The sequence below is a fragment of the Streptococcus pseudopneumoniae genome (assembly GCF_001072925.1).
In the GTDB taxonomy this organism is placed as follows: Bacteria; Bacillota; Bacilli; order Lactobacillales; family Streptococcaceae; genus Streptococcus; species Streptococcus pseudopneumoniae_Q.
The window spans coordinates 1-54,632 of sequence record NZ_JVHE01000089.1 but is presented as its reverse complement, the minus strand read 5'-3'; the positions used below and the strand labels follow the sequence as shown (position 1 = coordinate 54,632).

Annotated in this window: 68 protein-coding genes; 14 read left to right on the top strand and 54 right to left on the bottom strand. The window is 40.5% G+C overall.

From position 1 onward, the window contains the following. Positions 1-160: 160 nt before the first annotated feature. The 9 genes from gatC to nusB all read left to right on the top strand — a co-directional run bounded on the left by gatC (position 161) and on the right by nusB (position 7,437). Positions 161-463 (top strand): Asp-tRNA(Asn)/Glu-tRNA(Gln) amidotransferase subunit GatC, encoded by a 303-nt coding sequence (gene gatC / locus ADH81_RS05545; RefSeq protein ID WP_000705413.1) that lies wholly within the window; start codon positions 161-163, stop codon positions 461-463. Continuing rightward, entirely contained in the window at positions 463-1,929 is a 1,467-nt protein-coding gene (gene gatA / locus ADH81_RS05540; protein ID WP_000143724.1) for an Asp-tRNA(Asn)/Glu-tRNA(Gln) amidotransferase subunit GatA, read from the top strand. Before gatC ends, gatA begins: the two co-directional genes overlap by 1 nt. Next, entirely contained in the window at positions 1,929-3,374 is a 1,446-nt protein-coding gene (gene gatB / locus ADH81_RS05535; RefSeq protein ID WP_049527089.1) for an Asp-tRNA(Asn)/Glu-tRNA(Gln) amidotransferase subunit GatB, read from the top strand. The genes gatA and gatB overlap by 1 nt, the downstream gene beginning before the upstream one ends. A 52-nt stretch (positions 3,375-3,426) precedes the next feature. Continuing rightward, complete coding sequence (locus ADH81_RS05530) at positions 3,427-3,819, top strand: hypothetical protein (protein ID WP_049527088.1); 393 nt, start codon at positions 3,427-3,429, stop codon at positions 3,817-3,819. 50 nt (positions 3,820-3,869) lie between these two features. Beyond that, positions 3,870-4,826 (top strand): zinc-ribbon domain-containing transport protein, encoded by a 957-nt coding sequence (locus ADH81_RS05525; RefSeq protein WP_049527086.1) that lies wholly within the window; start codon positions 3,870-3,872, stop codon positions 4,824-4,826. A gap of 9 nt (positions 4,827-4,835) precedes the next feature. Beyond that, entirely contained in the window at positions 4,836-5,963 is a 1,128-nt protein-coding gene (locus ADH81_RS05520) for an SPFH domain-containing protein (RefSeq protein WP_045763690.1), read from the top strand. 80 nt (positions 5,964-6,043) lie between these two features. Then, positions 6,044-6,604, top strand: a complete 561-nt coding sequence (gene efp / locus ADH81_RS05515; RefSeq protein ID WP_000568646.1) for an elongation factor P — start codon at positions 6,044-6,046, stop codon at positions 6,602-6,604. A 28-nt stretch (positions 6,605-6,632) separates the two neighbouring features. After that, entirely contained in the window at positions 6,633-7,022 is a 390-nt protein-coding gene (locus ADH81_RS05510) for an Asp23/Gls24 family envelope stress response protein (RefSeq protein ID WP_049527081.1), read from the top strand. Next, on the top strand, positions 7,015-7,437 hold the full coding sequence (nusB, locus tag ADH81_RS05505) for a transcription antitermination factor NusB (protein WP_000203647.1): 423 nt from the start codon (positions 7,015-7,017) through the stop codon (positions 7,435-7,437). The genes ADH81_RS05510 and nusB overlap by 8 nt, the downstream gene beginning before the upstream one ends. A gap of 54 nt (positions 7,438-7,491) precedes the next feature. Here the strand turns inward: nusB and ADH81_RS05500 are convergent, their stop codons facing one another. The 15 genes from ADH81_RS05500 to ADH81_RS05425 form a co-directional block, all read right to left on the bottom strand. Next, a complete protein-coding gene (locus ADH81_RS05500; protein WP_049527079.1) occupies positions 7,492-8,211 on the bottom strand; it encodes a CPBP family intramembrane glutamic endopeptidase in 720 nt (239 codons plus the stop codon). 427 nt (positions 8,212-8,638) lie between these two features. After that, positions 8,639-9,406 carry an acetyl-CoA carboxylase carboxyl transferase subunit alpha gene (locus ADH81_RS05490; protein WP_049527077.1) on the bottom strand — a complete coding sequence of 256 codons (768 nt, stop codon included), beginning with the start codon at positions 9,404-9,406 and terminating at the stop codon, positions 8,639-8,641. Beyond that, the gene (gene accD, locus ADH81_RS05485; protein ID WP_049527076.1) at positions 9,403-10,269 is read right to left on the bottom strand and encodes an acetyl-CoA carboxylase, carboxyltransferase subunit beta; all 867 of its coding nucleotides are present in this window, start codon (positions 10,267-10,269) and stop codon (positions 9,403-9,405) included. Before accD ends, ADH81_RS05490 begins: the two co-directional genes overlap by 4 nt. 34 nt (positions 10,270-10,303) lie before the next feature. Then, positions 10,304-11,671, bottom strand: a complete 1,368-nt coding sequence (gene accC / locus ADH81_RS05480; RefSeq protein ID WP_049527075.1) for an acetyl-CoA carboxylase biotin carboxylase subunit — start codon at positions 11,669-11,671, stop codon at positions 10,304-10,306. Positions 11,672-11,682: 11 nt separating this feature from the next. Continuing rightward, entirely contained in the window at positions 11,683-12,105 is a 423-nt protein-coding gene (gene fabZ / locus ADH81_RS05475; protein WP_000565515.1) for a 3-hydroxyacyl-ACP dehydratase FabZ, read from the bottom strand. Beyond that, positions 12,102-12,581, bottom strand: a complete 480-nt coding sequence (gene accB, locus ADH81_RS05470; protein WP_049527074.1) for an acetyl-CoA carboxylase biotin carboxyl carrier protein — start codon at positions 12,579-12,581, stop codon at positions 12,102-12,104. Before accB ends, fabZ begins: the two co-directional genes overlap by 4 nt. Before the next feature lie 2 nt (positions 12,582-12,583). Then, the gene (fabF, locus tag ADH81_RS05465; RefSeq protein WP_049527072.1) at positions 12,584-13,819 is read right to left on the bottom strand and encodes a beta-ketoacyl-ACP synthase II; all 1,236 of its coding nucleotides are present in this window, start codon (positions 13,817-13,819) and stop codon (positions 12,584-12,586) included. Positions 13,820-13,841: 22 nt separating this feature from the next. Further along, positions 13,842-14,576: a 3-oxoacyl-[acyl-carrier-protein] reductase gene (gene fabG, locus ADH81_RS05460; protein WP_049527070.1), complete on the bottom strand. Its 735-nt coding sequence runs from the start codon at positions 14,574-14,576 to the stop codon at positions 13,842-13,844. A 32-nt stretch (positions 14,577-14,608) separates the two neighbouring features. Further along, positions 14,609-15,529: an ACP S-malonyltransferase gene (gene fabD, locus ADH81_RS05455; protein WP_049527068.1), complete on the bottom strand. Its 921-nt coding sequence runs from the start codon at positions 15,527-15,529 to the stop codon at positions 14,609-14,611. Continuing rightward, a complete protein-coding gene (gene fabK / locus ADH81_RS05450) occupies positions 15,522-16,496 on the bottom strand; it encodes an enoyl-[acyl-carrier-protein] reductase FabK (protein WP_049527066.1) in 975 nt (324 codons plus the stop codon). Before fabK ends, fabD begins: the two co-directional genes overlap by 8 nt. A 116-nt stretch (positions 16,497-16,612) precedes the next feature. Beyond that, positions 16,613-16,837: an acyl carrier protein gene (locus ADH81_RS05445; RefSeq protein WP_000257840.1), complete on the bottom strand. Its 225-nt coding sequence runs from the start codon at positions 16,835-16,837 to the stop codon at positions 16,613-16,615. A gap of 56 nt (positions 16,838-16,893) precedes the next feature. Next, positions 16,894-17,868, bottom strand: a complete 975-nt coding sequence (locus ADH81_RS05440) for a beta-ketoacyl-ACP synthase III (RefSeq protein WP_049527064.1) — start codon at positions 17,866-17,868, stop codon at positions 16,894-16,896. Continuing rightward, a complete protein-coding gene (locus ADH81_RS05435; protein ID WP_000386343.1) occupies positions 17,868-18,302 on the bottom strand; it encodes a MarR family winged helix-turn-helix transcriptional regulator in 435 nt (144 codons plus the stop codon). Before ADH81_RS05435 ends, ADH81_RS05440 begins: the two co-directional genes overlap by 1 nt. A gap of 91 nt (positions 18,303-18,393) precedes the next feature. Then, positions 18,394-19,179, bottom strand: a complete 786-nt coding sequence (locus ADH81_RS05430) for an enoyl-CoA hydratase (RefSeq protein ID WP_049527062.1) — start codon at positions 19,177-19,179, stop codon at positions 18,394-18,396. Positions 19,180-19,290: 111 nt separating this feature from the next. Beyond that, on the bottom strand, positions 19,291-19,848 hold the full coding sequence (locus ADH81_RS05425) for a hypothetical protein (protein WP_049527060.1): 558 nt from the start codon (positions 19,846-19,848) through the stop codon (positions 19,291-19,293). A 158-nt stretch (positions 19,849-20,006) separates the two neighbouring features. Between ADH81_RS05425 and ADH81_RS05420 the strand changes: the two genes are divergently transcribed. The 3 genes from ADH81_RS05420 (at position 20,007) to serS (ending at position 23,233) form a co-directional block, all read left to right on the top strand. Next, positions 20,007-21,371 carry an aspartate kinase gene (locus tag ADH81_RS05420; protein WP_049527058.1) on the top strand — a complete coding sequence of 455 codons (1,365 nt, stop codon included), beginning with the start codon at positions 20,007-20,009 and terminating at the stop codon, positions 21,369-21,371. Positions 21,372-21,373: 2 nt separating this feature from the next. Continuing rightward, positions 21,374-21,745 carry a DUF956 family protein gene (locus ADH81_RS05415; RefSeq protein ID WP_045763675.1) on the top strand — a complete coding sequence of 124 codons (372 nt, stop codon included), beginning with the start codon at positions 21,374-21,376 and terminating at the stop codon, positions 21,743-21,745. Positions 21,746-21,958: 213 nt separating this feature from the next. After that, positions 21,959-23,233: a serine--tRNA ligase gene (gene serS, locus ADH81_RS05410; protein WP_000884217.1), complete on the top strand. Its 1,275-nt coding sequence runs from the start codon at positions 21,959-21,961 to the stop codon at positions 23,231-23,233. 98 nt (positions 23,234-23,331) lie between these two features. On the opposite strand, the gene groL is transcribed toward serS, so the two are convergent. The 16 genes from groL to ADH81_RS05330 form a co-directional block, all read right to left on the bottom strand. Continuing rightward, positions 23,332-24,951: a chaperonin GroEL gene (gene groL / locus ADH81_RS05405; protein ID WP_049527056.1), complete on the bottom strand. Its 1,620-nt coding sequence runs from the start codon at positions 24,949-24,951 to the stop codon at positions 23,332-23,334. Between the two features lie 15 nt (positions 24,952-24,966). Further along, positions 24,967-25,251 (bottom strand): co-chaperone GroES, encoded by a 285-nt coding sequence (gene groES, locus ADH81_RS05400; protein ID WP_049527054.1) that lies wholly within the window; start codon positions 25,249-25,251, stop codon positions 24,967-24,969. A gap of 135 nt (positions 25,252-25,386) precedes the next feature. Next, positions 25,387-25,680, bottom strand: a complete 294-nt coding sequence (locus tag ADH81_RS05395; RefSeq protein WP_049527052.1) for a hypothetical protein — start codon at positions 25,678-25,680, stop codon at positions 25,387-25,389. Between the two features lie 102 nt (positions 25,681-25,782). Then, positions 25,783-26,637: a PTS system mannose/fructose/sorbose family transporter subunit IID gene (locus tag ADH81_RS05390; RefSeq protein WP_033586897.1), complete on the bottom strand. Its 855-nt coding sequence runs from the start codon at positions 26,635-26,637 to the stop codon at positions 25,783-25,785. Then, the gene (locus ADH81_RS05385; RefSeq protein ID WP_006151610.1) at positions 26,621-27,463 is read right to left on the bottom strand and encodes a PTS mannose/fructose/sorbose/N-acetylgalactosamine transporter subunit IIC; all 843 of its coding nucleotides are present in this window, start codon (positions 27,461-27,463) and stop codon (positions 26,621-26,623) included. Before ADH81_RS05385 ends, ADH81_RS05390 begins: the two co-directional genes overlap by 17 nt. Before the next feature lie 56 nt (positions 27,464-27,519). Beyond that, positions 27,520-28,014: a PTS system mannose/fructose/N-acetylgalactosamine-transporter subunit IIB gene (locus tag ADH81_RS05380; protein WP_000261775.1), complete on the bottom strand. Its 495-nt coding sequence runs from the start codon at positions 28,012-28,014 to the stop codon at positions 27,520-27,522. Positions 28,015-28,028: 14 nt separating this feature from the next. Next, on the bottom strand, positions 28,029-28,466 hold the full coding sequence (locus tag ADH81_RS05375; RefSeq protein ID WP_049527048.1) for a PTS sugar transporter subunit IIA: 438 nt from the start codon (positions 28,464-28,466) through the stop codon (positions 28,029-28,031). Positions 28,467-28,606: 140 nt separating this feature from the next. Then, positions 28,607-29,905: an ABC transporter substrate-binding protein gene (locus ADH81_RS05370; RefSeq protein WP_049527046.1), complete on the bottom strand. Its 1,299-nt coding sequence runs from the start codon at positions 29,903-29,905 to the stop codon at positions 28,607-28,609. Next, positions 29,902-30,585 (bottom strand): response regulator transcription factor, encoded by a 684-nt coding sequence (locus ADH81_RS05365; protein ID WP_006147185.1) that lies wholly within the window; start codon positions 30,583-30,585, stop codon positions 29,902-29,904. The genes ADH81_RS05370 and ADH81_RS05365 overlap by 4 nt, the downstream gene beginning before the upstream one ends. 6 nt (positions 30,586-30,591) lie before the next feature. Beyond that, a complete protein-coding gene (locus tag ADH81_RS05360) occupies positions 30,592-31,908 on the bottom strand; it encodes a sensor histidine kinase (RefSeq protein WP_049527044.1) in 1,317 nt (438 codons plus the stop codon). Next, on the bottom strand, positions 31,908-32,891 hold the full coding sequence (locus ADH81_RS05355) for a substrate-binding domain-containing protein (RefSeq protein ID WP_049527042.1): 984 nt from the start codon (positions 32,889-32,891) through the stop codon (positions 31,908-31,910). The genes ADH81_RS05360 and ADH81_RS05355 overlap by 1 nt, the downstream gene beginning before the upstream one ends. A gap of 190 nt (positions 32,892-33,081) precedes the next feature. Next, the gene (locus ADH81_RS05350) at positions 33,082-33,477 is read right to left on the bottom strand and encodes a single-stranded DNA-binding protein (RefSeq protein WP_049527040.1); all 396 of its coding nucleotides are present in this window, start codon (positions 33,475-33,477) and stop codon (positions 33,082-33,084) included. 75 nt (positions 33,478-33,552) lie between these two features. Next, positions 33,553-34,314 (bottom strand): SDR family NAD(P)-dependent oxidoreductase, encoded by a 762-nt coding sequence (locus ADH81_RS05345; protein WP_049527038.1) that lies wholly within the window; start codon positions 34,312-34,314, stop codon positions 33,553-33,555. A 29-nt stretch (positions 34,315-34,343) separates the two neighbouring features. Beyond that, entirely contained in the window at positions 34,344-34,970 is a 627-nt protein-coding gene (gene ytpR, locus ADH81_RS05340) for a YtpR family tRNA-binding protein (RefSeq protein WP_049527037.1), read from the bottom strand. A gap of 13 nt (positions 34,971-34,983) precedes the next feature. Further along, positions 34,984-35,301, bottom strand: coding sequence for a thioredoxin family protein (locus ADH81_RS05335; protein ID WP_049527036.1), 318 nt, complete (start codon positions 35,299-35,301; stop codon positions 34,984-34,986). Then, positions 35,298-35,588, bottom strand: a complete 291-nt coding sequence (locus ADH81_RS05330) for a DUF4651 domain-containing protein (protein ID WP_049527035.1) — start codon at positions 35,586-35,588, stop codon at positions 35,298-35,300. The genes ADH81_RS05335 and ADH81_RS05330 overlap by 4 nt, the downstream gene beginning before the upstream one ends. Before the next feature lie 205 nt (positions 35,589-35,793). On the opposite strand from ADH81_RS05330, the gene ADH81_RS05325 reads away from it, so the two are divergent. After that, complete coding sequence (locus ADH81_RS05325; RefSeq protein WP_049527033.1) at positions 35,794-36,057, top strand: DUF898 family protein; 264 nt, start codon at positions 35,794-35,796, stop codon at positions 36,055-36,057. A gap of 37 nt (positions 36,058-36,094) precedes the next feature. On the opposite strand, the gene ADH81_RS05320 is transcribed toward ADH81_RS05325, so the two are convergent. The 23 genes from ADH81_RS05320 to ADH81_RS05195 all read right to left on the bottom strand — a co-directional run bounded on the left by ADH81_RS05320 (position 36,095) and on the right by ADH81_RS05195 (position 53,838). Next, positions 36,095-36,349 (bottom strand): DUF1912 family protein, encoded by a 255-nt coding sequence (locus ADH81_RS05320; protein ID WP_049527031.1) that lies wholly within the window; start codon positions 36,347-36,349, stop codon positions 36,095-36,097. Between the two features lie 9 nt (positions 36,350-36,358). Next, entirely contained in the window at positions 36,359-37,693 is a 1,335-nt protein-coding gene (locus ADH81_RS05315) for a DUF438 domain-containing protein (RefSeq protein ID WP_049527029.1), read from the bottom strand. Then, positions 37,693-37,926, bottom strand: coding sequence for a DUF1858 domain-containing protein (locus ADH81_RS05310; protein ID WP_000368732.1), 234 nt, complete (start codon positions 37,924-37,926; stop codon positions 37,693-37,695). The genes ADH81_RS05315 and ADH81_RS05310 overlap by 1 nt, the downstream gene beginning before the upstream one ends. Before the next feature lie 322 nt (positions 37,927-38,248). Then, positions 38,249-38,431 (bottom strand): hypothetical protein, encoded by a 183-nt coding sequence (locus ADH81_RS05300; protein WP_049527025.1) that lies wholly within the window; start codon positions 38,429-38,431, stop codon positions 38,249-38,251. 1 nt (position 38,432) lies between these two features. Next, positions 38,433-39,212, bottom strand: a complete 780-nt coding sequence (locus ADH81_RS05295) for a hypothetical protein (RefSeq protein WP_049527023.1) — start codon at positions 39,210-39,212, stop codon at positions 38,433-38,435. 159 nt (positions 39,213-39,371) lie between these two features. Beyond that, positions 39,372-39,722: a 30S ribosome-binding factor RbfA gene (gene rbfA, locus ADH81_RS05290; RefSeq protein ID WP_049527021.1), complete on the bottom strand. Its 351-nt coding sequence runs from the start codon at positions 39,720-39,722 to the stop codon at positions 39,372-39,374. A 167-nt stretch (positions 39,723-39,889) separates the two neighbouring features. Then, positions 39,890-42,643, bottom strand: coding sequence for a translation initiation factor IF-2 (gene infB, locus ADH81_RS05285; protein WP_049527019.1), 2,754 nt, complete (start codon positions 42,641-42,643; stop codon positions 39,890-39,892). 16 nt (positions 42,644-42,659) lie between these two features. Continuing rightward, positions 42,660-42,959 carry a YlxQ-related RNA-binding protein gene (locus ADH81_RS05280; RefSeq protein WP_049504276.1) on the bottom strand — a complete coding sequence of 100 codons (300 nt, stop codon included), beginning with the start codon at positions 42,957-42,959 and terminating at the stop codon, positions 42,660-42,662. After that, positions 42,952-43,245, bottom strand: a complete 294-nt coding sequence (gene rnpM / locus ADH81_RS05275; RefSeq protein ID WP_000857562.1) for an RNase P modulator RnpM — start codon at positions 43,243-43,245, stop codon at positions 42,952-42,954. Before rnpM ends, ADH81_RS05280 begins: the two co-directional genes overlap by 8 nt. Positions 43,246-43,267: 22 nt before the next feature. Beyond that, positions 43,268-44,404 (bottom strand): transcription termination factor NusA, encoded by a 1,137-nt coding sequence (gene nusA / locus ADH81_RS05270; protein WP_049527017.1) that lies wholly within the window; start codon positions 44,402-44,404, stop codon positions 43,268-43,270. Between the two features lie 42 nt (positions 44,405-44,446). After that, on the bottom strand, positions 44,447-44,926 hold the full coding sequence (rimP, locus tag ADH81_RS05265; RefSeq protein WP_000338687.1) for a ribosome maturation factor RimP: 480 nt from the start codon (positions 44,924-44,926) through the stop codon (positions 44,447-44,449). Positions 44,927-45,052: 126 nt separating this feature from the next. Beyond that, positions 45,053-45,688 carry a tRNA (guanosine(46)-N7)-methyltransferase TrmB gene (gene trmB / locus ADH81_RS05260; protein ID WP_001266101.1) on the bottom strand — a complete coding sequence of 212 codons (636 nt, stop codon included), beginning with the start codon at positions 45,686-45,688 and terminating at the stop codon, positions 45,053-45,055. Next, positions 45,685-46,479, bottom strand: a complete 795-nt coding sequence (gene ccrZ, locus ADH81_RS05255) for a cell cycle regulator CcrZ (protein WP_000362994.1) — start codon at positions 46,477-46,479, stop codon at positions 45,685-45,687. Before ccrZ ends, trmB begins: the two co-directional genes overlap by 4 nt. Positions 46,480-46,630: 151 nt before the next feature. Beyond that, positions 46,631-47,242, bottom strand: coding sequence for a CPBP family intramembrane glutamic endopeptidase (locus ADH81_RS05250; RefSeq protein WP_049527016.1), 612 nt, complete (start codon positions 47,240-47,242; stop codon positions 46,631-46,633). Between the two features lie 29 nt (positions 47,243-47,271). Further along, entirely contained in the window at positions 47,272-47,520 is a 249-nt protein-coding gene (gene blpZ, locus ADH81_RS05245; protein WP_049527014.1) for an immunity protein BlpZ, read from the bottom strand. Positions 47,521-47,560: 40 nt separating this feature from the next. Further along, a complete protein-coding gene (locus ADH81_RS05240; RefSeq protein ID WP_049527012.1) occupies positions 47,561-48,250 on the bottom strand; it encodes a CPBP family intramembrane glutamic endopeptidase in 690 nt (229 codons plus the stop codon). 214 nt (positions 48,251-48,464) lie between these two features. Next, positions 48,465-48,776 (bottom strand): hypothetical protein, encoded by a 312-nt coding sequence (locus ADH81_RS05235; RefSeq protein WP_049527010.1) that lies wholly within the window; start codon positions 48,774-48,776, stop codon positions 48,465-48,467. Between the two features lie 320 nt (positions 48,777-49,096). Next, the gene (locus tag ADH81_RS05225; RefSeq protein WP_049527008.1) at positions 49,097-49,699 is read right to left on the bottom strand and encodes a CPBP family intramembrane glutamic endopeptidase; all 603 of its coding nucleotides are present in this window, start codon (positions 49,697-49,699) and stop codon (positions 49,097-49,099) included. Between the two features lie 502 nt (positions 49,700-50,201). Then, positions 50,202-50,606, bottom strand: a complete 405-nt coding sequence (locus ADH81_RS05220; RefSeq protein WP_049527006.1) for a hypothetical protein — start codon at positions 50,604-50,606, stop codon at positions 50,202-50,204. 330 nt (positions 50,607-50,936) lie between these two features. Continuing rightward, positions 50,937-51,293, bottom strand: coding sequence for a hypothetical protein (locus ADH81_RS05210; RefSeq protein ID WP_049527003.1), 357 nt, complete (start codon positions 51,291-51,293; stop codon positions 50,937-50,939). 101 nt (positions 51,294-51,394) lie between these two features. Then, the gene (locus ADH81_RS05205) at positions 51,395-52,744 is read right to left on the bottom strand and encodes a sensor histidine kinase (RefSeq protein ID WP_049508526.1); all 1,350 of its coding nucleotides are present in this window, start codon (positions 52,742-52,744) and stop codon (positions 51,395-51,397) included. Between the two features lie 13 nt (positions 52,745-52,757). Continuing rightward, complete coding sequence (locus ADH81_RS05200) at positions 52,758-53,495, bottom strand: response regulator transcription factor (RefSeq protein ID WP_049527002.1); 738 nt, start codon at positions 53,493-53,495, stop codon at positions 52,758-52,760. A 4-nt stretch (positions 53,496-53,499) separates the two neighbouring features. Further along, entirely contained in the window at positions 53,500-53,838 is a 339-nt protein-coding gene (locus ADH81_RS05195) for a LytTR family DNA-binding domain-containing protein (RefSeq protein ID WP_049508257.1), read from the bottom strand. A gap of 276 nt (positions 53,839-54,114) precedes the next feature. Between ADH81_RS05195 and ADH81_RS05190 the strand changes: the two genes are divergently transcribed. Then, positions 54,115-54,444 carry a hypothetical protein gene (locus ADH81_RS05190; protein WP_049508259.1) on the top strand — a complete coding sequence of 110 codons (330 nt, stop codon included), beginning with the start codon at positions 54,115-54,117 and terminating at the stop codon, positions 54,442-54,444. Positions 54,445-54,632: the final 188 nt, after the last annotated feature.

The following is a 54,632-nucleotide window of genomic DNA, read 5'->3' as shown; positions in this document are numbered from 1 at the left end:
ACTAAAAACCAATGCTGTTCTTGCTTCTATTTTCAACCATTATATCGAATTAAAATCCTTTTTCAATTTCTACTTCTTTTCAACTTGACTTACCTTATTTATAGGAAAATATGGTAAAATAGAACAGATAAATAATCATCATTTCACGAAAGGATGCAAGATGAAAATTACGCAAGAAGAGGTAACACACGTTGCCAATCTTTCAAAATTAAAATTCTCAGAAGAAGAAACTACTGAGTTTGCGACAACCTTGTCTAAGATTGTTGATATGGTCGAATTGCTCGGCGAAGTCGACACTACTGGTGTCGAACCAACGACTACCATGGCAGATCGCAAGACCGTTCTTCGCCCAGACGTAGCCGAAGAGGGAACTGACCGTGATCGCTTATTTAAAAATGTACCTGAAAAAGACAATTACTATATCAAGGTACCAGCTATCCTGGACGATGGAGGAGATGCCTAATGACTTTTAACAATAAAACGATTGAAGAGTTGCATAATCTCCTTGTATCTAAGGAAATTTCTGCAACCGAACTAACGCAAGCAACGCTTGAAGATATCAAGGCGCGTGAAGAAGCTATCAATGCCTTTGTCACTATCGCTGAAGATCAAGCTCTTGCTCAAGCTAAAGCTATTGACGAAACTGGAATTGACGCTGACAATGTCCTTTCAGGAATTCCGCTAGCAGTTAAGGATAATATCTCTACAGACGGCATCCTCACAACTGCAGCCTCAAAAATGCTTTATAACTACGAGCCAATCTTTGATGCGACAGCTGTTGCCAATGCAAAATCTAAGGGCATGATCGTTGTTGGGAAAACCAACATGGACGAGTTTGCCATGGGTGGTTCTGGTGAAACATCTTACTACGGTGCAACTAAAAATGCCTGGGACCACAGCAAGGTTCCCGGTGGATCATCTAGTGGTTCCGCAGCTTCTGTAGCTTCAGGACAAGTCCGTTTGTCTCTTGGTTCTGATACAGGTGGATCCATCCGCCAACCGGCTGCCTTCAACGGGATTGTCGGTCTCAAACCAACCTACGGAACAGTTTCACGTTTCGGTCTGATTGCCTTTGGTAGCTCATTAGACCAGATTGGTCCTTTTGCTCCTACCGTTAAGGAAAATGCGCTCTTGCTCAATGCTATTGCTAGCGAAGATGCAAAAGACTCTACTTCTGCTCCTGTCCGCATTGCCGACTTTACTTCAAAAATCGGTCAAGACATCAAGGGAATGAAAATTGCTTTGCCTAAGGAATACCTTGGTGAAGGGATTGCCCCAGAGGTTAAGGAAACCATTCTGAATGCTGCTAAACACTTTGAAAAACTTGGTGCAGTTGTAGAAGAAGTTAGCCTTCCTCACTCTAAATACGGTGTGGCAGTCTACTACATCATCGCTTCATCTGAAGCTTCATCAAACTTGCAACGTTTTGACGGTATCCGCTATGGTTTCCGTGCTGAAGACGCTAAGAACTTGGACGAGATTTACGTTAACACTCGTAGCCAAGGATTCGGTGACGAAGTCAAACGTCGGATCATGCTTGGTACTTTCAGTCTTTCATCAGGTTACTACGATGCTTATTATAAGAAGGCTGGTCAAGTTCGTACCCTCATCATCCAAGATTTTGAAAAAGTCTTTGCGGATTACGACCTCATCCTTGGCCCAACAGCTCCAAGCGTGGCCTTTGACTTGGATTCGCTCAACCACGATCCAGTTGCTATGTACTTGGCGGATCTCTTGACCATCCCAGTCAACTTGGCAGGTCTCCCAGGAATTTCAATTCCTGCAGGATTTGCTCAAGGTCTACCTGTCGGTCTACAATTGATTGGTCCTAAATACTCAGAAGAGACTATCTACCAAGCTGCTGCTGCTTTTGAAGCAACAACAGACTACCACAAACAACAACCCGTGATTTTTGGAGGTGATAACTAATGAACTTTGAAACAGTCATTGGACTTGAAGTCCACGTAGAGCTCAACACCAATTCAAAAATCTTCTCACCTACTTCTGCCCACTTTGGAAATGACCAAAATGCCAATACAAACGTGATTGACTGGTCTTTCCCAGGTGTTCTGCCAGTTCTCAATAAGGGTGTAGTCGATGCTGGTATCAAGGCAGCTCTTGCCCTCAACATGGACATCCACAAGAAGATGCACTTTGACCGCAAGAACTACTTCTATCCTGATAATCCTAAAGCCTATCAAATTTCTCAATTTGATGAGCCAATCGGTTATAACGGCTGGATTGAAGTGGAGCTAGAAGACAGTACAACTAAGAAAATCGGTATTGAGCGTGCCCATTTGGAAGAAGATGCTGGTAAAAATACTCACGGAACAGATGGTTTCTCTTATGTCGACCTTAATCGTCAAGGGGTGCCATTGATTGAGATTGTATCTGAAGCCGACATGCGTTCTCCTGAAGAAGCTTATGCATATCTAACAGCCCTCAAGGAAGTGATCCAATATGCTGGTATTTCCGACGTTAAGATGGAAGAAGGTTCCATGCGTGTGGATGCCAACATCTCCCTTCGTCCTTATGGTCAAGAGAAATTTGGTACCAAGACTGAGTTGAAAAACCTTAACTCCTTCTCAAACGTGCGTAAGGGTCTTGAATACGAAGTGCAACGTCAGGCTGAAATCCTTCGTTCAGGTGGTCAAATCCGCCAAGAAACACGTCGTTACGATGAAGCTAATAAAGCAACTATCCTCATGCGTGTCAAGGAAGGTGCTGCAGACTACCGCTACTTCCCAGAACCAGACCTACCACTCTTTGAAATCTCAGATGAGTGGATTGAGGAAATGCGCACTGAATTGCCAGAGTTTCCAAAAGAACGCCGTGCTCGCTACGTATCTGACCTTGGTCTATCAGACTACGATGCTAGCCAGTTGACTGCCAATAAAGTCACTTCTGATTTCTTTGAAAAAGCTGTCGCCCTCGGTGGTGATGCTAAACAAGTTTCTAACTGGCTCCAAGGTGAAGTCGCTCAATTCTTGAACGCGGAAGGCAAGACACTGGAACAAATCGAATTGACACCAGAAAACTTGGTAGAAATGATTGCCATCATCGAGGACGGTACGATTTCGTCTAAGATTGCCAAGAAAGTCTTTGTTCACCTAGCTAAAAATGGTGGTGGAGCGCGTGAATACGTGGAAAAAGCTGGTTTAGTTCAAATCTCAGATCCTGATGTTTTGATTCCAATTATTCATCAAGTCTTTGCGGATAATGAAGCCGCTGTTGCCGACTTCAAGTCAGGAAAACGTAACGCTGACAAGGCCTTTACTGGATTCCTCATGAAAGCAACCAAGGGTCAAGCTAACCCACAAGTCGCTCTTAAACTACTTGCCCAAGAATTGGCTAAGTTGAAAGAGAACGAGTAAATATACTTTCGTTAATAGCCTTTTCTACTAAAAAATAGAATAAGGAGAATAAATGAACAAATTTTTACGAGTACTATTTATTTTAGTTATTGTCGCCATGTTGGGTGCTTCTATTCTACAAATCTTTCTCCCATCATATATGGGAGAGCATTCTGGTTACGGTATTTCTGCAGGATGGCAAAGAGAAATTGGAATTTGGAATCTAGCTGTCTTAATTATTATTCTTGCCGTTAATATTAAGTACGATTGGTTTTACCTGCGAATTGCCCTTCTTGCCCTCATTATTGGTGGTATAGGAATAGGAACAAATCATTTGTTAAATTTTATTGAATATCATTCTCCTGTTAATGCAATTGGTGCTGTCGAGAATTATATACTCGTATTTGGTTGGATTATAGGGTGGTTTATTGAAAATAAAACTATAAAACTCCAAAACTCTTTATAGACATAAAATTTAGCAAAAACTATTTTTGTACTCACATAGTTAGGAGACATATGAAAAAGTTATATACTCTTCTCGCCACTTGTTTATTGTTGTTCTTCTTCACACCATTTAACTCAATTGATGCTGGCGTTGGCCATTCGCGAAGTGGTAGCTCTAGCCGAAGCAGTTCAAGAAGTAGCAGCCGCAGTAGCTCAAGTCGCAGCTCCTCTTATAAAAGTAGCTATCGCTCTGGAAGTAGCTCCTCTAGTTCAGGTGGTTCTTTAGGTACTGGTATGAACATGCTTATCATGTTTGGTGTAGGAGGTTTCTTACTCTACATGTTCATCAAATATCTAAGCGACCAGAATTCATCTTCTGGCCAGTCTTACGGTAGTTCAACTGGATATAATCCACCTAGCCATCGCCGAGTAGAACACAACACACTAGCTGTTAATCGTGTCAAATATGGTGATCCAAACTTTGATACTGATGCCTTCGCTTCATGGGTTAAAGAAGTCTATATTCAGTTGCAGGCAGCCTGGACTAAAAAGGATTGGAATTTGGTTCGCTCTCTCGAAAGTACTAGTCTCTATTCCCAACATAGTACTCAACTCGAAGATCATATTCGGGCAAAAACAACTAATGTTTTAGAAAAAGTCTATGTTGAAAATATCCGCATCAAAGATTTCTACGAAAATCCAGATGGAAATGATACTTTAGTGGTTATCCTTTCATCTACACTCAGAGACTATGTTATCGATGATAAGACTCGTAAGGTTATCGAAGGAGACCCTCAACAAGATCTATTTACAGTTTATCAAATGAACTTCATCCGCAAACATGGTAGCCAAACTGAAAACACTGTTCAAGATGAAGCTGTTAGCGACCACTGTCCAAACTGTGGTGCTCCACTTAAAATCTCAGCTATTAGCCAATGTGAATACTGCGGAGCTGAGCTCACACGTAGTCCAAATCAATGGGTTCTTGATACCTATGAAGTTGTGGATGAAGACGAACTTTATAATTAGGAGGAAATTATGGGATTTATTCGTGCCGCCCTATCTTCAGGGCTTAATAGTTTCAACGATAGCAAATTTAAAGAAGCGATCGTACTTCCAAATAACCTAACAGCCGATGCTTTGGCCATTAAAGGCCAACTTCTTTCAAAAGATCCAGACGGCAAATCTAGACAAAGCAATCAAAACACTGGACTACTAACAGATGGTAGTGTCGTTATTGTTCCTCAAGGCTATGTCGCTATTCTAGTGAATAACGGTACCTTCCTTGGAGACGTCTTAGAAGCTGGTAGCCACGAATGGCGTTCTGGAGACAATGCCTGGCTTCTTGAAAAAGGTGGCCTAAAGGGTACTTGGGAAAATTTCAAAAACCGCTTCTCGTTTGGTGGTCAAGTCATTACCCAACAAGAAATCATCTTTATTCGTATGCAACCCGTTGCCGGAAATAAATTCGGTACACAGAATGCTGTAGAATACTTCAGTGAACGTTATCAACAATTACTCAACATCCGCTTCTACGGTTTGTTTGATATCAAAGTTGCTGATCCAGTCCTATTCTATGTTAGCTCCATCAGTCAACAGATTGAAGACCATAAAGCCTTTACATTACAAAATGTAGCTCAAGGAACACTTCGACAAAATATCGCACCAAAGATTGCCATTGCAATTGCTAAATTTACCAATGAAAACAAGGTCGATATCTATAGCCTTAATGCCAATCAGGATACTTTCAATGAGCTAGCAAAACAAGAAGTTAACAAGGTATGGGCAGGACTTTATGGGATTGAAACAACCAACATTCTACTTGAAGATTTGAGCTATGATCAAGAAAGCTTAGATATTGTCCGTAAGCTTGATAGCGAACTCGTCGCTATGAAGTACAATACGATCGAGATTGAAGAACGTCGTGCTCGTAATGAAGCTCTCATCGCTGCTGCTAACAATGAAGGCAATGGCAATGGTATGAACATGATTATGGGAATGAATCTAGGACAAACACTTGGCGGTCAACTCAACCAACAAGCCCAAACTCAAGCTCCTGTTCAAAATAACGGGCAAACTGCAAGCAAGAACTTTTACATCGAGGTAGACGGTAAGTATGTTCTTGTAACCAAAGATGAAGAAGGAAATATCGTACCAGTCAACTAATTCAAGCTCATCTGATATTTGAGAATTATTGCATTTTATGGTACAATAAAGAGTAAACTATTTATTAAAGAGGTAAAAACATGATTGAAGCAAGTAAACTAAAGGCTGGTATGACTTTTGAAACAGCTGAAGGAAAATTGATCCGCGTTTTGGAAGCTAGCCACCACAAACCAGGTAAAGGAAACACTATCATGCGTATGAAATTGCGTGATGTCCGCACTGGTTCAACTTTTGAAACAAGCTACCGCCCAGAAGAAAAATTTGAGCAAGCGATCATCGAAACAGTTCCAGCTCAATACTTGTACAAAATGGACGACACAGCTTACTTCATGAACACAGAAACTTACGACCAATACGAAATTCCTGTTGTGAATGTTGAAAACGAATTGCTTTACATCCTTGAAAACTCAGATGTAAAAATCCAATTCTACGGAACTGAAGTAATTGGTGTGACTGTACCAACTACTGTTGAATTGACAGTTGCTGAAACACAACCATCTATCAAAGGTGCTACTGTTACAGGTTCTGGTAAACCAGCAACAATGGAAACTGGTCTTGTCGTGAACGTTCCAGACTTCATCGAAGCAGGTCAAAAATTGATTATCAACACTGCAGAAGGAACTTACGTTTCTCGCGCCTAATCTCTAGAAACTAGAAAGAGGTCATTCTATGGGAATTGAAGAACAACTTGGCGAAATCGTCATCGCCCCACGTGTACTTGAAAAAATCATTGCTATTGCAACTGCGAAAGTTGAAGGCGTACACTCTTTTTCAAACAAATCAGTATCTGACACCCTTTCAAAACTTTCTCTTGGTCGTGGCGTATATCTAAAAGAAGCAAACGATGAGCTCACAGCTGATATCTACCTCTACCTAGAGTACGGTGTCAAAGTTCCTAAGGTTGCTATGGCTATCCAGAAAGCTGTTAAGGATGCTGTCCGTAACATGGCTGATGTTGAAATCTCTGCTGTCAACATTCACGTTTCAGGTATCGTTCCAGATAAAACACCAAAACCAGAATTGAAAGACTTATTCAACGAGGACTTCCTCAATGACTAGTCCATTATTAGAATCTAGACGTGAACTACGTAAGTGTGCTTTCCAAGCCTTGATGAGTCTTGAATATGGTTCAGATCTAGAAACTGCTTGTCGCTTCGCCTACACACATGATCGCGAAGATACAGACGTACAACTTCCTAACTTCCTTGTAGAGCTCGTTTCTGGTGTCCAAGCTAAGAAGGATGATCTGGACAAACAAATCACTCAACATTTGAAAACTGGTTGGACCATCGATCGTCTGACTTTGGTAGAAAAGAATTTACTACGTCTAGGAGTTTTTGAAATCACTTCATTTGATACTCCTCAACTCGTAGCTGTTAACGAAGCTATTGAACTTGCTAAGAGCTTTTCAGATCAAAAGTCAGCCCGTTTCATCAATGGACTCCTCAGTCAATTTGTGACAGAAGAAGATTAAATAATATAGAAAAAGTGTTTGACTCAGATCAAACACTTTTTTCTTTGTCTTCCACTATCTAAAAAAGTGGTAATAGACATAATTATAAACAAAAATCCAGATGGGCTTGGCATAAGTGAGAAAGTTGAAAAAACTATGACACAGGATTGTGATTTTTAGATTCTTTGTCCAACGGTAGACAAGGGCAAAGAAAAGGCCTCCTAAACTATAAAACATCAAACTGATAGGATCGCGATGGGAAAACACCAAATGACTGATTCCAAAGATAAGGGCTGATAATATAACATCCAGATAATACTTGGAGTTTGGAAAGAAGGTATTCATAAAATACCCTCTATCAACCACCTCCTCAAATATAGGGGCAACGATGACACTCGATATAAAATGGAAACTAGTCGCTAAAAAAGTAGGTTGTCCATTAGAATATAACGTCGAAATAAGGTCTTGAAAGATATACTTGTTATTAATTAAGTGATGAAACTGTAACTGAAAAGTATTCAACAACTGACGAACAAAATAAGTAGCCACTAGAGCAAATACAAGGTAAAAGAATCTTGACTTCTTCGAGCCCTTTGTTTCAAAAATATAGAGCATCTTTTTCAACCAGCAGACAAACATCACTAAAAGAATTACTTCCCCAACTGCTGAAATGCTATAATAGCCATCTATCCCCCATCCTAAAAACTTAGCTATATGAAGACTACTAAATTCTAGTAGATAAACCGATAGGAATACCAGTAATATATAGGTTCCCAAATGCCCTAGTTTTTTCATACTCACTCCTAAAAAATTAAAATTACCTTGATGGAATGAAAGATTAACACCCCCTATTCAGTTTATCAGTTATATACTGACCTAGCACAGCATAAAATCTATAAAAACTTATACTCTTCGAAAATCAAATTCAAACCACGTCAGCTTCACCTTGCCGTATATATGTTACTGACTTCGTCAGTTCTATCTACAACCTCAAAGCAGTGCTTTGAGCAACCTGCGGCTAGCTTCCTAGTTTGCTCTTTGATTTTCATTGAGTATTAATCAATTCTCTGGAGCACTTATAGATTATCATTCCTTATTATATAATATACATCTTTTTTATCTTATTTTATTGCCCATTTCCCCAACTGTCAATTTTTAATCCTGAAATGAATTTTTGAGAGAAACCAAAAAGCTAGAACCTTTTTTAGTTCTAGCTTTCTTTTTAATACTTTCTAAAGCGTTGATAACGTTCTTCCAAAAGTTTCTCCAACGATAATTGTTTTAATTGTTCAATTTCTGTTTGAAGTTCATTTTTTACACGAGCTAGCAGCTCTTTGGCAGAGAGACCTCTCTCTGAAATAACCTTATCTACGACTTCCATCTCCAAAAGTTCATGGGAAGTGATTTTCATCAACTCAGCTGCTTCCATGGCACGCGTGCCATCTTTCCACAAGATAGAAGCAAAGCCTTCAGGACTGAGAACTGCATAGATAGAGTTTTCTAGCATCCAAACACGGTCAGCTACTGCAAGAGCTAGGGCTCCACCAGAACCACCTTCACCAATAATAATGGCAATAATTGGCACCTTAAGATCGCTCATCTCCATGAGGTTACGAGCAATAGCTTCACCTTGACCACGCTCCTCTGCACCGACACCAGGATAGGCACCCGCAGTGTTGATAAAGGTTACAACAGGACGACCAAATTTTTCAGCCTGCTTCATCAAGCGAAGGGCTTTTCGATAGCCTTCTGGATGAGGTTGACCAAAGTTACGGTTAAGATTGTCTTGTAAACTTTTACCTTTTTGAATCCCAACAACAGTTACTGCTTGGTCTCCCAACCAACCGATACCACCAATAACAGCACCATCATCTCGGAAAGAGCGATCACCATGGAGCTCTACAAAGTCATCAAATATTCCGGTTGCGAAGTCCAAGGCAGTTAAGCGGGTTTGTTCACGTGCTTCTCTGACGATTTTTGCAATATTCATAAACAATCCCCCTTATGTAACCTTACTAATCGAGCAATCATATCTGGCAATTCTCTCCGTTTAACAATCGCATCCACAAAGCCATGTTCTAACAAAAACTCTGCCTTCTGGAAATCCTCTGGCAAATCTTCCCTTACGGTATTTTCAATGACACGGCGTCCAGCAAATCCTACTAAACTTTGAGGCTCTGCCAAGATGATATCACCCTCCATAGCAAAGGAAGCTGTAACACCACCAGTTGTTGGATCAGTAAGGATTGTTAGGTAAAATAAACCTGCATTGGAATGACGTTTGACTGCTGCAGAGATTTTAGCCATCTGCATCAAACTCATGATTCCTTCTTGCATACGTGCTCCACCAGATGCTGTAAACAAGACGACTGGTAATTTTTCAGCTGTCGCGTATTCAAACAAACGAGTGATTTTTTCACCAACTACTGTTCCCATAGATGCCATGATAAAATTAGAATCCATGATTCCGAGAGCAACTTTCTCACCCTTAATCAAAGCAGTTCCTGTGACAACAGCCTCATCAAGACCTGTTTTTTCACGCATAGAGGCTAATTTTTTCTGGTAACCTGGAAATTCCAATGGATCTTGCGTCTCAATTCCTGTGAACATCTCTAGGAAGCTTCCCATATCAATGGTTAAAGCAAGGCGCTCTTGAGCTGAAATACGGAAGGTATAGCCACAGTGAGGACAAATACGTTCACTCCCCAAGTCCTTTTGGTAAATCGTATATTTGCAACCTGGACATTGGGAGAAGAGCTCATCTGGAACCTCTGGCTTGATCTGAGGTTGATTTACAGTCGAACGATTGGGATTGATTCGAATATATTTATCTTTTTTACTAAATAGAGCCATACATCCCCCTTTTCAGTCTTATACTATTTTTACATTATTCTTTTTCTTGATAGTGTGGTAAGAAAGTTTCCATCAAGAATGAAGTATCGTAGTCTCCTGCTATCACGCGACGATCTGAAATCAAATCGAGTTGGAAATCAGCATTAGTGACAACCCCTTCAATTTCGAGCTCATAAAGAGCTCGTTGCATTTTCATGAGTGCATCAAAACGATTTTCACCATGAACAATAATTTTAGCAATCATACTATCATAGTATGGCGGAATGGTATAACCAGGATAAACTGCTGAGTCCACTCGCAAGCCCACACCACCACTTGGTAGATAAAGATTGGTAATCTTACCTGGACTTGGTGCAAAATTAAAGGCTGGGTTTTCTGCATTGATACGGCACTCAATAGCATGTCCTTTTAGAACAATGTCTTCTTGCTTCAAGGTCAAAGATTGACCTGCAGCGATTCGGATTTGTTCCTTGACAATATCCACACCTGAAACAAATTCAGTTACCGGGTGTTCCACTTGGACACGAGTATTCATCTCCATAAAGTAGAATTTCCCACTTGCTTCATCTAGTAGGAATTCAATCGTACCCGCATTTTCATAACCAACAGACTCCGCTGCACGGACTGCTGCAGCACCAATTTCATTACGCAGTGTCTTCCCAATGGCAATTGAAGGACTTTCTTCTAAAACCTTTTGGTTATTCCGCTGAAGCGAACAGTCACGCTCACCTAGGTGAATCACATGTCCCATCTGGTCAGAAAGAATCTGTACCTCAATGTGGCGAGCAGGATAAATCACACGCTCGAGGTACATAGCCCCATTTCCAAAGTTTGCTTTGGCTTCACTAGAGGCTGTTTCAAAGGCTGATACAAGGTCTTCTGCCTTTTCAACCTTACGAATTCCTTTACCACCACCTCCAGCTGAAGCTTTCAGCATAACTGGATAACCAATTTTTTCGGCAATAGCCAGAGCCTCTTCTGCAGTATGGACTTCTCCATCTGATCCTGGAATGACAGGCACATTAGCCTTAATCATTTGAGCACGGGCGTTAATTTTATCTCCCATGACATCCATTACTCGAGCTGATGGCCCGATAAATTTGATACCGACTTCTTCACACATAGTTGCAAATTTGGAATTTTCACTTAAAAAACCAAATCCAGGGTGAATAGCTTCAGCTTCAGTCAAGACCGCAGCTGATAGGATGGCATTGATGTTCAGATAAGATTCTGTAGCCTTCCCAGGGCCGATACAGATAGCCTCATCAGCCAAAAGCGTGTGGAGAGCTTCCTTGTCAGCAGTCGAATAGACAGCGACTGTTGCGATTCCTAACTCTCGTGCCGCACGAATAATACGAACAGCAATTTCACCACGATTGGCAATTAAAATCTTACGAAACATGGAAAACCTCCCTAGTTTCCAATAGCAAAGGTCAGAGTACCGCTTGCTGCAAGCTTACCATCTACTTCTGCCTTCGCTTCTACTACGGCGATTGTGCCACGACGTTTGACAAAAGTTGCTGTCATGACAAGCTGATCACCAGGAACAACTTGTTTCTTAAACTTAACCTTGTCCATACCAGCATAGAAGACAAGTTTCCCTTTGTTTTCAGGTTTAGACAATTCCAAAACACCTGCTGTCTGAGCTAAAGCTTCCATAATGAGGACTCCAGGCATAACTGGGTATTGAGGAAAATGACCATTGAAGAAAGGTTCGTTAATCGTCACATTTTTAATGGCAACAATTGTATCTTCACTAACTTCTAAGACACGATCTACTAAGAGCATGGGATAACGGTGTGGCAAAGCTTCTTTAATTCCTTGAATATCAATCATTTGATACGTACCAAGCCTTTCCCAAACTCAACCATTTCTTCATTTTCAACAAGAATTTCTGTTACGACACCATCTTTAGGTGCTGGAATTTCGTTCATAACCTTCATAGCTTCAATGATGACCAAGGTTTGGCCTTTTTTAACAGTATCACCAACTGAAACAAAATTAGGTTTGTCTGGTCCGGCAGCCAAGTAAGCAACTCCGACAAGTGGACTTTCTACAAGGTCCCCCTCAGCTACAGATTCACTAGCGCTTGTTTCTGAAACTGCTTCTACAGCTGGTGTAGTTGGAGCTTGTGGTGCAACTGTAGGTACAGCTGCTGGAACTACAGGTTGAGGTGCTGGACTTGTTTCTGCCACAAGTTTCGCTTCATTCTTACTGAAGACCAACTCGTCCGTTCCATTTTTATAAGAAAATTCTTTCAAGCTCGACTGGTCAAATTGTGCCATCAAGTCTTTGATTTCATTTAAATTCATTTTTACTTATTCTCCCAACGTTTGAAAGCAAGAACTGCATTATGCCCACCAAATCCAAAAGTATTTGAGATAGCATAAGGAATTTCACGTTCCACACCTTGTCCATAAATAACGTTTGCTTCAATGTAGTCTGACAATTCTGTTGTTCCAGCTGTCATTGGAACATAGTTGTTACGGATTGCTTCAATTGTTGCAATGGCTTCAACTGCACCTGCTGCACCGAGCAAGTGTCCTGTAAATGACTTGGTTGAAGATACAGGTACTTCTTTACCGAGAACCGCTACAATCGCTCCGCTTTCTCCTTTTTCATTAGCTGGAGTTGATGTACCGTGTGCATTAACGTAGGCTACTTGGTCTGGTGTAATCTCAGCTTCCTCCAAGGCAAGTTTGATAGCTTTAATAGCACCTTGGCCTTCTGGATGTGGTGAAGTCATATGGTAGGCATCACAAGTATTTCCATAACCAACAACTTCAGCTAGGATAGTTGCACCACGTTTTTCAGCATGTTCTAAACTTTCAAGAACCAACATCCCTGAACCTTCACCCATGACAAATCCATTACGGTCTTTGTCAAATGGAATAGAAGCACGAGTTGGGTCCTCTGTTGTTGAAAGAGCTGTTAAGGCTTGGAAACCGGCAATCGCAAATGGTGTAATAGAAGATTCTGAACCACCAACAAGCATGATATCTTGGAAACCAAATTTGATAGAACGGAAGGCGTCTCCGATCGCATCATTTGATGAAGCGCAAGCTGTGTTGATAGATTTACAGATACCATTAGCACCAAAGCGCATAGCTACATTTCCTGCAGCCATATTTGGCAAGGCTTTTGGAAGTGTTAATGGTTTAACACGTTTTGGCCCTTTTTCGTGAAGTCGAAGGACTTGGTCTTCGATTTCTCTGATTCCACCGATACCTGATGCAACGATGACACCAAAGCGGTCTTTATCAAGCGCTTCTACGTCAAGATTTGCATTGTTCACTGCTTCTTGAGCAGCATACAAGGCATACAAAGAATAATCATCGAAACGATTGGTATCTTTTTTTACAAAATATTTGTCAAAAGGAAAATCATTAATCTCTGCTGCATTATGGACGTCAAAAGCACTGTGATCAAACTTGGTAATTTCACCAATCCCAATCTTTCCATTCTTTAAACTGTTCCAAAATTCTTCTGGTGTATTCCCAATTGGAGATGTTAATCCATAACCTGTTACTACTACACGATTTAGTTTCATTTTCATACCTCTATTTTAACTCTTATTGCATGGTAAGTCCACCATCAATTGCAATGACTTGTCCCGTTAGATAATCTTGGCTTGCAAGAAAGGCTGTGACCTCTGCCACTTGCTCAGCTTGACCAAATTGTTTCATCGGAATTTGTGCCAACATAGCATCTTTTACCTTATCAGATAGGACTGCAGTCATATCTGATTCAATCATTCCTGGTGCAATGGCATTGACACGCACATTACGATTGGCTACCTCACGTGCTACTGATTTGGTAAATCCAATCAGACCAGCCTTGGAAGCAGCGTAGTTGGCTTGACCGATATTTCCCATCAGACCGACAACACTAGACATATTAATGATAGCACCTTCGCGAGCTTTTATCATCGGTTTTAAGACTGATTGTGTCATATTGAAAGCCCCTGTCAGATTGACTTTCAAGACCTTCTCAAAATCTTCTTCTGTCATCTTGAGCATGAGAGTATCTTGAGTAATCCCAGCATTATTAACGAGGACATCAACTGAACCCAGCTCTTCAATGGCTTGGTCTACCATACGTTTTGCGTCCGCAAAATCAGAAACGTCACCAGAAATAGCAAGAACCTTCACCCCGTATGGTTTAAATTCGGCTAGAAGCTCCTCAGAGATTTCACCACGACTATTCAAGACAACGTTGGCTCCCAAGCTAGCAAATTTATGAGCAATGGCTAGACCAATTCCTCGACTTGAGCCTGTAATAAAGACATTTTTCTGTTCTAGTTTCATTTTTCTCCTTTCAGAACTTCTACCAGTTTGGTCTAATTTTCTAAGAGTGCTAGTAAACTTGCTTGATCTTCCACATTAGCAAGTTGAGCTGTTTTATCAATCTTTTTGACGAATCCTGACAAGACTTTACCAGGTCCAATCTCGATAAAACGAGTGACACCCGCTTCTTGCATGACTGCAATACTTTCATAAAAACGGACAGGCTCCTTGACTTGACGAGTCAAAAGTTCTGCAATACGTTCTTTTTCCATGACTTTTGCTTCTGTATTACCAACAAGTGGACAAGCAAAGTCAGAAAATTCAACTTCTGTCAGGGCTTGAGCTAATTTTTGACTAGCAGATTCCAATAAAGCTGTATGGAAAGGTCCAGAAACATTGAGCGGAATCAAACGTTTTGCTCCTGCTTCTTGCAAAAGTTCAACTGCACGATCTACTGCAGCTACCTCCCCACCAATAACAATTTGACTCGGCGTATTGTAGTTGGCTGGAGTTACAACACCAAGTTGAGAAGCTTCTTGACAAGCTTTTTCAATCACTTCAACCGGTGTATTAAGCACAGCTACCATTTTCCCTGATCCTGCTGGTGCTGCTTCTTCCATATAAGACCCACGTTTAGCAACTAGAGCTACTGCATCTTCAAAATCCAAGGCACCACTAGCTACAAGGGCAGAATATTCTCCAAGAGACAAACCTGCCACCATATCAGGCTTGTAACCTTTCTCCTTTAGTAGTCGGTAAATGGCAACGGACGTAGCTAAAATAGCTGGTTGCGTGTAACGAGTCTGATGTAGCTTTGTTTCATCATTATCAATCAAGTCACGGAGGTCATAGCCTAATACTTGGCTAGCTTGGTCAATTGTTTCCTTGACGATAGCATATTGATCGTATAGCTCACGTCCCATTCCAAGGTACTGGGCTCCTTGACCTGCAAATAGAAAGGCTGTTTTAGTCATTTCTTGTAACTCCTGCCCAACGAGCAGCTTCTGCTTGAATCTTTTCAGCTGCCCCGTAGTAAATATCTTTTAAGATTTCTTCAACAGTTTCCTCTTTAGATACCAAACCTGCAATCTGGCCGGCCATCACTGAACCGCCATCCACATCCCCATGGACAACAGCCTTAGCTAAGGCTCCAGCACCCATTTGCTCAAAAATTTCTAAATCTGGATTTTCTTGTTTAAAGGCATCTTTTTCAGCTTGCTCGAAATCACGAGTCAATTTGTTTTTAATGGCACGAACTGCGTGTCCAAAATGTTGTGCTGAAATCGTTGTATCAATATCACGAGCTTTTAAAATTTTAGCTTTATAGTTAGGATGGGCATTTGATTCTTTAGCAACTACAAAACGAGTTCCTACTTGCACAGCCTCTGCACCAAGCATAAAGCCAGCAGCAGCTCCTTCACCGTCTGCAATACCTCCTGCAGCGATAACAGGAATAGAAACAGCAGCTGCAACTTGACGAACCAAGGTCATAGTTGTTAGTTTACCGATGTGTCCACCTGCTTCCATACCTTCTGCAATAACAGCATCTGCGCCGATTTTTTCCATCCGTTTAGCCAAAGCAACACTTGGAACTACAGGAATAACGGTAATTCCAGCATCATGGAATCGCTCCATGTATTTACTTGGGTTTCCTGCGCCAGTTGTGACTACCTTAACCCCTTCTTCAATGACGAGGTCAACAATATCATCAACAAATGGAGACAGAAGCATAATGTTGACACCAAAAGGCTTGTCTGTTAAAGATTTAATCTTATCGATATTGGCCTTAACTACTTCTTTAGGAGCATTTCCTCCACCGATGATACCTAGACCACCTGCTTTTGAAACAGCTCCAGCAAGGTCACCATCTGCAACCCAGGCCATTCCACCTTGGAAGATAGGATATTTAATATTCAATAATTCTGTAATACGTGTTTTCATAGTGCCTCCATATGTCTTGCTTACGTAATAGTTCGACTACATTATAATTTGACAGTCAAACTATTACCTAAACAAGAGGGAGCGGGTTCCCCCTACTCCTTCTTCATTTATTTTAATTATTTTGTTTGCTCTTCAACGTAAGCAACCAAGTCACCAACTGTTTTCAAGTTGTCTTCAGCTTCGATTTGGATATCAAAAGCGTCTTCGATTTCTGAAATTACTTGGAACAAGTCCAATGAATCTGCATCCAAATCATCAAAAGTAGATTCAAGTGTTACTTCTGATGCATCTTTTCCAAGTTCTTCAACGATAATTTCTTGTACTTTTTCAAATACTGCCATGATAGACTCCTTTTAAATAAATAGTTTTTATAACAATGTGTTCACCACATGATTACCTAAATTGTAACAATAAGCGTGCCCCATGTCAAACCTCCACCGAAGCCTGACAAGAGAATTTTTTGGCTACCATCCAAACGAATGAGCCCTTCCTCTACACACTCTGAAAGTAGGATCGGAATACTTGCCGCACTGGTATTTCCATACTTGATCATATTGGCAGGAAGCTTATCACGATCTACACCGATCTTTCTAGCCATCTTATCTAGAATGCGGATATTAGCTTGATGAAGCAAGAGATAGTCTAGTTCTTCTGCCGACAGAGGACTCTCTTCTATGGTGTGTTTTATAGACTTAGCAACATCTCGAATCGCAAAATCAAAAACTGCCCGGCCATCCATTCTCAAGAAAGCATCGGGCTTTTCTTGATTTGAAAATGGTGAAGTTAAACCAGTCTGTCCAAAGGTCAAACACTCACTACGCGAACCATCGCTATTGAGACTCTCCGCTAGGAAATGTGGCTCTTCGCTTGCTTCTAACAAGATGCCCCCAGCTCCATCTCCAAATAGGACAGCTGTTGAGCGATCCGACCAGTCTAAAGCTTTTGACATGGTTTCACTACCGATAACTAGACCCTTACGATAAGCTCCTGAAGAGATAAACTTCTCTGCAGTTGATAGGGCAAAGATAAAGCCACTACAGGCAGCTGTTAAGTCATAGGCAAAAGCCTTGTGAGCGCCGATTTTAGCCTGAACACGAGCGGCTGTTGAAGGCATCATCGAGTCAGGTGTCATCGTAGCTAGAATGATAAAGTCCAACTCTCTAGCAGAAATCCCTGACTTCTCTAAGAGTTGTTTTGCAACTGCCGTTGCCAAATCTCCAGTTGATTCTGTCTTAGATATGCGACGTTCCTTAATCCCAGTTCGACTTGAAATCCATTCATCACTCGTATCCATAACCTGAGCTAAATCCTCATTTGTGATAATCTGCTCTGGTACATAATGAGCAACCTGGCTTATTTTTGCAAAAGCCATTATTTCAAATCCTCCAAAAATTGATAAAGATTGGTCAAACCTTTACTCATGACATCCATTTCCTCTGGGCTCATGCCTTCGATAATTCTCTCGACCATGGCCTTGTGGAAACGTTTATGGAGACGATGCACGAGTCGACCTTTCTTGGTCAAATGCAGATGTACTACACGACGATCCTGATCTGAACGTAAGCGTTCGATGTAACCTTTTCGTTCCAAGTTGTTCAAGCTAGTTGTCACTGTTCCTAGAGTTACCATCAACTCTTTGGACACTTGACTTGGTGTCACATCTGGAAACTTACCAATCACATCAATCGTGTGCATTTCCTTGATAGAGATGTCCTTGAAACGACTACCTCGCAAACTTACTTCCTCAATCACCAGGACGTTATTAAAAATAGATGTTAAATAGTCATTGATCCGTTGGTAGTCCAATTCTCTTCCCTCCCTTATCAAAAAAGTTTAACTATCAAAACATTTGACAAAAAAAGTATATCAAACTTCAAAGAATTGTGCAAGTATTTTTTTATTTTCCGATAAATTTTGGACGTCGTCTTTCAGAATGTGCACGAACACCTTCTTTAAAATCTTCCGTATAAGATAGAGATTTTTGCAATTCCAGTTCTAGCTGTGCGTACTCGTGCCACTGCTTAAACTCGCTTTCCCAGACTAACTTCTTAATAGCAGCATAAGAGTTAGAGGAACCTCGTCTCAACTTCTTCAATAGTTGCTCTCTTGTCTTTTCTAATTGATCACTAGCACAAAGACGATAGACAGCTCCAGCTTCCAGTGCTTTTTCTGCTGTGAAAGCTTCACCTGTCATAGCTAATTGCGTTGCCCGAGTCGCACCAAGTGATCGTGTAAGCAAGAATAAACCTCCCGCGTCTGGAGCCAAGCCCACGCCTACAAAGGCCTGGATGAATTTAGCTTTGTCAGAAGCAATACAGAAATCAACTGCCAAGGCCATATTAGCTGCTGCCCCAGCAACTGCTCCATCCACCTCCATAATGACTGGTTTAGGAATTTGTTTAATCTTATAGGAAATCGTATTTACCAACTCCGCAATTTGGGTGAGGGAGGCAATATCATCCTCTTCGACAGCACGTTTCATTTCTACTAGATCGCCCCCAACAGAGAAGACTTTGCCAGCAGCATTGATGAGAATAAACGAAACCGAAGCATCTTTTTCAGCCAATTCCAATGCTTCTAGAATTTCTTGACACATAGGAATATGAAAACCATTGGCCACCTCGGGACGATTCAGAGTTATCATCGCTAAATCGTCTTGAACTTGATAGAGAATATGATTCATAACCACTCCTTTAAATTTACAACGAATATTAAATTATTTTATTTTCAAATTATATCTTTTTCTGGCTTTTAAAACAAGAGAAAAATCGACCGAAAGTGTATCGGCCGATTTTTAAAAGCTTAGTTTATTCTCTAAAAATGAAGGAAAACCAGTACTTGCATCATCTTTGAAATCATAAATAACTTCAATCATCCGCCCTCCTTCTCTCTGATTGAGCTGTTCTTTGTTGAATCCTTTATGGTAGAATTCTCCTGAAACCATGTAAAAAATACGATTGGAATCTTCTAGGTAGGCAAAAAGATTCCCTGTAAAAGGGGCTTCCTTATCCCCGTCCTTGTTGACCAGACTTGCAGCTAAGAGTTTCGTGATTCCTCTAAATTGTCCACTTTCATCTGTTCGACAGTAAAACTTGACTCTAGCTTCATAGTTAGGATTGACGATAATCTTTTCAGAGAGAATTCGATAAGTCCTTGACTTACTATCTGGCAAGCCGATAGACAAGATAATTTTAGCCCTCTCAACTGATATCTGACCTTCCTGAGCATACTCAATCGCTAATTCTTCTCCGGTCAAACGACCACTGGGAAGAGAATGATAAGTTGCTCCGATACTTGTAGGAATCATCACGAAGGTGAGGAATAGTATTAAACAAAACACTCTTTTAATCATCTTTCCCAACTCCTTTCATCAGAAAAGTCTTTCCCCCTACACCTTCATTATAAGCTTTCCTGATGAGACATTCAAACAATTATATAGGACATTTTCCAGATTGAAAAAAGCCCCTCTTTCTGCTATAATCGTATAAAATACTTACTTTAGGAGTTCTTATGAAGGTTGTTAAATTTGGTGGAAGCTCGCTTGCCTCTGCTAGTCAGTTAGAAAAAGTTTTAAATATTGTCAAAAGTGACCCAGAACGTCGTTTTGTGGTTGTATCTGCCCCTGGTAAACGTAATTCTGAAGACACTAAGGTTACAGATGCCTTGATTAAATACTACCGCGACTATGTAGCTGGAAATGACATTAGCAAAAGCCAAAACTGGATTATTGATCGCTATGCTGCTATGGTTAGCGAATTAGGTCTTAAACCAGCCGTTTTAGATAAAATTTCAAAAAGCATTCGCTCACTAGCTACTCTTCCAATTGAAGATAATAAGTTTCTCTATGATACCTTTCTAGCAGCTGGAGAAAATAACAATGCCAAGTTGATTGCAGCCTACTTTAACCAAAATGGCTTGGAAGCACGTTATGTCCATCCAAGAGAAGCTGGAATTGTAGTTACTAGTGAGCCTGGAAATGCTCGTATCATCCCTTCAAGTTATGACAAAATTGAAGAACTCAATAATAGTTCAGAAGTTCTTGTTATCCCTGGTTTCTTCGGTGTTACGAAAGAAGACCAAATTTGTACCTTCTCACGTGGGGGTTCAGACATCACTGGTTCCATCATTGCTGCCGGTGTCAAGGCTGACCTCTATGAAAACTTTACTGATGTAGATGGAATCTTTGCAGCCCACCCTGGTATTATCCATAAGCCACACTCTATCCCTGAATTGACCTACCGTGAAATGCGTGAATTGGCCTATGCTGGATTCTCTGTACTACACGATGAAGCACTTCTACCAGCCTACCGTGGGAAAATTCCTCTTGTCATTAAAAATACCAACAATCCAGACCACCCAGGTACTCGCATTGTGCTACAACATAGCAGCGACAAATTCCCAGTTGTTGGGATCGCTGGTGATTCTGGCTTTGTCAGCATTAATATGTCTAAATATCTGATGAACCGCGAAATCGGTTTTGGTCGTAAAGTTCTTCAGATCCTTGAGGACCTTAATATTGGTTGGGAGCACATGCCAACTGGTATCGATGACCTGTCTATCATCTTACGTTCACGAGAATTGACTCCGATCAAGGAAGAAGAAATCCTTCGTCAATTAGTCCAAAAAGCAGAGGTAGACCACGCTGAAATCGAACACGACCTCTCTATCATTATGATTGTTGGGGAAAAAATGAAGCGTCATATCGGGGTAACTGCTACAGCCACTCGTGCCTTATCTGAAAACAACATCAACATCCAAATGATGTCACAAGGTTCTAGTGAAGTTTCTATCATGTTTGTTGTCCACAAAGACCAAGAAAAAGCCGCTCTTAAAGCTCTCTACCAATCATTTTTCGGTGAAAATAAGGAAGACTAAACATGGCACAATCCCTCAATAAGGTCGTCGACTTGCAAACAACTGGAACCTCCTATCTCTCCATTACAGGAAAGGTTGGAAAATTTCTGGTCGGAGATCATGCCCTAGAATTTTACTCAGATCGTAATGTCGAGGACTATATTCAAATCCCATGGTCCAGCATTAATCAAATCGGAGCCAATGTTTCAGGCCGCAAGGTTAGTCGTCATTTTGAAGTCTTTACAGATCAAGGAAAATTTCTCTTCGCCTCAAAAGACTCTGGAAAAATTCTTAAGATTGCTCGTGAAAAATTGGGAAATGACAAGGTAGTCAAACTTCCTACCTTAGTCCAAATCATTGGTCGAAAAATTAAAAATCTATTTGCAAAAAAATAGAAAGTTTAGTATAATCATAGAAACGGATAAGTAGGTTACTTCCTTCTTTCAGAAAGTCTGCGGGTGCTGCGAGCAGATAGAAGATTTAATTGAAATTCTACCGTTGTTTTAAATCAAATACGGAATCAAGTGCACACCTGTGAAGTTGGATGGAACCGTGGCCCTGCCACTCCAACGCTTTGTCAGGTGTGCTTTTTTCATAAAGGAGTTTATATGTTAGATATCAAACGTATTCGTACAGACTTTGATGCTGTCGCAGAAAAACTAGCTACACGTGGTGTAGATGCTGCTATCTTGAACGAGATGAAAGAAATCGATGCCAAACGACGTGACATCCTGGTTAAGGTTGAAACCCTCAAGGCTGAACGTAACACAGTTTCTGCTGAGATTGCACAAGCTAAACGTAACAAGGAAAATGCAGACGACAAGATTGCAGCTATGCAAACCCTCTCTGCCGAAGTAAAAGCTCTTGATGCTGAATTGGCAGAAATCGATGCTAAATTAACAGAATTTACCACTACTCTTCCAAACATTCCAGCTGATAGCGTTCCTATTGGTGCTGATGAAGACGATAACGTCGAAGTTCGCCGTTGGGGAACTCCTCGCGAGTTCGACTTTGAACCAAAAGCTCACTGGGATCTAGGTGAAGATCTTGGTATTCTTGACTGGGAACGTGGTGGAAAGGTAACTGGAGCGCGCTTCCTCTTCTATAAAGGACTTGGGGCTCGTTTGGAACGTGCTATCTACAACTTCATGTTGGATGAGCATGGAAAAGAAGGTTACACTGAAGTCATCACACCTTACATGGTCAACCATGATTCTATGTTTGGTACTGGTCAATATCCAAAATTCAAAGAAGATACGTTTGAATTGAAAGATACGAACTATGTCCTCATTCCTACAGCTGAAGTTCCTTTGACTAACTACTATCGTGATGAAATTCTTGACGGGAAAGACTTGCCAATCTACTTTACTGCTATGAGTCCATCATTCCGTTCTGAAGCTGGTTCAGCTGGTCGCGATACTCGCGGTTTGATTCGTTTGCACCAATTCCACAAGGTAGAAATGGTGAAATTTGCTAAACCAGAAGAGTCATACGAAGAATTGGAAAAGATGACAGCCAACGCTGAAAACATCCTTCAAAAACTCAACCTTCCATATCGCGTAGTTGCTCTTTCTACAGGAGACATGGGCTTCTCTGCTGCTAAGACTTATGACTTGGAAGTATGGATTCCTGCGCAAAATACTTATCGTGAAATCTCAAGCTGTTCAAATACAGAAGATTTCCAAGCTCGTCGTGCCCAAATCCGTTACCGTGATGAAGCCGATGGTAAGGTTAAACTTCTTCATACTTTGAATGGTTCTGGACTTGCTGTTGGACGTACAGTCGCTGCTATCCTTGAAAACTATCAAAACGAAGATGGTTCTGTGACCATTCCAGAAGTTCTTCGTCCATACATGGGTGGAGCTGAAGTTATCAAACCATAATTAAATAGATGTAAAAAGAGGAGGCTGAGCTTCCTCTTTTTGAGTAATTCAAAAGAAACAGGTAGAAATCTTTCATTCTACCTGTTTTTATTTATTTCTTAGTAGCCACCCATCATTGATGGATCCATAGCTGGCGCTGGTGCAGCGGGTTCTGGTTTGTTAGCTACGACTGCTTCTGTTGTTAGAATCAAGCTTGCTACTGAAGCTGCGTTCTGAAGGGCTGAACGGCTAACCTTAACAGGATCGATAATCCCTGCTTCAATCATGTTGACCCATTCACCTGTTGCAGCGTTGAAGCCTGTACCAGCTTCTGCATTCTTCAAACGATCAATTACGATTGAACCTTCATAACCTGCATTGTAGGCGATTTGACGTACAGGTTCTTCCAAGGCACGAAGAACAATGTTACGTCCTGTTGCTTCATCACCTTCTAACTCCAAGGCAGCAACAGCAGAGATAACATTAACAAGGGCAGTACCACCACCTGCAACGATTCCTTCTTCAACAGCTGCGCGAGTCGCATTGAGGGCGTCTTCGATGCGGAGTTTCATTTCTTTCAATTCTGTCTCTGTTGCAGCACCGACCTTGATAACAGCAACTCCACCTGACAATTTAGCCAAGCGTTCTTGGAGTTTTTCACGGTCAAATTCTGAAGTTGTTGTTTCAATTTGTGATTTGATGACAGCAACACGGTTAGCAATTGCTTCAGGATTACCTGCACCTTCTACAATGACTGTACTATCTTTATCAACAGACACTTTAGCTGCTTGACCAAGCGCTTCAATGGTAGCATCTTTCAACTCAAGACCAAGATCTTCTGTAATGACTGTACCACCTGTCAAAATCGCGATATCTTCCAGCATAGCCTTACGACGGTCACCAAATCCAGGCGCCTTAACAGCAACGACGTTGAAGGTTCCACGGATCTTGTTCAAAACAAGAGTTGGAAGAGCTTCACCGTCAACGTCATCAGCAATAATCAAGAGGGGACGACTGCTTTGAAGGATGCTTTCTAGTAGTGGCAAGATTTCTTGGATATTTGAGATTTTCTTGTCAGTGATTAAGATGTATGGATTTTCAAGGTCTGCAACCATTTTTTCATTGTCAGTGACCATGTACTGTGATAGATAACCACGGTCAAATTGCATTCCTTCTACAACTTCAAGCTCTGTTTCCATACCACGTGATTCTTCAATAGTGATAACTCCATCTTTACCAACTTTTTCCATGGCTTCAGAGATGTATTCACCAACTTTTTCAGAGCGAGAGGATACGGCAGCTACTTGGGCGATTGCTTCTTTATTAGCAACAGGAATAGCATTGTTCTTCAAGGCTTCTACAGCTGAAGAAACCGCTGCTTCAATTCCACGACGGATACCGATTGGGTTTGCGCCAGCCGTAACGTTTTTGATTCCTTCACGAACAATAGCTTGGGTCAAAACTGTTGCAGTAGTTGTCCCGTCACCAGCGATATCATTGGTTTTAGAAGCCACTTCTGACACCAATTTGGCACCCATATTTTCAAAATGGTCTTCTAGTTCGATTTCTTTAGCGATTGTTACACCATCATTGGTAATCAATGGTGAACCGAATGATTTTTCAAGAACTACGTTACGTCCTTTAGGCCCCAAGGTTACTTTAACTGTATCAGCTAGGATATCAACACCACGGACCATAGCTGAGCGCGCATCAGATGAAAATTTAATCTCTTTTGACATACTTATTTCCTCCTCTTATTCTTCCACGATTGCTAAGATGTTAGCTTCACCCACGATGACATATTTTTCGTCACCATCTTTGACCTCGATACCTGCATGAGCTTCGACTAAAACTTGATCTCCAACTTTTACACTTGGAGCGACTAGTTCACCGCTCAAGGTGCGAACACCTTGTCCAGTAGCCACTACTGTAGCTGTTTTCGTTTCTTCTTGGGCTGATTTTGCGAGGACAAAGCCTCCGACTGTTTGTTCTTTCTCTTCAATTTTCAAGACCACACGGTCCCCTAATGGTTTCAACATCTGTTTTCCTCCATAACATAATCATATTGTTAGCACTCTTTACGAATGAGTGCTAAACCATAGTTCTATTGTATCACTTAGTCAGAAATAGTCAAGAAAAAAACACCTCAAAATGAATGAGATGTTCCTTAAAGATCACTTTAGAATTATTAACTTTCGATTAAAATCATCGACGACTTTTTGGAGATTGATCCGTCCTCGATAGATACCATATCCAAAAACCACCATTCCCAATATTCCAACTAAGGCAAGTAAAATTCCGAAAATTAAGATTGGGAGGAAGCTTTTATGAAAGAGATAAATCAAGACCATACCTACACTGGCAATGATAAAGAGTAAGCTAAACCAACGGCCAAGATTTTCAATCATGTGACGTTGATACTTAATTTCTGTTTCATATCCATTAACAAGTTCTTGTTTTGTAACCATGAGGATCCTCCTTACAAAAATTGAGAATGAAGGGGAAGAGAAGGAGGTTAGTCTACTTCATTCTCAAAATTTTCTACTAGTAAATATGTGCTTTTCTTGACCTTAGTAATTAAGATGTGGGTCAAAGATACCTAGAGCAACACCGACCAAAGCGACAACAACTAAAAGCAACATAACTTTGTTTGGTGAAACTTTTTTCTTAGACATTAACCACCAACAAATAGTGATGAAAGTTGCTGTCAAGAGACCTGGATAAACACCATCAATCTTTTCTTGGATATTTAAGAAGACTTTTCCTTCAGAATTCTCGAATTGAAGAGCTGTTGTAACAGATACCCAAGTTGCTGCTACCGCACCGATAACCATACCGCCGACAACGCTGATTGCTTTACGAAGTGCTTGTCCTTTTGGTCCTACTAGGAATTCAACGGCTTTATCCCCTAATTGATACCCTTTAAAGAAGGCAAAGCGCATACCAAAGTATACTAAGAGGTTCCATACGACGATGTAGAAGATAGCACCAGCGATGTTACCACCTTTAGAGAGACCAAGGGCAATCCCCAAAAGAACTGGAATCAAGGTCCCAACGACCAAAGAGTCACCGATACCAGCGATTGGCCCCATCAAACCGGCACGCATACCATTGATTGTTTCACCATCCACTGCATCTCCGTTTGCACGCGCTTCTTCCAAACCAGCTGTAATCCCTACAACGAGAGAGCCAAGTTGTGGTTCAGTATTGAAGAAGGCAGTATAGGTTTGCATAGCATCTTTTTGTTCTTCTTTTGTATCATACATTTCTTCTACGATTGGAAGCATAGAAGTCAAGTACCCAAAGGTTTGCATGTGTTCTTGAGAGAAACAAGTCAAATGACCATAATACCAATGATGAAATGCTTTTGCTAATGTTTTCTTTGAAATTTTCTTTCTATCAGCCATTTTAAATATCCTCCTCATCATCGTCTACGTAAACAACCCCAGCTGGAGCAGCTTTCATAGATTTGATTACTTCAAGTTCATAGTAGATTACTGCAAAGATCAATGAAACAACCGCACTAGCTACCAAGTTCAAGCCGAGAGATTTAGCCAAGGTAAATCCAACAAAGAATGGAATGAAGTCAGTTGCTTTTGTAACAATTTGTTTCAACAAGATAGCAATACCGACACATGGGAGAAGAGCTCCGACTGTAAAGAGAGCTTTCATCCAGAAACCATCCATAGGAAGGTAAAGTTTCATCAAATCAACCATGTTTTCACCATATTTGGTGATAATCATAGTTGGAAGGAAAGAGAAGAGGAAGTGAGAGATCCAAGGATAAACCCAGTCAACTGCGTAGAGTTTTTTGAAGTTTCCTTCTTCAACGGCTTTCCAACCAATGTGTTGCCAAAGCAAGTTCATTGTAGCTGTACCGTAGAAAAGAACAGTACCGATTGTCCCAACGGCTGCACCGATTGGGGCTGCAGCTGCGGCAATTCCAGCTTCGTCTGTGATGTGATTTGCATGCACAAACAAGATAGCAAGAGGAACACCGATATAAGAGATGGCACGAACATCGGCAGATACAGTTCCACCAGGTGTTACCAAGGCGATATAAACGACTTGAAGGGCAACCCCGACCATAATACCAGTTGTCACATCTCCAAGAATTAAACCTGAAATCAACCCACCGATCAAGGGACGACCGAGTGTATAGTTCCCGATACTGGAACCTCCCATACCTGGCATTGAAGACAAGCTGGCGAAAACAGCAAGCAAGATTGCTTGAATCCATGAAATTGTCATAACAAACGCTCCTTTTGTTTGTAAATTTATTTACCTAACTAATAAAACTGTTAGGTTTAAAAACCAAATTTAGATTTGAAATCGTCCCAATAACCAATTGAGACATCCGGCAACAATTGGAATTTAACCTTGTAACCTGCTGCCTGAATTGCCTGAAAGGCTTCTGCTTCTTCTTGGGTGATGGATTGGTTATTGCCCAATTTCACTGCACCAGGTCTATCATTTGCAGGGCCAACGATGATTTCTTTAACATCTCCTGGGACAAAACCTTGATCCACCAAAATTTCCTTCATATCGATTGGGTTTTTGGTAATCAAGAAGTACCGACTGTCAGATTCCGTTACTTTTGCTGACTTTTCTTTAAAGGCTTCTTTTGTCCATACAAAGGTTTTCTTGTCTGATGCGCCTTTGTAAGCTTGGATCAAAACCTTGTTTGATGCTGCTGCATCGTTTACAGCAATCAAACCATCACATGGTTTTTCTTTTGCCCAGCGTGTGACTGTTTGACCGTGAATCATGCGGTCATCAATCCGTACAAATGTTACTACCATAAGGTACCTCCCTATTAAATATCGTCATCATCTTCTTCAGCACTAGTGGCTGAAACTTCAAAAGGTTGTAGTGCAGATTTTGCTTCTGATAAGATAGTTGCTGACAAATCGTCTCCATCCAACACATCCTTCATCACAACTGCTGTCAAGGCCATGGTGAGGTTCATCCCACCAAGGATCAAAGCTCCATCTAGCTTTCCAGCTTCTTCTAGGACAGTGGCTGCCGTGGTTAATGGACTACCACCTACAATGTCTGCCAAGACCAGCACAGAATCATCTGCTGTCAATTCTGAGATGCTCTCTCTAAAATCAACTGCAAAGTCATCGACCGATTTTCCTTCTTTAAGTCCAACTGCGATGACCTGATTCATCTTGTCACCAGCAAACATAGCTAGCGATGTTTTTAGTCCTTCTGCCAATCCACCATGACTGACTAAAATGAGGTATTTCATTTTACTACGCCTCCTTTATTTGACTCTATTGTAGAATATTTGGAAGCGCTTTTATATTGTCAAATGTCACATGATAAACATGACATTTAGCAACAAAAAAATGACATCTGTCACTTGACACAATGTCATCTTATTTTTCTTTAAACTCCTACCTGAAGACTACTTTCAATTTCCCTCTGAATTTGAGGCAAGCGGTTCTCGACATCTTGATCGCGCAAAGCATTGCCAATCAAGTAGTCTAGCTTTTCCAACATTTCTTTAGAGACATTCTTGGGACTACTTTCAACAGCTTGTTCCATGATACGGTTCAAGGTCTGATTGGTCAAGGAATCCGTGCCAAAATCATCTACCTGTAGAAGATCTTTACTAGATTGACTTTGGACCACCTGTGGCATAACGGAAATCCCTTGAGATTGAGCAAAGAGGAGTTGTTGAATTTCTGGATCTTCTGTCAACAATTGCATCAATTCCCAAGCTAACTTGGAATGAGGAGTCCGAGCAGACATAGCAAAAGAAGTCGTCGTAACCAAAGTCGCCTTGGTAGTTTTTGACTTAGCAGGCATAGGGATACAGGTCCAGGTGAAGTTTGAATATTTTGAAACATGGTAAGGATAAGGTTTATAGGTTCTATATTGAGCCAAAGTCATGGGATAAAAAGCGACTTTCCCCTGGTCAAAATCTTTGGAACTTACCTTATAGTTCTTATTCAGCTCTTCCAATTTTTGTAAAAAAGTCAAAGACTCTTTGACTTCTGGAGCCGTAAGTTTGAGCATCCCTCCTTGAAAGAGACTACCCCCATTTGCTGCCAAAGCTTCTTTCCAGGTATATTCTGTACTCCCAAACTGATCCAATTGACCATCTCCATTGGTATCTTTGGTTAGTTTTTTACAAATTGTATAGAACTCTTCCAAGCTCCAACCTTCCTTGGGAACCTCTATGCCTTCTTTGTCCAGCAAATCTTTATTGACACACATCAAAATAGGATTACTTTCATAAGGTAATGCATAGGATTGCCCCTGATAGACACCTGATTCAAATGCAACAGGATAAAAAGCAGCTTGGTCTTCTTGATTCATATAGCCATTTAACTTTTCTAGAACGCCACGCGCCGCCAATAAGGACAGATCTTGCTCAGAGACCATAAACACATCCGGCGTCTTTCCTGAAACAATCTTTTCTGAGAGCCAGTCTGAATAATCCGACTGTGGAATCCCATTTTCATATTCCACACGGACATTAGGATGGGACTTTTCAAATTTTTGAATCGCAAGATCCAAAGCATGGGAGCGTTGACTGGTCGGTACATCCCAACTAGATCCTGCATAAACTCCTATATGGAGCACGATCGGTTGTTGTTTCCACCAATAAAAACTAGTACTCACAGAGACCACAAAAAGGAGAACGATTCCCCAACAAAGATGCTTTCGGTTTAATTTCATTCCGTATTTCCTTTTGAAAAATCGCGTCTAGTCACTCCTGTTTGAACTGACCAAATTGCTAATTGCGTTCGATCTCTTAGGTTTAATTTCGCCAAAATCGTTGATAAGTAATTGCGCACAGTTCCTTCTGATAAGAAGAGTTTTGCAGCAATTTCTTTGTTTGACTCGCCATAGCCTACTTCTTGAATAATTCGCCATTCTGTCGTGCTCAAATCCTTGACGTTGTCCTCATCCACAGCAATAGAGAAATTCGATTTGGCCATTTGAGAGAAGATCTGAAAGACCTTGCTTGCGATATTGGGGTTGATCATAGCTCCACCCTGATGCACCACCTTAATAGCCTCATAGAGCTCTTCTGTCGAGGCTCCCTTTAAGAGATATCCTGAAGCACCATACTTGAGTGCACTATAGATAAATTCATCATCGTCAAAAGTTGTTAAAATAATAATTTTGATATCCGGATAGTGTTCTTTTACTTCTTTTGTAGCCAAAACCCCATCCATGCCTGGCATCCGAATATCCATAAGGATCAGATCCGGATGCGTCTGTGGAATGCTGGACAAGACATGATTCCCATCTTCCACTGTAGCTACCACTTCGATGTCGGAGTGAGCCGACAAAATAATTTTCAAAGATTCTCGAATCAAGGCTTGGTCATCTGCCACCATTACTTTTATCACCATATCTTATCTCCCTTCTTTATATTTTGGTAAACTGACACGTGTGAAAAATCCATCGCGACTTTCAAATTGAAGCTGGCCTCCTAGAATTGAAATACGCTCCATCATCTGTTTGAGTCCATAACCATAAGTTAAGGTTTCAAACCCAACTCCATTATCTTGCAAAGCGATCAAATAATTCTCTTTATCCTCAAAAAAATGGAGTTTTAGTTGGCTGGCGTGACCGTGGCGAACCGCATTGGTCATAGACTCTTGAATCACACGAAAGATCGTATCTTCAATCATGACATCCATATCGACATCTACCCATTCATAGTTTAGATCAACTTGTAAGTTGGAAAGAATTTGATACTCGCGGATGGTCTTTTCTAAAGCATCTTTGAGAGTTCGTCCCTCAAGGGCTCCCGGACGAAGACGATTAAGAGAACCTCTCACATCTTGGATTCCTTCACGGACCACTTCTGATACGTTTTTCACCTGCTCTTTTGCCCGATTTGGATCGATATCGATCAAGACCCCAACAGCATCTAAACCTGCTGAGATGCCTGTTAGTGCGTGCCCCAAAGTATCATGAATCTCACGAGCAATCCGCTTACGCTCCCGATCCTCTGCAATCTTCTCAGACAAGGCCATATAATTGTTCAACTCCGTATTAACCTTGGACACCATAGCCAATTCTTCCTCTACTTCGTGATTTTCCGCAAGGACGTTCATAATATAAAACAAAAGTGAAATAATGAAGAGTACCATATTTGAGGCATAAAGGGAATTCTTTAAGAAAAAGGCCAGAATGCGGATAGATTCAGGATAAAAATGAATATAGACATCTAAGGACGGAATCGGGAAGAAAAGAGAAAAGACATCTGAATTTGTCACAAGGAGCATCAAGAAGCTCACTAGGATAAAGGCAAACCAATACTTCCGATCTCTCTTGGTATTCAACTCTTTGGAACCATAGAAGATATCCGCAAAAACCAAGAGAATGAGCCCGTTATAAGCTACATTTTGAACCCACATCAGAAGCAGCATCAGGAGAATCTCCAGAATATTCCTCTTATCAAAAATAGACCATCGACTCGTTTGAGGCCGATATCGACTCATCGATATCAAAGCAATCCCAGCAAACAAAACTGCAGACAACCAAAAAGTCGTAGATGGAGCAAAGGGAATACGCTCTAGACGCTCTAATAATAGAGAGGCTTGGCGTTGAGCTATGATATAGTTGGTTGCTTGAAGATAGATGATACTGTTTAGCATAACAGCGATAAAATTGACGACCATAAGAATGGCTAAACTGTATCGAACACCTCTAAACTTTCTCATTACTGCCACCCATTCACATCAAACTGATCAATGTTTTCCTTTGTCATCATTTCAACTGGAATGCTCACCTCTTTGTTATAGCTCTTCCCTTCAGCAATATCTTGAATGACCTCCATCACGCGGTCTCCCATCTTCAAAGGAGACTGAGCAACGGTTCCCACAACATCATCCGTCGAGTGCAACAAAGATTTCATATCTGGTGAACCATCGATTCCATAAATCGCAATGGGGTAAGTTATTCCTTGCTCCTTAATTGCAGCCAGAGCTCCTATAGCTGAGCGGTCATTTAAGGCAACCAAGGTATCAATTTCAACCCCTAACTGTAAGAAGTTTTGGACAGCCGGCATAGCAATCTCCGTCTGCCCCTTGGTTTCCAGTTCCGAAACAATCTGATAAGAACTGTGCCCCTCTATAGTATCTTTAAAGCCTTGAATCCTCGTATCTGCTGAAACAGTCCCCTTATGTTCCAAAAGGAGGACCCGAGCACTAGAAGAACGTTTCATCAACTCTTTAGCAATCAATACTCCCGCTTGGTAGTTATCGGATACAATACTTGCATCTGGCTTAAAATTCTTCAGTTGGGTATCGACCGCAATGATTTTAATTCCTTGTTTTCTAGCTTTTTCAAGAGCAGTTAAAATTGACTGGCTATCCCCCTTGACCGGATTGATCACTATCATATCAACTTTTTGAGCACAAAAATCATCAATCTGTTGGCTCTGTCTTTCTTCGTCCAATTCTGGATCTCGGACGTAAACAAGAGCTCCTCTTTCATCGGCAATTCGACTAATTTCCGAATGAATACTTTTATAGAACCCATTGTTCATGGTCATATAGGTGACACCAATTTTAGTCTGATCCTTGATGCCACTTGTTTGACAACGGCCGAAAACCCATAAGAGAACACAGACCACTGGAATCAGTAGTAATAGACGCTTTATCAGCCATTTCAACAATTCTATTTTCTCTTTATTTTTCTTCAAATTTCATTCCTTTTCTGAAAATTTTGAATATATATTACTTTATTCTACTACTTTTTCAAAAAAAGTGCTTGATTTTATTGTACAAGTGCATTTATTCGACCCATCTTAAAAAGTAATTTCCGAACAATACCATAAAAACAATAGAAAAAAGCCGGTCTATAGGTGAACCAGCTCTTCTATTTGATTGATATTAAAATGGAAGTTCCTCTTCTTCCAAGACCAAATCTGCCAAGTCTTGACCTGCATTATTTTCACGCATAGCACGTTGGGCACGACTTTCTAAGAGTTGGAAGCCCGTACAGAGAACTTCTGTTACATAGTTGGTCTGTCCATTTTTCTCGAAGCGACGGGTACGTAGTTCCCCATCCACAGAAATGAGACTGCCTTTGCTACCATAACTTGCCAAGGTTTCAGCAAGCTTGCCCCAGACTACAATATTGATGAAGTCTGCTTCACGTTCTCCGTTTTGATCTTTATAACGGCGATTCACTGCAATCGTTGCTCGTGCAACGGACTTGTCATTGTTGGTTTTGTGCAATTCTGGTGTTGCCACAATTCTTCCAATAAGAATAATTTTATTAAACATTTTTTCATCCTCCTACTTATCTATTCGAAGGAAATCAAAAAAAGTTACAAAATTTGTAACTTTTTTAAAATAATGTTAGTCTCTGTGAATCATAAATCCAGTTGCTTGTTGATTGGCCATGATGGTCATATCTGTGATTTGTACACGTCGTGGTTGACTGGTTACATAGACAACAGCATCTGCGATATCTTGCGCCTGCAAGGCTTCGAGTCCCTGATAGACCGTTGCAGCCCGTGCCTCATCTCCATGGAAACGGACCTTAGAAAAGTCAGTCTCTACAATACCAGGCTGAATAGTCGTCACCTTGATATCTGTAGCTATGGTGTCAATCCGAATCCCATCTGAAAAAGTTTTGACAGCTGCCTTGGTTGCTGAATAGACTGCTGCACCAGCGTAGGCGTAAATACCTGCGGTTGAACCCATATTAATGATATGGCCTTGATTTGCAGTCACCATAGAAGGCAAGAGGCAACGAGTGACTGCCATCAAACCCTTGACATTGGTATCCAGCATGGTCAGCATATCCAACTCTTCATAATCCTGATAAGGAGCTAAACCTAAAGCAAGTCCAGCGTTATTGACCAATATATCAATCTGACCCACAGTTTTTAGAATATCTGAACAGACAGTCTTAACCATGCTCATATCCGTAACATCTAAAGGAAAGATCCAAACTTTTTGATTTGGAAAGGCTTCTGCGAACTCAGTTTTGAGAGCTTCAAGTCTTTCTGTTCGACGCCCTGTAAGAACGATATTTTCACCTTTTTCTAGATAGGCACGCGCAATAGCTTCACCAATACCTGATGTTGCACCTGTTATCACAACATTTTTTGCCATCTTACTTTCTCCTATCTAACTTAACAAATTTAAGCTGTCCAGTGTTTTGATGGGTCAAATGGTGTTCCGACAACTTGGTCTTCTGACAATTCAATGATCCCACGTTTTTGTGGAGCATTTGGTAAGGCAAGTTCACGAGGACTGCACATCATCCCAAAACTCTTTTCACCACGAAGTTCCCCTGGGAAAATGAGATTCCCTTTTGGCATCATAGCTCCTGGAAGAGCAACAATGGTTTTTAAACCGACACGCGCATTAGGAGCTCCTGCAACAATTTGCACTGTCTTATCACTCGCAACTGCCACTTGGCAGATATTGAGGTGGTCACTATCTGGATGCGCAACCATTTCTACAATTTCACCAACGACAAATTTGGGTTCCTTGTCATTGATGATTTCCTCAGCAAATCCTTGAGCCTGCAATTCTTGATTCAAACGTGCTACTTGCTCGTCTGTCAAAAATATTTGGCCACGTTCCTCAATTTCGAATAAGCTAGAAACTTCAAAAATGTTCCAAGCAACAGTTTCACCAGTTTCCTTTAGGAAAACACGTGCCACATTGCCTTTACGCTCAACATCTAGTTTGGCATCGCCACTGTTTTTCACGATGACCATAAGGACATCACCGACATGTTCTTTGTTATATGTAAAAATCATTCTTTCTTTTCTCCTACTTTAATCCTGCTAAAAAGTCGTTTATTTGTGCCTTGGTTTTACGGTCACGATTAACAAAGCGTCCAATCTCCTTGTCCTTATCTAAGACAATTAGACTTGGAATCCCGTATACATCCCATAGTTTTGCAAGTTCCATGTACTCATCTCGGTCTACTCGTATAAAGGTAAACTCTGGATTGGTCTCTTCAATCTCTGGCAGAGCTGGATAGATATAGCGACAATCGCCACACCAATCCGCAACAAAAAGGAGGACCTTCTTGCCATCCTGTTCTACTAGATTTGCTAATTCTTCTATACTCTTAGGAGAAATCATAAGACTTCCTCCTCGTAGATGAGATCTTCATCTTCGTAGACAAAGGTATAGTGACGACCATCTTCAAAAATAACACCACCAACAAGACGTTCTAAGCTACTTTCGTACACTTGGACATAGAGAGTTCCAATCTCACCCATTTCTGAAAAGTAGTCTCGCACAATAGCTGTCAACTCTTCCTGGTTCTTCATGAGTTTGTGATCATCAGCGACTTTCTTAGCACCAAAGGCAAGAGCTCCAAGCCCTACCACGACTAAACCTGTTTTAATAATATTTTTCGTTTTCATGCTAACATTGTAACACAAAAAGATAAGTAGGACAAATCGTGAATGCTATTTTCGTTTGAACTATATGTACCTCATTTCAAGAAATATTGACTCCTATCTCCTCCTATGGTACAACACCTCAAAGTAATGATTTACTTATCCATAAAATTCTAAGGAGACTCTATATGAACAAATAAAGTTATTTTGACGGGGATTACTCAGCTTTATCGGACACTCAATTGTCGCTTTTTTCATCATCGCCTTAACTCTAGGAATTGCCACACCTTGGGCCATTTGTTTTATGCAAGATTGGAAAGTCCGACATACTGTCATCGATGGTCAACGATTATATTTTGATGGAACTGGCGCCCAGTTATTTGGAAGTTGGATCAAATGGTTCTTACTGACGATTATCACTCTTGGAATCTATTCATTTTGGTTAAAAATAAAAACAGAACAATGGATTACCAAGCATACCCATCATATGTAAAAAGTGCGGTTTATAGACCACACTTTTTTTATAGCTCTTAATAATGTCTCTCACCAAATAAACCTTCTGGCAAATCATGGAAATCCTTGCCTGCCTTGAAATTTTCAAATTTTCCTAGCAAGAACTGGTAGGCATCCAAGCGGCTTTCATAGCGAATCATGGCATCTTTAGCACGCTCATCTTGGTCTTCTTCATAGACTTTTTGGCTTTCCTTGAGCGCCATATCATTAATCATGATCTGGGTATTGACCCAGGCTTCAAATTCTTTCATAAATTCTTGTTCGTAACTCATTTTTTCTCCTTATTCTAATCCACGGAAATAGTCTGTATCAATCTCACGGTAAGGCTGGATATCCTGAACATACTCCAATACACCTTGAAATTCTCCATTTTCATCGTGTACTGCAGCATAGGTGATATGGACAAACTTACCTCGTGACTCGGACTTGAACCACATCTCATACTTGTCCTTGACCCCGTCACGAAGACCTTTCATAATGGTCTTTACCTTATCAAGGTACTTGGGCGGATGACATAGCTCAACATTGCGCCCGACTTGAGACGGTGTCCGCTTGAAAATCATCTCATCTGCTGGCGTATTGTCATTGTAATACTGGAAAATATCATCCTTATTAACAAAGGTAATTTCCATTGGCAGATGGTTGAGAATAAGATTAGCCTGTTCAACTGACAGATAGCCATTACCGAAAGCCTGCTGGCTATTGCGATCTAGCACCGTTTCCTTTTCCTTTGGTGTAAAGGTGATAGTAAACTGACCTTCTGGCGTATCAATCACTTGTTGAACTTGACCATCTACAGTTTCTGGCTGAGTTGGTTCTTCTACACTCTTTTCCTCAACAAATCTTTTACGTTCTGGCACCCATTTTTCAGAAGGTCGGATGATAGCATATCCATAAGCATCACTTTCCTCAGCAATCTGAATCCAGTCATCCTGGGTAAAGGATTCGAGCAGAATCATGAGAAGGATAGATTCTTCCTTGAAAATCATACTCTCAAACTCTGTCGCAAAGGCTTCAAAAGTTTCCTTTACAATGCTAATGGACACTTCTGGTAGGGACTTGGCTGTCGCCAAGGCTTTCTGAAAAAGTTCCCTGATTTGGTCATCCACTCCCCACATGACTTTTGGTGGCGAATCATGTCCATAACGCTCCATAATAGGAAAGAAGAGCTCTTCCTTGCGCTGGTAGTGACGGTCAAACTGACCTACAAGTCCCATCTGGCGAACCAAACCCTTACGCATCTCCGCAAGCATTTCCTCATCTTCCATAGACTCATATGTGTCTAACAGTCTACGAACACGAATCAAGGCAGCACGGAGGGCTAGATTTTCATCCTTAAAGACACGCACGGGATGACCTGGATGCTCTGTATCTTCAACCTCGACACCCTTAACAGCATTTTTAAAGAGATTGGCATGGACATCACAGAGCTCCATGACGTCTTCAAAGGTCACACCTGAGTCCGAGTTCATCAACTCGTGCTCCATAAGGGAAATCTCAATAGCAGATACACCTGTAAAGGTTGCATCAAAGCGCTCCTGAACGGACTCTGGAGAGGCTCCATTATGTAATTCTAATAAAATATCCCGAAGGACATGAATTCGTTCATCTGCCATTAGTCTAATCCAATCACTTCGTAACCATTTGCTTCCAGTGTGCGTACAATCTTGTCCATAGGAGTTCCTTCCAGCTTAGACCCCTGTTTGAGCGATACTTTTCGTCCGACTGTATTTCGCATCAAGGGATTTGCAAGAGGCTTGAAACCAAGTTCTACTAGGATATCCAAAACTTCTGGATGCTTGTCCACCACTTCCGCAACAGGAATAGATACATCAATGATATTGTCCATCATAACCTCCATCATTTTCTCTAACAGTTTTTTCTTTTTTATTATACCACAAGGGCAAAGATTAAAAAACTAGCAGTAGAAGACTTGCTAGTTTATTTCGTATAACTTCATTATTTCTAATTATATAGACTCTTCCTAGTAAATATCCCAAAGTCTTATCCTTACCATGATCATCAGAGAAGTTTGAAAAACCAGTCTATGATCTTGAAAAGAATCTTATAGAACAGTAATTGGAAGGCGAAAGAGACTAAAAACCAGAGAATTTTTATCAGACCAACAATTGGTGTTATAAAAAGAAGAGTAAAGAACCTCCAAAAAGATTTCATTCTTTATCCTCCGGCTTCATCAACCAAGTAGCTGTATCCATAAGCTTATCTACAAGAACTAATTTCGCCAAACTAACGACTGTGTTTTCATCTTTTTTTATGGTTTCTGCAACTTTTAATGCTTGCCTTGTAAGAAGATAATTGCCATAGGTTTTGGCCAATACTTTTATGATACCCATGTCATTCTCCTTCGATGATTTTAACCTCTTTTTGGATAGTGGCAACATCTCTTTGATATTGTGCTTCATCGTAGTTAATCAATTTGGACAATTCTTTTTGCAATCTTTCTCCCATGGGTTTCATAGTCGCAAAGGTTAAGCCACCTGATAGGACTCCACCTAAGATAGGAATAACTTTTCCCATCCCCTTAACCAATCCTCCCTTGGTCAGATTCACTCCAAAGATTTTCAGAACTTTTTCCAAAATTGGATACCAAAGAGTCTTTGTCAAAGCCTTTTTGTTCACAATTTTCATCACTTGCTTAGCAACTGTAACCCCACCAGAACGAAGTAGAGCGCCCGCACCATTTACTCCCAACATCACTCCCAGATAGAGCAAGAGGGTATTTTTAGCTTCTTCGCTCAGCTCATTTCGCGAAGCCCAGAGATCATCGTATCCATAGATATAACCTAATTCTTGCGCTAATTTCAATGAAAATGCGTAAAACTGGGCCACATCTGTCGGAATGGTAACTGCCATGGCAATACCTCCAGGCAAACCTGCCAAAACAGATGTCCCACTTGCCAGTAAAACATTATCTTTAATACAGGCATTGGCCACTTGATCTAAGGTTTCCTGAGGTAATAAAGCTGTCGGCCCTTCTTCCAATAATCTAGGAATATCCTTTGAAGCCACTTTCTTAGAGAATTTATCCATTAAAAATTTTGACCGGTTCACTTTGACGACAGGAAGTTTTACTACCTGTTGCAACACTTGCATCGCCACATCTTCTTTAGCCATCTCTATCTCCGTTTTTCATTCGTATCAAGCTTTATCTTATCATATTTATGGAATAAATGATATTTTCAAGATTTATTTTCTTGATTTCTACTCATCTAATCTGACTAGACAATGACCTACTTATAGACACACAAAAAAGAGGGTTTCCCCTCTTTCTGCTTAATGTTTATCCAGATTGCGTAGCATCTCGTCAATCTTGTTTCCATATTCGATGGATTCGTCTTTGACGAAAGTTAAGTCCGGAATTTTGTACAATTTCAAATTGCGACCAAGTTCACGTTTGATGGTGCCAGTTGCTTTTTCAAGCCCGACTTGAGCTTTCTGATTATCTGAGGCAAGATTACTCAAAATAGTGTAGTAAACCTTAGCCATAGATAAATCACCTAGCATCTGAACATCAGTGATAGTCACACCTTGGACACGCGGATCACGGACTTTCTTTTGCAAAATCTCATTGACTTCGCGCTTGATTTCCATGCCCACACGGTCCGTACGGAAATGATTTGCCATAATTCTTCCTTTCTTTTTAATGAGTTAAAAGCTAGGCCAGCAGACCTAGCTTTGTCTAGTAGATAGAGGAACTAGAGCCATTTGAATCTAGGAAACAAGCCATAGATAGAACTAAGGGTTCATCAAGGCGTTGTTGACGACGAGTCAAATCGGCTATCGTTTCTCTATTATCTCTTGATTTCTTCCATGATGTAGGCTTCAATCACATCATCCATCTTGATATCATTGTAGCCGTCAATCATGAGACCACCTTCACGGCCGTTTGTAACTTCTTTGACGTCATCTTTATAGTGTTTCAAGCTAGCTAGGGCACCATCGTAAATAACGACACCATCACGGATGACACGGACTTTAGAGTCGCGAGTAACTTTACCGCTGGTAACCATAAATCCACCGATTGTTCCCACTTTAGATACCTTGAAGGTTTCGCGAATGATCGCTTCACCGATAACTTTTTCTTTAAATTCTGGGTCAAGCATCCCTTTCATGGCTTCTTCCATCTCTTCGATAACCTTGTAGATGATGCTGTGGAGACGGATTTCTACATCGTCAGCTTCTGCTTGTTGACGAGCTTGTGGTGTAGGACGCACGTTGAAACCAACGATAAAGGCATTTGAAGCTTCGGCAAGTGTCACATCAGATTCATTGATAGCACCTACTGCTGAGTGAACAATAGTTACTTTAACACCTTCCACATCAATCTTTTGAAGTGATGCAGAGAGAGCTTCAACAGAACCTTGTACGTCTGCCTTGATGATGACGTTAACAGACTTAAGTTCTCCAGCTTTAAGGGTATCAAAGAGGTTTTCAAGGCTGACACGTTGAGTAGCTTGACGTTGCTTCATAAGAGCACGTTTTGCACGCTCTTCACCAGCTGCACGCGCAGATTTTTCATCTTCGTAAACAGCAAAGTGGTCACCTGCCATTGGCGCTTCATTCAAACCAGTGATTGATACTGGTGTTGATGGGCCTGCAACCTTCACACGACGTCCAAGGTCGTTGGTCATAGCACGGACACGTCCGAAAGTATTTCCGACAACGATTGGATCTTGGACATTCAAAGTACCTTGTTGAACAAGAAGGGTTGCGACCGCACCTTTTCCTTTATCCAAACGAGCTTCGATAACAGTACCGATGGCACGAACTGTTGGATCAGCTTTGAGCTCTTGAATTTCAGCCACAAGTAGAACAGTTTCCAAGAGTTCATCGATATTTTGGTTGAACTTGGCTGAGATTTCTACGAACTCAGAATCTCCACCCCAAGCTGTTGACATAACACCATGTTCAGCCAATTCACCGATCACACGTTCTGGGTTGGCACCTGGTTTATCGATTTTGTTGATAGCTACGATGATTGGAACATTAGCCGCTTTTGAGTGGTTGATGGCTTCGATAGTCTGAGGCATTACCCCGTCATCTGCCGCTACGACCAAGATGGTAATATCGGTAACAGAAGCACCACGCGCACGCATAGAAGTAAAGGCCGCGTGTCCTGGTGTATCAAGGAAGGTAATCTTCTTACCATTTTCTTCAATCTGATAAGCACCGATATGCTGAGTGATACCACCGGCTTCTCCCGTAGCAACACGAGAATTACGAAGGGTATCCAAAAGGGTTGTTTTACCATGGTCAACGTGTCCCATGATCGTTACAACTGGTGGACGTTCTACGAGTTCATCTTCATTGAGATAACCCTCTTCAGCAAAGAAACGTTCGATATCAGCATTGTCCACTTCAACCTTTTGTTTAGCTTCAATACCGTAATCTACCATGAGGAGTTCGATTGTTTCACCGTCCAAGGACTGGTTTTGTGTCGCCATCACACCCATCATGAAGAGTTTCTTAACAATCTCAGCTGGTTCGCGTTTGATACGTTTTGCGATTTCCGCAACGGTCATACCATCTGTATATTCAAATTCTGTTGGCAATTCATGGAACTTACGCTCTGTAACAGGTTTTGGTGCCTGATTACGGTTGTTTTGCTTATTGCCTTTTTTATTCTTTTTGTTATTGTTCCAGTTACTATTTCTTTGATTTCTCACTTGATTTTGACTACTTCGATTCTTTTGTTGTTTTCTAGGACCATCTTCTTCGTGATCGTAATCATCACGATCTTTGTCTGGTCGAGCTTGTTTCTTACGACGTGTATCCACTACAGGTTCTTTAGCTGCAGGAGCTACTTCAACCACTGGTTGAACTGGCTGCGCTTGTTCAGCTAACTTAGCAGCTTCTTCAAAGATTTCCTCAGGTTCCTTGCGTTTGTTTGCTTGAGCCAAGGCTTCTTTGGCAGCTTGAGACTGCTTGAAGCGTTCCTCACTTGAACGAGCATATTCTGCATTTTGCTCTGCCTTTAGAGCAGCTGCACGGGCTTTAAAGTCAATGCGTGGGCCTGCTTGATTTGGACGTCTGTCCTCTTGCTGGCGGCGATCATTCCCGCGATTTTGTTGACCTTGTTGTTTTTTACCTTGATCATTGAATCGACGGTTGTCACGATTGCCTTGACCTTGTTTACCACCATTACGGTTATCATTTTTTTGACGATTCCCATTTTGTTGATGGTCACGGTTATTACCCTTATTTTGCTTGCGTCGTTCAGCCTGCTCTTTTGCACGTGCTTCACGCTCAGCCTTAAAGTTTCGACTCTGTGGTTTTGCTGGTGCCACTTTTTCTTCTTTAGGGGCAACAGTTGCTGCTGGTTTTGCCTCTTCCTTAGTGACAACTGGCTTTGGAGCCACAGGTTTCGATTCTACCTTTGGAGCAGGAGCAGGTTTAAAACTTGCTACGATTTTTGAAGCAGCTGCTTCCTCCACACTTGATGAGTGGCTTTTTACATCCAAGCCCAACTCTTTTGCACGCGCCACAACTTCTTTACTTTCTTTTCCAAGTTCTTTTGCGATTTCGTACAATCTTTTCTTAGACAAATCATGTCCTCCTCTTCTATTCCATAAGAGACCTCATTTTCTTTGTAAATCCAGCATCTGTCACAGCCAAAACTTTTCTTGATTTTCCGACTGCTATGCTTAATTCCAGTGTTGAAAACACGGTAATAACTTCTACTTGATAATAATGACTTTTATCCTGAATCTTCTTGGTCAGGTTGGGAGCAGCATCATGGGCGAGAAATACCAGCTTTACTTTCTGGTCTTGGATAGCCTTAACGACCATCTCTTCACCCGAGATGATTTTCCCTGCTCTTTGAGCAAGTCCCAAGAGATTGGCAATTTTTTGTTTATTCAAGTCCTAACTCTCTTCTTTTCACTTTGTGATCAACATAGGCAATCAACTCGTCATAAAAGCTTTCTTCAACTTCCATACTAAAGCTACGGTTAAAGACTTTTTTCTTTTTAGCCTCTAAGGCTTCTGCATTGTCTAGCTTGATATAAGCGCCACGACCATTAGCCTTGCCTGTCGGGTCGATAAAGACCTGTCCTTCTTTGTTCTTGACAATACGGAGTAAATCGCGTTTATCAATCACTTCATTAGACACAACAGACTTGCGCAAAGGGATTTTTCTAGTTTTCATCCTTCCCTCCTCTAATCAGCTCTTATTCTTCGACCAATTCGTCTATTTCTACCTGGTCAGCTTCTTCTGCTGCTTCCATGGCTTCAAACTCACTTGCAGACTTGATATCGATACGATATCCTGTCAAATGAGCTGCCAAACGAACGTTTTGTCCACGGCGACCGATCGCAAGAGAAAGCTTGTTATCTGGCACAACGACCAAGGCACGCTTGCTGTCGTTTTCATCAAAGATAACTTGGTCAACTTCAGCAGGAGCGATAGCGTTGTAGATAAATTCAGCTGGATCGGCTACCCATTCGATAACGTCGATGTTTTCTTCGATTGGAACCATACGATCGCTCTTAGCATCGTAGCGAGCTGGGTGGAATTTGCTAGTGATTTTCTTGATGTTAGCACCACCACGTCCGACGATTGTCCCGATCGCATCCACGTTTGGATTGTGGCTACGAACAGCAACCTTAGTACGGTCACCTGCTTCACGAGCAACACTCATGATTTCAACAGTTCCGTCATAGACCTCAGGAATTTCTTGTTCCATCAAACGTTTAATCATTTCTGGATGGCTACGGCTCACAAATACGTTCACACCACGAGGATTGTCTTCAACCTTGTAGACATAAACTTCGATACGATCATGAGAAGCAAAAACTTCTCCAGGGATTTGGTCTTGTTTTGACAATTGGGCTTCAATGCTACCAAGATTGACATAGATAAAGCGATTGTCAAAACGCTCCACTGTACCAGACATGATTTCTTGCTCATGCTCTTTGTAAGTATTGTAGGTAATGGCACGTGTTTGCTTGCGCATTTTTTCCATGATGGTTTGTTTGGCAGATTGAGCTGCTACACGACCAAACTCACCTGGTGCTTCTTCAAATTTAATCTTGTCCCCAAGCTCGTAAGCTGAGTTAATGGCAAGAGCATCTTTTAAGCTGATTTCCAAACGGCTATCAAATACTTCATCAACAACTTCACGGACAGTATAAACTGTAAAGTCCCCTGTTTTTTCGTTGAAATCAATGGCTACACTGTCTGATTGACCATAGCGTCTGCGATAGGCTGAACGAAGTGATTCCACCACTGCATCAATGATGTCTTCTTTTTTGATTCCCTTGTCTTCTTCCAAAATGCGGAAGGCCTCTAGCATTTCTTTACTCATCTTCTATTCACTTTTGAATCTTCAAAAGCTTCCTTTCTTTTACTATAATTTTACTGCTAAACGTGCTTTTGACACCAAGCTGTATGGGATTTGGACCGTTTTCTTACGTGTCTTGTCCATATATTCCATAGTCAACTCATCCTCTTCAAAGGCTAGCAAGGTTCCTTCAAAGACCTTTTGCTTATCGATGGCTTGGTAAAGTCCAACATGGATGTATTTCCCAACCGCTCCAGCGACTGCTTCCTTGGTTTTCAAAGGACGCTCCAAGCCTGGACTGGTGATTTCTAGGAAATATTGTTCTGGGAAGGGATCTGGCTTGATAGTATCTAGGACAGGACTGATAATCTCTGTCAAGTCCGCTGTGTCGTTCAAGGTAATTCCCTCTGGTTTATCTACAAAAATACTAAGAATCATGTCACTGCCAATCTTTCCGTACTCGATATCAACGAGTTCAAAGGGAGCTTCAATGACAGGTTCTACGACTTCTCTGACTAATTCTACGATAGTTGCGATTGCGTCCACCTCCTCATAAGCAAGAGGCGAAGATATTTCCCCGCCTCACTTTCTCATATTCTTACTTACAGTATAGCACTTTTGACTACTTATGTAAAGTATAAGCACTCAGAAGGCTTGATTTTAAGCTTTTTCTTAAAATTCTGCCTCAACTCGGTAGATAACTTGACCCTTACTTGAGAATTTTTGCTCATATTCTGTCATGACATTTCCTTCAAAGTCACTGGCATGCAAGTCCAACCAAACGCCATTGAGCTTCATGCCATATTGAGAAAAACTCACTAGGCTATATTCAAACAAGCCACGGTTATCTGTCTTGAAATGAATCTCACCGTGTTCAGGCAAGATACGCTTGAAGGTATCCAAGAAACTCTTATAGGTTAGACGACGCTTTTCATGGCGTTTTTTAGGCCACGGATCTGAAAAGTTCAGGTACAAACGATCAATCTCACCATCTTCAAAGTAGTCGGTCAAATCTGAACCATCAACCCACAACAACTTGATATTGGGTACAGCAACTTCCAAGACCTTGTCCAAGGCATAGCTCAAAACAGACTTTTGAATATCAATCCCGATATAGTTGATATTAGGGTTTTGCTTGGCCATACCTGTCACAAAAGCACCCTTACCACTACCAACCTCAACATGGATAGGATTGTCATTTCCAAATAAATCTCGCCATTTCCCTTTGGCTTCTAAAGGATTTAAGACAACATACTGAGGATTAGCCTCTAGTAATTCTGTTGCCCCTTTACGATTTCTAACTCTCATCTCTTCTTTCCATACTTGTCACGGAAGATACGCAAAGCATAAATCTCCCGATTGACATTTTCTAGATCTTCATTTGTATAATATTTGGCAATCTGGCTCAAGAAGGATAACTGAGCATACCAAAATAGTTTGTTGATGACTGTTTGGTTATATTTGTAACCGTAATAAGTCAACCACTCTTTCCACTGATAGTCTGGAATATAGTGACATAGCATATGCGCTACATCAAACATGCGATCCGTTAAACGAACGGAATCCCAATCCACTAAATAAACAAGACCGCTCTCTGTCTCAATCCAATTACTATGTCGTACATCGCCATGAACGATCGTTGCATAATCTTCCCTAAAGTTTGGCAAACTTCCTCGCAAATCCTCTACTACCATTCTTAGATATTGATTGTTCTTCAAGGATTCTGGAGCATCTTTTAACCAAGCCTGAAGCAAGTCAAAAGGTGTTTCTAAAGAATAGCCCAAACGAGTCAATTGCGTCATCAAAGGACGCGAACGATGCAAGCGGCTCAAAATATTGATAATCTGCTTGCGATTCATATCATAAGGGGTCAAAATTTTACCATTCAACCATTCTTGGGCACACATATCACGCCCATCCGATAAACGGCGAGTCCATAATAATTGAGGAGCGATTTGTTCCTTGGCTAAACCAGGTAGGATTGGAGAGGTGTTCATTTTAATAAAGACGCGCTTCCCATCAGGGTAGCTTCCCATATAAGCTTTTCCGCTTTTCCCAGGTATAGGGGTCAGCGTTAGCTCAATATCACCCAAGTCCATTTCTTTCCTCCGTATAAAGTTTCCTTACTATTCTACTAGTTTTTAGGCTATTCGTCAACCAGTCCCGACCTGATTCTCAAATAAAAGCCCTTTATCCAATCTTGTTAAAAGAAAAAGGCAAGCACAATCTCCTACTTACCTTTCATGATTTTTATAAATAATATAAGAGTGGCAAACTGTTGTAAAACATATGGACTAGAGTAGAAACCCATAGATTTTGGCTCTTTTTATAAGCAAAGCCCAGTAACAAGCCTCCAAGTAGATAAAAAATAAACGAAGGGACATTAGAAGGTCCATGCATGAAAGAAAAGAGAGAGGAAGTTAGCACAAGCCCTAACCAAGAATTTTCAAATATAGCCCCCTGAAGAAGTCCCCTGAAAATGAGTTCCTCCTGGATGGGTCCAAAAACTGAGGTAGTCAAAATCAAAGACAGAGAAATTCCTCTGCTGACTTCCTCCAAGTGTTGAACTCCTGCGCCAGAAGAAACAGCGAAGAAATGAATATAAACTAGCGTCTCAAGCACACTTAGAAGAAAGATTGCAATGAAAAGCAAAAGTTGTTTCTTGCTTAACATCCCAAAAGAAATCATTTCAAACTTTCTAGCATAAGCAACACTCAGCGAGGTTACTAGAAAACTTACAATAATCAATGCAGATTCATTTTGAAAAAAATCCCCATGGTTAATCGTATAAGGAACTGTAATGACGATTATTAGTACTAAAAATCCAAAACACAAGGCATGAAATTTATCAAAAAACTCCATAAAATTATCCTCCCCACCAAACAGACTTCCTACGCGTCATCCTTTAGCTCTAGTCTTTCCAAAACAAACCATTTGAGTAACCAAAATCCGACCACATAACCAGCCCCTAAGAAGATAGCCATTAAAGATAGCATGGGATTTAGGAAATAAAAGACCACCACAGATACAAAGGTTAGCATAAAAACATTGAAGGCAATGGTGTCAGAAGCCAAATCTAGAATATAGGGTGTCAACCAGTCTAAGGTTTTTGAATCTAGGAAAAATAAGTGTTTATACATGATGACCTCCTGTATGGCTGAAAAGCAAGCCTTTTGTGTTTTACCCCAAGACCCTATGTAAAAAAGTGAGCAAAAATGGTAAGTTTGCGATGATATTATTAACAATATGAATCGTGTAAGAAGGATAGATAGTCTTTGTATAGCGTGTCAAACCACCAAATACACATCCAACTGCTGTATAAACCAGAAGGTCTAGTAGACTAGGAAAACTTGAAAAATGGGGTAAGGCGAACAAAACCGACGGAAATAGAATATCCAGTCCCCATCTTGAATTCTTAAAGAAGGCATGTTGAAGCAGTCCCCTACATACCAATTCTTCCATCAGAGGTCCTAGTACTATTAAGGTTAGGTAAACTCCGAACTCTGCAAAATTGGTCTCACTATAGGCAATAAACAAATTCCAACCTTCGTTTGTCCCCTGAACATGTTTAGCTGTCAGATAGTTAAAGCTTATAAGAACGACAGCTGCTAACATCGTCAGAACAGAATAACTCAACCACTTTTTCCTAGGGATACGAAAGAGATAAGCATGGCCCGACCTGATCAAAATCCAAACCATCAGGCCTATAAAGAGAAGACTGATGATGTTTCGAATCCAGATAAGATTTCCTACCCAAGACGAGAACTCCCAATAATTTCTCCAAAATTGGGTTGTCCAAGACAACCCGAAAAACAAAAATAAATGGGAAAGGACTGCACTCGTTTTGAAAAGAATAGAATATTTTTTCATAGAAACTCCCTCATAGCTTTGCTATCGTAGTTGCCACCAATTATCATTTAATCCTCCAGCATTCAGTCTCGGTAGCTAACACCATGACTTTGATAAGCCAATACATCTACCCTTGTGTACTTTTGTTGCTGTTAAAAACTTTATATTTTTCATCATCTAGGCAGTCAATTCTTTACAAAATGATAGACCATCATCTTTTTTCTACCTAATCATTTTATAATACTTGATAGTCTCGATGAAAAGTTGTGGCAGATACCACTCTATGATTTGTGAGGTCAAGATAATCTCCTGGATAGCCAAGGACATACATACTATAACCAGCAAAACCTCCTCCTGCCGTTCCGACTAGGCCAATTTTGAGATTGGTTGCAAGAGAAGACTGAAGTCCTGCCATTAAAATTCGGACATGATTGTCTAGCCATACTATGTAATTCTTTTGCAAGGCGTCTTCTACCCAACCTGGTTTAGGAGTATCTTTACCAATTTCCCAAACTTCTACTATTTGATTTTTATATTTTGCTTGCATCTTTATTTTAGGACTCTCACAGGGTTTTTATGTTCTTCTTGCCTGGTCTATGTTTTACCAGACTATAGATCGTAACAGGGGTACTTACCAGTACAAGGACATTTCTCCAGAGCTCTGTTGAAATCATGAGTACTCTTATACAAAGAACAAGAGAAAGCAATATTATTACAACTCGGGCAAATAAATCTAACAATTCGACATACTTTTTCATCTGATTCCTCCATCTATTGATTTCACATCTATCAGGTCAGTTCCCTAGTCACTATGACGCTAACTGATCATCCTCTACATTCCTTTGTAAATTTAACTACTGAAAACTACTAGAAGAATGATAAACAATTGTAACAAATATGGACTAAAATAGGCACCGATAGATTTTGACTCTTTTTATAAGCAAAGCCCAGCACCAAACCTCCAAATAGATAATAGAAAAACGAAGGAAAATCATAAGGTGCATGCAGGAAAGAGAAGAGAGAGGCAGTCAGTACAAGCCCCAACCAAGAATTTTCAAAAACCGCACCTTGAAGGATACCTCTGAAAACAAATTCCTCCAGAATAGGCCCAAAAACTGTCACGCTTGCAATAAAGGATAAGGAAATTCCTGTACTAGTAGCCTCAAGGTGTTGATATCCAGCACCAGAAGAGACTGTAAAAAAACTATAATAACCTATATTTACCAGCACACAAATAAGAAAGCTTCCAATAAAAAGTAGAATTTCTTTCTTCGTTAACCTTCTTAGCGAAACCATATCAAACCATTTCGCATAGGCAACACTCAGTGAAATCCAGAAAGTCTTTGCGATAATAAATAGGTACTCGTTTTGAAAAAAATCTCCTTGATTGATGGTATAGCCTACTGTAGTAACTATTATAAAGGCTAAAAATCCAACAAACACAGCATGACATTTATTAAAAATGGCCATAAACACAACCTCTCTCCTATTTAGAATCATCAAAATAAGGATTCAAGAATTTTGCATTTTACAGATAATACTTAGCAGATATTATTTTAAAATCATCCATCTTATTTTGATGATCTATTCCAGACCTATAAAACTTCTATGTTCAAGATTTAAAGTGGCTTTTTCTCCATTTTTTATTGAACTGAACGAAGATATAAACCGAAGCAAAGTATGCTAGTGCATCCATTACATAATACCACTCATTTCCCCTAAGCGGATAAAGACAAGTTTGCATGATTACATACAAGATGACAATCGTAATTATTTTTTTCGCCATAAGAATCACTCCTTTATTTCAGTTTAGCATTGGTATCCTTGTAACTTTTACACTTTTAGTATGGCACTGCTTTTTTAGGTTTTGCATCCAAATCTTAAATGGTCATCAAAAACTCTTAAATTGCAAGAACCCCTCTTGAAAAATCCCGTAGTCTGAAAACACTGCCTGTAAGTTCTTTTTGTGAGCTTACTTTTTATAATACTTCAAGCCCCAAATGAGCAGCAGCATGATGATTAAGCAGAGAACAGAAGCAATATAACCAATCAGTTGTTGATAGGATTCTGCCGCCGTTATACCTCTATACAAACCGATAATAGACATAAAACCTGTCAATCCGATGAACATGAGTTGATTGGTTCTAGGATTAACCAACTCATCATCTTCAAACTTTCTCACTCTCATTTCTCTAGTGAGGTAAACAATCACCAAAATAGAAGCCAAGTTAACAACCACTAAAAGCAATTGAAAAACTAAGGAAAAATGCAAAAACTGACGAGAGAGAAATAAATAAGTAGAGATCAGTACAGGTAACTGACCTAGGAACAATCTCGCAAGGAAGATGTTCCGTTTTTTAGCAAGAATAGTTTTCATTTCTTTGCTCCTTTCTTTTTCATTAAAGCAAAATAGATTATAACTGCAATCAGATAGGCTATTGTATAAAATAAATGATACCAATTACTATCCCCAAGAGGAGACATGATTAGATACAAGATGAAAATGACAAGTATTTTTTTCTTCATAAGATTTCCTCATAAATATTTGTTGAGCAAGAACCTTTACACTCTTAGTATAGCACTCCTTTTGACCTTAATTTCCCCAAATCATGAATGGTCATCGAAACCTCCTAAATTGTAGAAAAAAAGCAAGCACGAAAAATATGCTTGCCCTAATAAACCATAACCAATCAAAATGCTCTCATCCTTACTTCCCTTTTTTCTGATACATTCTCATGATAGCTAGGACGATAAAGGCTACCCAGCTTGCTAAAACTAGAAGGGTGACGCCTGTATGTAAGATTTCAGGTGTCCTCTCTATTCGGCTGATGAGACGGACTAAGGATATCACTGCCATCTGAATGAGGATCAAGGATTCTGCCCTAACCAATGATGTCTGCTGATTTTCAACTGCATGTAAAAAGGCTGGTAGCAAGACACAGGTTGAAACAATTATAATCAGATTAGCTCCTGTACCTTCTCCTTCGTTGACTAGAGAAAACATGAGAAGATTGGATAGGATGATCAGTACAGAACAAGCTATAAAATAAAATTTCTGGTTCATTTGTTTTTCCTCGAATATTATAAAAAGTCAGGTTGGATAAGGATAAATCGTTGCAGTGTTTTTCAACCTAAAATGCCACGGTTCTCTTGTTCACACATTCTCTAATCAGAACTTGACAGCAAATGAACCGCCAAAACCTGACGAAAGACTTGATCTTGACAGGTGGTATTGAGACTGGCATTGGGATAACTTTCCACAATCTTCATGACGGTATAGAGACCAACACCTCGGTCCTCCCCTTTAGAACTAACTCCAAAAGAGAAGATTTCAGAAACATCTATACCCTCTTCTTTGATGGAGTTTTCAATGATAAAGGTCTCCTGTGCGCCATTTTTTATAAAGGCGATTGAGACATGAGGTTGACTAGCCTCTGCACTAGCTTCAATGGCATTGTCACAAAGGATAGACACAATAGTCAGAAAATCAAGCAGACTCATACTCTCGACTTGAATCTCCTCAGGAACTTCGACATTAAAGACAATTTCCTTTTCTCTAGCTTTTAGAAATTTGCCTGCTAGGAGACTTTTAAGGGCACGGTCACGAATATTCACCAATCTGCCAAGGTCATATTTATTGTCCTGCAATTTTTGGCTAGAGTCCTTTAAGACGGAGTCGTAGACCTCTTTTATCTGCTCCATATCCTCCTCTTCAATGCCCAGACGTAAGCTGGTCAAGAGGTTGGTATAATCATGACGAAAGCTCCGTACTTCCTTGTAAAGCTCCTCTATATGCCGACTATACCGCTCCATATCTCTGTAACGCAAGTCCTGCTCTTGGTTCAGTCTCTCATGGAGTTTGTCCTTCAAATAGGTATCCAATTTCTTGATAACCCCCATAAAAAAGAGCAAGTAAAACACTAGGATGAGATGGCGCACAGTCTTTGATTGAATACCTTGTTCATATTCAAAGTAAGACAGAGTTTGTATCACCAAATAGTAGGCTCCCATTATCCAGTTAATCTTAGTCAGGGACTTTTGAAAACCTTTATCGAAAATATCTTTTTTCAAGTTAGTGAAATCATAGTCCAACCATTTCAAAAAGACTAGGGAAATGAAGAAATTGAAAATTATTATACATAACCAAGCAAATGAGTAATTGTCATCTATTTGCCCTTGGTCTAAAAACGGAAGCACAAAATAAGAAATACCTCTATGAAAGAGATTCACTAATATCATTGGGAAGAGACCATAAAAGAGGAGGAGTTTTTTAGGAAGTCCTCTTAAAAATAAGAAAGATAAGCCTATGCCGTACAAGGGTTCCATAAAATAAAATAGGTAACTATCTCCTACCATATAATCAATCATTAAAAAAACAAAGGCCAACAGTATCTTAAAAAGAAAGGCCTTAAAAATCCTCTCAAAAGTGATACCAATTCCATCCACCTTAAAGAAAATGACAATTTCTAGCCCATGAGTAACAAGTGTATACAACAATATCCAAGCAATATTCATAAACTCTCCTAGCTCAATGTAAGTTATTAATAGCCTCAGACACCTCCCTGACCTTATAACGTGCGATCAGACAGCTTCCGCCATTGGGAAAGAAAAGGAGTTTTTCTTTCTTATCCAAACGAACTACATTAGTTGGATTGACTAGAAAAGAGCGATGGCACTGCAAGAGACGAGGCTCCTGCTTGAGAACCTCCTCTAAACTCGCCGTAAATTCTAACCTGTCTGTCTTGGTATAGAGAATAACACGATGGGGTCTTGGGGACGTTTCGAGATAGTAGACCTCTTTAAAAGGATACTGAAATTGGGCAAATTTTGATTTAAAGTAAAAGCAATCTTCTGCTAGACTTTTACTGTCTTGACTATTGGCATAGAGGAGGACTGTCTCGATCTGAGATTCAAACTCCTCTGCCGATAAGGCCTTATCAATGTAGTCCAAAGCTGACACTTGGTAGCGAAAGGACAGGGGCATAAACTCCGAGTGAGTTGTCACAAAGACGATCAGGGCATAGGGGTCCCGATCCCGAATCTTTCTAGCTACTTCTAGTCCCTTCATCTCTTCATTTCGAATCTCAATGTCCAAAAAGAAAAGCTGATGCGCCCCCTTCTCATGCACCTCTGCCAGCAATTGGTCTGGCTTTCCAAAGACCTCAAAAGAACTGGGAATGATACTCTGTTTTTTCAAAAGTTTTTCAATCGTCGTTTCAATTCTTGCTTGTTGGGAAAAATCATCTTCTAAAACAAATATTCTCATCTTCTTACTCTCCTTGTCTCAACCATTTTTGGCGAATTTCTCTATAACGACGTCTGGAATACTGAACAGCATATCGATCTTCTTCTCCAAGAAAAAGAATCTTCGATTGGAGTTCCATGGATTTTACTCGTTCAAGGTTGACCAGACAATTTCGATGACATCTCGTTAAAGTTTCCCCATATTGTTTTTCAAGCTTGCTTAAATTTTGAAACAGATCAAAGCTAGCGTCTTCTGTAACAATCTGCACGGTATGGGCTTTCCTTGGATGCGTTTGGATATAGTAGATATCCTTTATGTTTAATTTGAAAATTTCTTTCTCTTTTTGAACGATGATATAGTTCATGGATAACACCTCCTAAAAAGAGGATACCATAAGTCTAGAAACTATTTTTCACCAAATCCTAAACGGTTCTTAAAAATTCCTAAAGAGTCGAAGTTTTTTTGAAATAACTATGATAACCTTACAACTATTTTATCATAAAATTTCGCTATTACCATTCAGGAAATTTCAATGACAATTAAAGATTTGAAAGTAAAAAAAGAGTAAAAAGTGATAGGCTATGATTAGAAAGACAAAGGCTTAAAATAACTTTAAAACCATCACAAAGGAGGAATTCTCATGACGGATACAAATCCAATCAAAAGAGCTCAGACACTGATAACTGAGTTAAACAAAGCTTACCAAGTCTGCAAACAAGCAACAGCTGACGATGTCCGCTTTCAGGAGCAACTGGACAATATCCTCTGCTTTCTCTCTAAAGCTGAGACAGTGGATAATCGATTCTTGATTGAGCTGGAAAAATTTTACCAAACTTCCAGTCTTCTCCTGGGCCTCAGTGCTCTCAATCCAGACGCTCCTACTCGCGCCGCTTGGAGAGCCTATGACCGCTTTCACTTTGACCAAGTCAAGACCAAGTTGAGTCTCTACGGACCAACCCTTATCTTGTAATAGTCTTCAAAAATCTCTTCAAACCATGTTAGCCTTAAAACTAGGTTTTGAGTAACCTGCGACTATCTTCTGGTTTGCTTCTTGGTATTCATTGAAGTTACGTAAATAAAAATGGCGGTGGGACAGAAATCGATAGACAAAGTCTCGATTTCGTAGTCCCAGCCCCGCGAGGATGATTAGGAGCTTTT

Bases quoted from the DNA above. Each gene is read 5' to 3' on its own strand.
- ADH81_RS05310 (WP_000368732.1), bottom strand. From the start codon at position 37,926: ATGGACAATATCATTGATGTATCTATTCCTGTTGCGGAAGTGGTGGAC.
- ADH81_RS05520 (WP_045763690.1), top strand. From the start codon at position 4,836: ATGGGATTTATTCGTGCCGCCCTATCTTCAGGGCTTAATAGTTTCAAC.
- fabF (WP_049527072.1), bottom strand. From the start codon at position 13,819: ATGAAACTAAATCGTGTAGTAGTAACAGGTTATGGATTAACATCTCCA.
- ADH81_RS05345 (WP_049527038.1), bottom strand. From the start codon at position 34,314: ATGGCAAAAAATGTTGTGATAACAGGTGCAACATCAGGTATTGGTGAA.
- ADH81_RS05300 (WP_049527025.1), bottom strand. From the start codon at position 38,431: ATGGGTATCATAAAAGTATTGGCCAAAACCTATGGCAATTATCTTCTT.
- ADH81_RS05440 (WP_049527064.1), bottom strand. From the start codon at position 17,868: ATGGCTTTTGCAAAAATAAGCCAGGTTGCTCATTATGTACCAGAGCAG.
- ADH81_RS05295 (WP_049527023.1), bottom strand. From the start codon at position 39,212: ATGGCTAAAGAAGATGTGGCGATGCAAGTGTTGCAACAGGTAGTAAAA.
- ADH81_RS05390 (WP_033586897.1), bottom strand. From the start codon at position 26,637: ATGAGGAGGATATTTAAAATGGCTGATAGAAAGAAAATTTCAAAGAAA.
- ADH81_RS05195 (WP_049508257.1), bottom strand. From the start codon at position 53,838: ATGAACTATATCATCGTTCAAAAAGAGAAAGAAATTTTCAAATTAAAC.
- ADH81_RS05320 (WP_049527031.1), bottom strand. From the start codon at position 36,349: ATGAGTTACGAACAAGAATTTATGAAAGAATTTGAAGCCTGGGTCAAT.
- ADH81_RS05360 (WP_049527044.1), bottom strand. From the start codon at position 31,908: ATGAGAAAGTTTAGAGGTGTTCGATACAGTTTAGCCATTCTTATGGTC.
- gatC (WP_000705413.1), top strand. From the start codon at position 161: ATGAAAATTACGCAAGAAGAGGTAACACACGTTGCCAATCTTTCAAAA.
- efp (WP_000568646.1), top strand. From the start codon at position 6,044: ATGATTGAAGCAAGTAAACTAAAGGCTGGTATGACTTTTGAAACAGCT.
- ADH81_RS05375 (WP_049527048.1), bottom strand. From the start codon at position 28,466: ATGAAATACCTCATTTTAGTCAGTCATGGTGGATTGGCAGAAGGACTA.
- ADH81_RS05350 (WP_049527040.1), bottom strand. From the start codon at position 33,477: ATGTTTAATAAAATTATTCTTATTGGAAGAATTGTGGCAACACCAGAA.
- ADH81_RS05395 (WP_049527052.1), bottom strand. From the start codon at position 25,680: ATGGTTACAAAACAAGAACTTGTTAATGGATATGAAACAGAAATTAAG.
- ADH81_RS05420 (WP_049527058.1), top strand. From the start codon at position 20,007: ATGAAGGTTGTTAAATTTGGTGGAAGCTCGCTTGCCTCTGCTAGTCAG.
- groES (WP_049527054.1), bottom strand. From the start codon at position 25,251: ATGTTGAAACCATTAGGGGACCGTGTGGTCTTGAAAATTGAAGAGAAA.
- fabZ (WP_000565515.1), bottom strand. From the start codon at position 12,105: ATGATTGATATTCAAGGAATTAAAGAAGCTTTGCCACACCGTTATCCC.
- ADH81_RS05445 (WP_000257840.1), bottom strand. From the start codon at position 16,837: ATGGCAGTATTTGAAAAAGTACAAGAAATTATCGTTGAAGAACTTGGA.
- ADH81_RS05385 (WP_006151610.1), bottom strand. From the start codon at position 27,463: ATGACAATTTCATGGATTCAAGCAATCTTGCTTGCTGTTTTCGCCAGC.
- ADH81_RS05500 (WP_049527079.1), bottom strand. From the start codon at position 8,211: ATGAAAAAACTAGGGCATTTGGGAACCTATATATTACTGGTATTCCTA.
- accD (WP_049527076.1), bottom strand. From the start codon at position 10,269: ATGGCTCTATTTAGTAAAAAAGATAAATATATTCGAATCAATCCCAAT.
- accB (WP_049527074.1), bottom strand. From the start codon at position 12,581: ATGAATTTAAATGAAATCAAAGACTTGATGGCACAATTTGACCAGTCG.
- ADH81_RS05380 (WP_000261775.1), bottom strand. From the start codon at position 28,014: ATGGTAGTAACATTTGTACGGATTGATGACCGCATGATTCACGGTCAA.
- rnpM (WP_000857562.1), bottom strand. From the start codon at position 43,245: ATGAAAACTAGAAAAATCCCTTTGCGCAAGTCTGTTGTGTCTAATGAA.
- ADH81_RS05530 (WP_049527088.1), top strand. From the start codon at position 3,427: ATGAACAAATTTTTACGAGTACTATTTATTTTAGTTATTGTCGCCATG.
- ADH81_RS05205 (WP_049508526.1), bottom strand. From the start codon at position 52,744: ATGAATATTGCTTGGATATTGTTGTATACACTTGTTACTCATGGGCTA.
- fabG (WP_049527070.1), bottom strand. From the start codon at position 14,576: ATGAAACTAGAACAGAAAAATGTCTTTATTACAGGCTCAAGTCGAGGA.
- ytpR (WP_049527037.1), bottom strand. From the start codon at position 34,970: ATGATTTTTACATATAACAAAGAACATGTCGGTGATGTCCTTATGGTC.
- fabK (WP_049527066.1), bottom strand. From the start codon at position 16,496: ATGAAAACACGTATTACAGAATTATTGAATATTAAATATCCTATCTTC.
- ADH81_RS05425 (WP_049527060.1), bottom strand. From the start codon at position 19,848: ATGATTAAAAGAGTGTTTTGTTTAATACTATTCCTCACCTTCGTGATG.
- trmB (WP_001266101.1), bottom strand. From the start codon at position 45,688: ATGAGAGTTAGAAATCGTAAAGGGGCAACAGAATTACTAGAGGCTAAT.
- ADH81_RS05220 (WP_049527006.1), bottom strand. From the start codon at position 50,606: ATGAAAACTATTCTTGCTAAAAAACGGAACATCTTCCTTGCGAGATTG.
- ADH81_RS05240 (WP_049527012.1), bottom strand. From the start codon at position 48,250: ATGAAAAAATATTCTATTCTTTTCAAAACGAGTGCAGTCCTTTCCCAT.
- ADH81_RS05335 (WP_049527036.1), bottom strand. From the start codon at position 35,301: ATGATTTCTCCTAAGAGTATAGAAGAATTAGCAAATCTAGTAGAACAG.
- nusA (WP_049527017.1), bottom strand. From the start codon at position 44,404: ATGAGTAAAGAAATGCTAGAGGCCTTCCGCATTTTGGAAGAAGACAAG.
- ADH81_RS05225 (WP_049527008.1), bottom strand. From the start codon at position 49,699: ATGGCCATTTTTAATAAATGTCATGCTGTGTTTGTTGGATTTTTAGCC.
- rbfA (WP_049527021.1), bottom strand. From the start codon at position 39,722: ATGGCAAATCATTTCCGTACGGACCGTGTGGGCATGGAAATCAAGCGC.
- accC (WP_049527075.1), bottom strand. From the start codon at position 11,671: ATGTTTCGTAAGATTTTAATTGCCAATCGTGGTGAAATTGCTGTTCGT.
- ccrZ (WP_000362994.1), bottom strand. From the start codon at position 46,479: ATGGACTTGGGTGATATTGAGCTAACGCTGACCCCTATACCTGGGAAA.
- nusB (WP_000203647.1), top strand. From the start codon at position 7,015: ATGACTAGTCCATTATTAGAATCTAGACGTGAACTACGTAAGTGTGCT.
- ADH81_RS05525 (WP_049527086.1), top strand. From the start codon at position 3,870: ATGAAAAAGTTATATACTCTTCTCGCCACTTGTTTATTGTTGTTCTTC.
- fabD (WP_049527068.1), bottom strand. From the start codon at position 15,529: ATGACTAAAACAGCCTTTCTATTTGCAGGTCAAGGAGCCCAGTACCTT.
- ADH81_RS05190 (WP_049508259.1), top strand. From the start codon at position 54,115: ATGACGGATACAAATCCAATCAAAAGAGCTCAGACACTGATAACTGAG.
- ADH81_RS05415 (WP_045763675.1), top strand. From the start codon at position 21,374: ATGGCACAATCCCTCAATAAGGTCGTCGACTTGCAAACAACTGGAACC.
- ADH81_RS05235 (WP_049527010.1), bottom strand. From the start codon at position 48,776: ATGCAAGCAAAATATAAAAATCAAATAGTAGAAGTTTGGGAAATTGGT.
- blpZ (WP_049527014.1), bottom strand. From the start codon at position 47,520: ATGTATAAACACTTATTTTTCCTAGATTCAAAAACCTTAGACTGGTTG.
- ADH81_RS05490 (WP_049527077.1), bottom strand. From the start codon at position 9,406: ATGAATATTGCAAAAATCGTCAGAGAAGCACGTGAACAAACCCGCTTA.
- gatB (WP_049527089.1), top strand. From the start codon at position 1,929: ATGAACTTTGAAACAGTCATTGGACTTGAAGTCCACGTAGAGCTCAAC.
- gatA (WP_000143724.1), top strand. From the start codon at position 463: ATGACTTTTAACAATAAAACGATTGAAGAGTTGCATAATCTCCTTGTA.
- ADH81_RS05330 (WP_049527035.1), bottom strand. From the start codon at position 35,588: ATGAAAACGAAAAATATTATTAAAACAGGTTTAGTCGTGGTAGGGCTT.
- ADH81_RS05315 (WP_049527029.1), bottom strand. From the start codon at position 37,693: ATGGCAGATGAACGAATTCATGTCCTTCGGGATATTTTATTAGAATTA.
- groL (WP_049527056.1), bottom strand. From the start codon at position 24,951: ATGTCAAAAGAGATTAAATTTTCATCTGATGCGCGCTCAGCTATGGTC.
- ADH81_RS05370 (WP_049527046.1), bottom strand. From the start codon at position 29,905: ATGAAATTAAACCGAAAGCATCTTTGTTGGGGAATCGTTCTCCTTTTT.
- ADH81_RS05250 (WP_049527016.1), bottom strand. From the start codon at position 47,242: ATGGAGTTTTTTGATAAATTTCATGCCTTGTGTTTTGGATTTTTAGTA.
- ADH81_RS05210 (WP_049527003.1), bottom strand. From the start codon at position 51,293: ATGAACCAGAAATTTTATTTTATAGCTTGTTCTGTACTGATCATCCTA.
- ADH81_RS05510 (WP_049527081.1), top strand. From the start codon at position 6,633: ATGGGAATTGAAGAACAACTTGGCGAAATCGTCATCGCCCCACGTGTA.
- serS (WP_000884217.1), top strand. From the start codon at position 21,959: ATGTTAGATATCAAACGTATTCGTACAGACTTTGATGCTGTCGCAGAA.
- ADH81_RS05200 (WP_049527002.1), bottom strand. From the start codon at position 53,495: ATGAGAATATTTGTTTTAGAAGATGATTTTTCCCAACAAGCAAGAATT.
- ADH81_RS05430 (WP_049527062.1), bottom strand. From the start codon at position 19,179: ATGAATCATATTCTCTATCAAGTTCAAGACGATTTAGCGATGATAACT.